This window comes from Streptomyces sp. NPDC007088, assembly GCF_042869355.1.
Classification (GTDB): domain Bacteria; phylum Actinomycetota; class Actinomycetes; order Streptomycetales; family Streptomycetaceae; genus Streptomyces.
The window spans coordinates 227,162-282,145 of the sequence record NZ_JBIAFO010000010.1 but is presented as its reverse complement, the minus strand read 5'-3'; the positions used below and the strand labels follow the sequence as shown (position 1 = coordinate 282,145).

Here is a 54,984-nt window from a genome sequence, read left to right as displayed (position 1 = left end):
CTGCACGCCTACCAGCAGGGGCACGACGGGCAGCTGCCGCCGGAGTACACCGACGTCACCGCTCTGATCATGGAGAGCCGGGCCGCCTGATCCATGTACCGGCTCTATATGGACCCCACCCTTCACCGGGTGTACCTGGATCTCCCGGACAAGGCGCGCGGGAGGGTTGCGCAGTTCCTTCTCGACTCGGCGAGCGATCCGCGGGCGGCCACCAGTCCGTACGGCGACGTCGATGACGGCGTAATGCGGCTGTGGGCGGCGGGTGATCTCGCGGTGGTGCTTCTGGTCGGGGACGAGACCCGCACCGTCACCGTTCTGAGCATCGCGTACGCCGGCCTGGACTGAGGACCGGGGCGCGGGTCCCTGCGGGAGGTCACCGCGCGGCACCATCCGGCGGCGCCGTCCGTCACGCGGCAGTGTCCTGAGGGGCTGCGCAGCGCGGGCAGGGGCAGGGGTGGTTCTCGTCGGGGGCGCTCAGCGTCCGGCAGCGGGGACAGTCGCAGCAGGCCGCTGCTCCTTGTCCCCGGCGGAGATCGGTCTTCGGCGGTATGGCGGAGGGCCAGGCACCGGGCGTGTGCCCCGCGGGCGCCGGGAAGCGCTGCCACAGCGCGACGACCTGGACCGTGGTGCGCACGGGGCGGATCTGCAGGCGCATGAAAGCCGGCAGGTCGCCCTCCTGGCGCATGGCGGCGATGTCCTCGGCCTGGAAGTCCTCCACGGTGCGCTCCCCCGTTTCTCCGGCCTGTGGCCCGGTGCCCGGCCGAGCCAGTGTCGGCTCGGCCGGGAGGGGGTCCGGGGCAACGGCAGAAGCCGTTCCGCCCGGCGGGGCGCAGCGTCCGGATTTCTCGCCGGGCTTCCCGCCGGGCGGTCCGGGCGGGGGTGGCGTAGGGGTGGAGGGGTGCACCTGTCCCCTCCGCTGGAGCCGATGCTGGCCCGTTCGGTGAGCGCGCTGCCCGCGATCGGGCGGCCAGCGGTGTTCGAGCCCAAGACGGACGGCTACCGGGTCATCGTCTTCGCCGGTCCGGTCCCGTACCTGCAGTCCCGGCGGGGCGCGCCGCTGAGCGGGGCGTTCCCGGAGATCGCCCGGGCGGCCGCCGGGCTCGGCGTCGAGGCAGTGCTGGACGCGGAGCTCGTGGTGAGCAGCGGTGCCGGTCACCTCGACTTCGCCGCCTTGCAGCAGCGCGCCCGCCGCCGGGGGGCCGGGGCAGCACGGGCGGCCGTGGAGCAGCCGGCGCATCTGGTGGTGTTCGATCTCCTGGAGGTGGAGGGGGCCGTTCTGCTGCAGGCGTCCCTGCACCGGCGCCGGGACGCGCTCGAGGAGCTGTTCGCGGTCCGTGGGCTGTCCGCGCCGTGGGCGCTGTGCCCGCAGACCACCGACGGAGAAGCCGCGCGTGCCTGGCTGGATCCGGCCTGGGGGGCGGCCGGAGTCGAGGGCGTCATGATCAAGGACCCGGCGTCCCGGTACCGGCCCGGTGCGCGTGGCTGGGACAAGCTGCGGGCCCATGCGACGGCCGAGGCCGTCATCGGCGCCGTCACCGGCACGTCCCGCTCCCCCACAAGCCTGCTGCTGGGCCAGTTCGACGGTGCGGGCCGCCTGCGGATGATCGGCCGCACGACGGCGCTGCACCGCGCGGCGGCTGCCGCGCTGGGCGGGGTGCTTCGGCCTGCCGGCCCGGAGCACCCCTGGCACGGCCGGCGGTTCTCCGGAGGCTGGAACACCGCTGAGCCACTGGCCTTCCAGCCGGTCGTGCCCGAGTTCGTCGCCGAGTTCGTGGCCGACACCGCCGTGGACGCGGGCCGCTTCCGCCATCCGGTGCGCTACCTGCGTCTGCGGGACGACATGGACGCCGACGACATCCAGAAGTGAGCGGCGCCTGTGCCACCCGGAGGAGGTCAGCAGGTCAGCAGGTCCGCTGCTGAGAGGATCATGTCGAGCTGGAAGCCGGCCGTGCGGGCGAGGGGGACCGGCTCGGGCTTCAGGGCGCGCTCCGCGGCGGCGAGCCAGCGCGTGAAGTGGGAGTCGAGTTCGTCCCGGGCAGTCTTGAGCACCGGGTCGGCCCCGCGGGCGAGCTCGGCGTCACAGGCGCGCAGGAGCATCCCGGCGGTGCGCAGCGGGCCGAGGTGGGCGAGGTCCTGCCCGGCACCCGCGTGCGGGTTGCGCCGGTAGGCGGCGGCCATCAGGGCGTGGATACCGAGCCTGTCGGTGACGGCGGGCAGGAAGGGGTCGTCCGCGCGGGGCGTCAGAAGTGCGGCGACGGGTGCGAGGAGGGCCGCGGTTTCATCCAGGTGGCGGGCAGCGTCCTCGGCCGGGAAGTCGTGGGGTCGGCTCGTCCACATCGGCGTCTCGGTGGCGAAGGCGAGGGCGGCGCCGCGCGCGTGGGCGTGGTGCACGCTGCTGGTGCCGAACGGCCGGCGGCCGCTGCCGGGCGCGGGGGACATCTGTTCGGCGGGCGGCAGGACGTGGACGCCGGGGCCGGGCGAGGGCCACTCGATCGCGTCCGACGGCGCGGCCTCCACCGGCAGGCCGTGCCGGGCGGAGGCCTGCTCCAGGATCGCAACGAGCGCCGGGTGGGGCGCGGCGGACAGGCAGAAAGTGCCCCCGGTGTCGCTGTTGTGGAGGGTGATCAGGCCGGTGGGGGCGGCCCGGTCGATGGCGGCGGCGACGGCCCGGCCCTCGGGCAGCCCGTCGGCGCCGGGGCGGGGCAGGCCCCATTCGGACTGGTCCGCCTCCGCCTGGCGGAAGAAGCCGCGGTGGTACGACTCCAGGGTCGGTACGCCGCCCGTCCACCACGCCTCGTTCATCCGGGTGGCGTCGGGGTCGATGCACGGCAGCAGGTACCAGGAGCAGCGCCGGGCGTCCGGGCTGGTCACCACGTACCGGGCGAGGGCAGTGATCGTTGCCAGGCCGACGGGCTCGTTGGCGTGGACGCCGCTGACGACCTGGAGGGCCGGACCCTCGCCGGGAACGACCAGCATCGTCAGGTTCTCCCCGCGCCGGGACCGCCCGATGGTGACGAGGTCGCAGACGCCCTCGTGCCCGCGGGCGAGGGCAGCGACCTCTGCGGTCAGCTCGTCAACGGTGGGCGGGCGGTCGCCGAGATAGGCGTGCGCAGGCCTCAAGGAACACTCCCGTGGGTAGTCATGTGGTCGTCGCGAGTGTTGTGGAGCGGTGCGTGCCGTGACTATGGGGTTGCGGGAACTTGCGCCCAATTCGACCTGGAGGGGGCGAAGTTGCGGGAAATTGCGGGCGGTCCGTCTCATGCGGACCGGGCCGGGCGGCCGGCCGGGCGGCTGCTCTGCGTGCGCGCTCGCCGGTCCGCAGCGGCGCCTCGCGGCAGGCCCGAGGCTCTGCAGGGTCACGCCGGGGGCGGGCCGGGGAGGGGCCGGGTGACGCACTTGGCGATCGGGGTGACGAGCAGGTGACGCACTTGGTGACGCACTCAGAACCCTCCGAGTGCCTGTTGACCTGTGATTTCTATCCGCCGGGGGCGGGTGGTGACGCTGGTGACGCACTTTCCGGGTATCTCTCTACCGCCCTTTTCTTCCCTATTTTTCTTTCACAGAGGAATACCCGGAAAGTGCGTCACCAGCGTCACCAGGCGGGCGAGGAGCAGAAAACCCGCAGGTCAGAGTGTCTATCGATGGGCTGAGGTGCGTCACCGAGTGCGTCACCGAGTGCGTCACCGATCCTGAAGTGCGTCACCAGCATCACCGTCTGCCCCGTCGGGTGTCGGGCCGCACCGAAGATTTCAGTGGCGCACTGAAGATTTCAGTCGGTTCTTCAGCGCCGCACCGAACTCTTCAGTGGGCGAACGCGTTGGTCAGGGCGCAGCAGTCGGGTACGGCCCGGCAAACAGAGGAGGAGCAGAGGATGAGCGACCGCCGTATCAGCTCGGAGGGCTACCACCACACCGTCGAGGCATGGACGGTAGGCCGCCTGCGGGCGGCTCTTGAGGGGGTGCCGGACGAAGTGATCGTGGCAGCATCGATCCCGCTGAGCCTGGCCCCGCGCCCGACTGACCCGGCTGGCGGAGAGGACTACGACTGGGTCATGACCGACGTGGAGGAGACGCCGTCAACCGGACCCGAGCCCATCACGCTGGTACTCGATCGGCCAACTGGACGGTACATCCACATCCATCGGGTGGAGGAGGACGAGGAGTTGGCGGACTGAGCGACAGCTTGATACTGAAGTCTTTTGTGCGGCAGCTTGCCGCGTAGCCGTCGCACAGAAGACTTCAGTGCCCAGGTCACAGCCCTACCGACTGAAATCTTCAGTGCGGCCCAACATCGGGTGCCGGCGGCTCCCCGGCCGGCCCGTACACGCGGGTGACAGCGAGCGGCGGGCCGGGTGCCGGGGTGCCGGTCCGGCAATAGCTCAGGGGTGAGCATTCGCAGCGTGAACCCAGTGGGCCCGGAGGCTGTCTACCGGGCGCTGGTCGCCCTGGGGGCCGCACCGGTGCTGGAACCCGCAGCTGTGGCCGGACGGCCCGCAGGAGGAGGACCGTGCCCGCCTGCTGGGCTGCCTGCTGGCCAAGACCGAACTCGAGCTCGCCGCCGCGAGCGGAACGGATCCGGGCGGCGACGAACTCGAGGTCCTCGGTGACGTGTACATGGGGTGGACAGGTGAGGTCGGCCCCGACAGGGACCTCGCGCTGGCGGTCGTGATCTCCAAGCTGGAGAGAACGGCGATTCAGCTCCTTGACCCCGCGGATCCGGACGCCGGGAACACGCCGCCGGGGCAGATCAGCGCCTGAGCTGCGGTGGTGGGGGCCGTGACCGCGCTCGGTGCCGACGCGGGTGCCCGGCGCGGAGATGTGGACGGGGTCCGCCGGGCACTGGGCCAGGTGGAGTCATGTGTCATCCAGCTGCTTCAGGGCGTCCACGACCTCCGTGTGCTCATCGGTGACGTGGAAGCGGATGACCGCTGAGCGCCGGCGCGGGTCCAGCCATGGCCTTTGACCCGCGCGGCAGTGCCAGCTGGCTTACCAGGGGCTTGCCGCAAGGCCGCCTGGTGCCGGGGCCCGCGCTGCGGTGCGCGGGCCCCGGCGACGGGTCAGCCTGCGGTGGCCGGGCCGGTGGAGATCCGCAGTGGGCGGCCGCTCTTGGTGCGCGGCAGCTTGCGGACGTCGACCCCGCGCCGGCGCAGCGCGGGTGCTGCGCGTTGCAGGCGCGCGGACAGGACAGCCGGGGTCCTGGGCCAGTCCTTCTCCTTGTCGGTGTTGGGCGGGATCTCGAGCTCGGCGAGGAGCTGGGCCGCCTGCCCCTCCCAGGTCCAGGGCGACAGGCGGCTGGCGGCCCAGCGAAGGACGGAGGTGGCCACCGGGTCGCCTTCGATCACGTCGTCGACGAGGTCGTCCTGCGCGCCGGTGTAGGTGTCCAGGGTGTGCCAGCCGGTGACCTCGTCCAGCGCCCAGAGCATCTCCGCCCAGTCGGCCATGCGGGGAAGCTCGCTGAGCCTGCCGGAGGCCTCTGCCTCCGGGATCTTGGCCCACACCAGGGAGGCCAGGTCGAGCAGTCCTCCCAGGATCTCGGGGTGGAACTCGTTGTAGGTCTCCCACAGGCGCCGCTCGGTACGCCGGTTCTTCCCCGTGATGGGCTCGAGCTGGATCGGCAGCATCCGCTCGGCCAGGTCGCCCTGCAGAACGCCGATCTCGATGCTGGTCAGCAGCACCGGACGCTGGTAGATCAGGATCACCACGTCGTCGTCGGAGAACAACTCGCGCTTGGCCAGGGCGTCTCCGGTGACCGTGCGGGAGAGGAAGTCGGACAGCCAGCCGGGCATGCCCGAGAGGTTGTCCAGCGCCAGGCACCACCCGGCCGCCGTGGTGACCGCGAGGTCGTCCTCGGACTTCGGCACGGATCGCAGGTGGGCCTTGGTGCCGTCGACCAGGCGCACCATCATCCGGCACAAGGTGCTCTTGCCGGTGCCCTGTTCGCCCAGGATTCCGGCGAGGGGGCGGGGCATGTCCGGGCGCAGCGCGGCCAGGCACCAGGCGACGACCATCGGATAGGAGTCGGCGCTCACCGGCAGGATGCGGCGCAGCAGTTCGACTCCGTGCTGCCAGCCTCCCGGGGACCGTTCGGGTACGGGCAGTTCGTGCACCAGGCGGCTGCGGCGCCACAGCGGGCCCTCGCCGTCCTGGGGGATGAGGACCGCCCAGCTGCCGCGTTCGATGCACACCGAGAGCCCGTCGCTGCGCCCCAGGTCGAGCCAGGTTGTCCACCGGTCGACCTGGTCGCCGGCGACCCGCAGGTGCACGTCCTGGCTTTCACTGTCCATCGCCATCGCTTCCAGCGCGGCGATCGCGTCGGCGAGCGCCGCCTGGGAGGGGGTGCGTCCGGTGTTCAGGACGTACTCGCGGATCAGGCACTGGCGCAGGGACCCGGTGCCCCCGCCACCGCCCTTGGAGCGGATGGGCCGGGCGATGGGTCCGTCGCCGACCGCGTAGATGGTCTGGTCGCTGCGCACGAAGCGGTAGCCGGTCTCGCCGATCGTCCGCAGGATGTCGGCCTGCCGGGGGCGGCTGCTGTCGCCCCCGCGTTCCTCTCGCTGCGGCAGGTGGGCGGTCATCGTGGCCGCGGCTTCGCCGGCGCCGGTGTAGGCGTCTGGCTGGAGGGGCTCCTCGCGCTCGGTGCTGGGGGCGGGCACGATGCGGTGGGCGGTGGTCGTCTCGCTCACGTCGGGGCCCCGATCCGTCGTGGAACCCGGGAGCCGGCGTCCAGTCCCCGGCGGATCGTGGACTGGGCTTTGGCCTCGTGCGGGTCCACTCCGGCGGCCTGGGCCGCCTCGGTGAGGGCCTGGTGTACATCGTCGCGGTCCACCAGACCGGCTCCGACCAGCTGGCCGAGGCTGAACGCGCTGCGGTTGAGCTGGTCGTTGCGGCCGCTGTGGCACGTGGCGACGGCCTCGAGTTCTGCTCGTACGGCGGTGGCGACGTAGCCGCGTCCCGCCGCGACGCCCGGGAGGTTCAGGCGGGTGAGCGGGCGTCGCTGGGGGGCGCGTCGCTTGAGACCGGCCCGCGCGAGGTCGTTGGCGAGCCAGCGCGGCAGCGGTGCGGGCCTGCGGCAGGACCCCTCGGGCACGTACACGCCGTCGCGGGTGTGGGTGCCGGGGGCGACCGCGTAGGAGCGGTCGGCGCGGACGTCGATCTGCCAGCCCAGCCGCCCGCGGCTGTCCATGGCCCACTGGCTGCCGTCGTTGACGGTGTACCACAGGTGCAGGCCGCCGGAGGGGGTGCGGACGCTGAACGTCTCGGGTGACTCGGTCAGCCGCGGGGCGCGCCGCAGCGTACACAGCAGGTCGAGCACGGCGAGCCCGGAGCAGATCGTGGCGGGATTGAGTTCGGCGGGCAGGTCGAGGCCCGGCAGGATCTTCTCCGGCTCGGGCGGCGTCACATGGTGCAGGTCGAGGTCGAGGATGAGCAGGTTGGAGGGACCTGCGGCGACGCCGATCCCGTACCGCGCGTCCTCACTCCACCACTGGTCGATCAGATCCGGATCCGTGGTAGCAGCCCGAACGCCGTGGCAGTGGCGGCCCGCTTCGATGCACTGGCACTCCTCGGCCTTGTGCTGGACGTAGCGGGGGTTGGGCTGCCCGGCGATCGTCTCGCGGCAGCGCGCGCAGTTCGCCGGCGGGACCTTCAGGCCCGGCGCGAGCGGGTGAACGTACCAGCCCTGCTCGGCGCACCAGCGGGCGATGTGGCGGGGGGAGGCGCGGCCGGGGCTCCCGGGGTGGGAGGATTCGGTTCTGGCCAGCAAGGTGTCCTTTTTCCGCCGTGTTGTGCGTGGCTCCACCCTCTCGCTCCGTACGCCGATATCCCACGGGCGGCGGCTCCCCAGTACAGTGGAGGGCGCGCCCGGGGCAACCCGGGCCGGAGTGATGCGGGACGAGCACTGCATCACGGCTTGATCGGGAAGGGCCCGCGCGGCCTTTAGCGAGGGAGAGCGCGAGACCTTCTGGTGGCCCGGGACTACGGTCCCGGGCCGCTTCCATGTCACGCCGCGACCGGGGTCTTGGGCCTGGTGGTCGCGGTCAGGTTCTTGGAGGCGCGCAGCTGCACGATCCGTGTGCGGGGCAGCGCGCCGAGAACGTCAGCGGTCCGCCGGGAGAACATCAAGGACGCCTCGATGCGCCAGTGCCTGGCCAGTCGCCCGAGTTCAGCTACCGTCCACGGGGTGACGCCGCGCTGGCGCCGGCCGACCACGGCGACCGAAAGGTCCAGGACCGCGCCGATGTCGGTGAAGGTCTCATCCGTCACTGCCAGGACGGCCTTGATGTTGTCGCGGACCCAGTCCTCCAGTTCCTCGACTGTGGGTGGCTCGTGGTGCGCATCCTCGACCGGATGCGTGTCCTCGGGCATGGCCCCTCCCGGCTGTAGCCTCAAAACGTTCTGTCGCTATACCTCTGGTATAGCGTGGCTGACCATACATCACACAGAGCTACTTTTTGCGTACCGGGCCCCGCGCGTGTGATCTGGTTGTTCGCCTCCTCTGCCGTCCCGCTGACGGGGGACGCGGCAGAGTGGATCCGTCGTGCGGGTCAGCCGTCTGCGGGCGGCGCCGAACAGTCAGCCCGCGCGCGGCTGTTCATGCTCACGGCGGGCGCGCTCCAGAACCTGCCGCCAGGAAGCGACCTCGGGTCTGCGCCGCAGCAGAGCCCGGCGCTCGCGCTCGGTCATGCCGCCCCACACGCCGAACTCGACGCGGTTGTCGAGCGCTTCCGCCAGGCACTCGATCTGCACCGGGCAGCCCGTACAAACCGCCTTGGCCCGGTTTTGCCCGCCGCTGTCCGCGAACAGCTCCTCCGGGTCAGTACTGCGGCAGGCCGCGTCCGTGCGCCAGTAGGCCCGCGCACCGGTCATCTCTCCCTCTCCCCCGTCGCGGCTCGACGACAGCCCCGAGCCTATTGCGCAGGTCACGGCCGCTGCGGGGCGGGGCGCGGCGGCTGGGCGTTGCGTGCCCGCGCACCCCGTCACGGTCACCCAGCTGCACCCACGGCGCCCGCGAGGGGCGAGGCGCCGCAGCCACTCACCGCGGCGCGCGGCGAACTGGAGGACTGGAACGCGTACGAGGAGCGCCTGGAGCAGTTCGCCCGGGAGCACGGCACGTAGCCAGCGGACGACGAGCTCGAGGACGGCCTCGCACGGCGCATGTTCCTGCGCGCCACCGACGACGCCGGCCGGCAGCGCTGGGGAGCACGATGGGAGGAGGCACGGGACGGATGGATCGCACACCTGCTGCGCGAGGAGACCACCGGATGGGACCAGGCGGCGGCCACCCGCACCCCGCGCACCTTGACCGACCAGGAGTGGGAGGCCGCGCTGCACTCCCGGGTCGCCAAGGGCGCCGACGAGCTGCTGTGGAACCTGCCGACCTCCACCGGCCAGCGCCGCCCGTGGCTGGTGGCCACCACTCGGATGCCCGCCGAGGCCGTCCACACCCTGCGCGGAGCCTGCACGGCTCAGGGCCTTCGGCTGGCCTCCACCGTTCTGCCCGACACCGGCAACGCCGTCCCGCCCCCGGCGCGGGACCGCTGGGAGGACGCGGCGCGCCGACTGGCCGACGAAGCCCGTGCGCAACTGCCCCGGTGACATGGTTTCGCAGGCGGCCGTGGAGGCTGCGTCAGCAGTCTCCACAGTGCCCGCACGGGTGGTGATCCTGCGAGGGAGCAACTACCACACCCGCCCGGTGAGTAGCATCCGGCAGCAACAACCAGATACAAGGAGCGTGCTGCCGTGGCCGACGAGCCCGAGAAGACCCCCATCCGCAATACGTACGCACAGCGGTTCGCCGACGATCTCGAGGCCAACCGTAAGGAGCAGGCGGACGTCACCGAGCAGATGACCGGCCTCCAGGCGCGACTCGACCAACTCAAGCTGGATGAGGTCTGGTTGACCCAGGCGCAGGGCAGCCTGCCCGCAGCGGCCGACCCGAGCGTTCCGGATGCCGGGGCATCTGCCGCAGCCGAGGAAGAACGGCCCGAGGCCCCCGCTTCGGCCGCAGGCGATGTGTCCCGGGCCGTTCCGGCGCCACGGCAGGACCAGCCGGTGGAGGCGGCACAGCCCAAGCGGGCCGCCAAGAAGACGGCTGCCGCCAAGGGCAAGGACCCGGCGAAGAAGAGCGCCGCCAAGAAGAGCGCCGCCAAGAAGACCGCCGCGGCGAAGACCACGGCGAAGAAGACCGCCGCAGCGAAGGCCCCGGCGGAGGAGGTCCTCGTCGACGAGGCTCCGGCGAAGGAGGCCGCTGCCAAGGAGAGGACGGGGCCGCCGCTGCACGATCTCATCCTGGCCATCCTCCTCAAGTCCCCCGGCGAGCCGCGTGTGGCCCGCGAGGTCACCGACCAGCTCGCGCAGGACCATCCCGACCGGGCGACGTCCATCCAGACGGTGCGCAACAATCTGGAGAGCCTCGTCAGGAAGAACGTGGTCGAGAAGTCGCACCAGCAGGGGTCGGCGATGTACATCGCGAACGCCACCACCGAGGACGAGGCCGCGGCGGACACCGCCGGGGCTGCCGAAGGCGAGCCGTCTCCCGAGCCGGCGGCCGAGAAGGTTCCGGCTGAGGTCTAGGATCCGCTGCGGCCCGCCCGGGCGCCCGCGACGGCCCCGCGGGCCGAGCGCCGCAGGTGCCCGGGCAGCAGCGCGGCGCCGACGAGGAGTTGGAAGAGTGCCAGTGCGTAGCCGACCGGGTAGTCCTCCCCCAGCCCCAGCTCAAGGTGCCCGCGACGCCCCCGGCACCCAGCCACGCGATGGCCGCGCACGGCAGCCCGGCCCGTGTCCTGGCCACCCCATAGGCGGTGACGGCTCCCAGGCCCAGCCCGGCGGCCATGATGCTCAGTTCGGCGCGGGCGTCCCCGAGCGCGGCGGCGAGGACGCAGGCAACCGCGCCGGCGGTGAGCGCGGTCCACGGGGGCACTGCGGAGGCGGGGCGGGGCACGGTCTCTCCAGGACGGGTCGGGCACCCGAGCCAACCACGCCCCGGCCCGGCAGTGCAATGAGGTGCCCGTACCGCCCGGCGGGCCGGGCACCCTCGCTGCGTGCGCCTCGGGCGGCTGGTGGGGCGTTGAAGGATCGGGCCCAGCCCGCGGCCGGCGGGCGGCGACTCAAGGGGGCTCGGTGGCGGGGGCGTTGGTGTGGCTGGTCATCTGTGCGGCGGTGACGGCCGCGGTCGGAACGCGGGCCTGGGCGGTGTGGCGGCGGGACGCGGCCGCGCCGTGGGCGAAGCGGTGGGAAGCCGTCTCCGGGCTGCTGGGGGCGCTGGGGTTCACGGTGTTCACCCTGGCGGTCGTGGCGCGCGCCGGGGGTGCGGTGTTCACCGGCGTCGCGGTCGTCGTGGTGCTGCTGTGGTCGCTGGCGGCCGGGTGCGTGGTGGCGGAGAAGGCCGCCCGGAGGCAGGAGGCGCAGGAACTGCGCCGGGCCCGGCACGACAGAGGACTGCCCGTGGAGGCGCGGATGTGGGCGCCGCGCACCGTGTGGATCGTGTGGGTGCTGGCCGGTTGTCTGCTGGCGGCCGCCGGGCTGGCCGTGTGGGTGGTGCAGACCCGGCTCGATCCCGCTTCTGCGCGGCCCCGAGGATCTCGTGGCGCACGCGCAGGAGCTGTCTGCCTCGGCGGCCGTCGTGATGAGTACCGCCCTGGCGGTGTCGGTGGCGTGCGGCGGGCTGCATGCGCTGGCCCGGCGGCGACGGCTGGACGCCGAACGGGCCCGGGTCCTGGACGCCGAGCAGCAGCTCACAGCCCTTGGTGACGGCGGATAGGCGGTGGCGCGGTGGCGCGAGCAGGCCCCGGTCCCCGGGCGGGCCCGCCCGGGGACCGGGGTGCTGGGGCGGTCGGTCCGTATCCACCCGGCGCTGTCCGTCCGGGCTGTCGGCCGGGCGGGTGCGTGTCTGGGCGCCCGCCCGGCGGCCGGTCACTGGGTGTCGGAGGTATCCGGGTGGCGCCGGCGGCGGGAGCCGGCCCAGACGGCGCCGTCTCCGGCGGCCACCAGGACGCCGACCGCTCCGATGAGCCAGGTGGTGTTGCCCGCGCCGGTGTGGGCGAGCTGCGCGGTCGGCGCGGCGGGCGGCTGGTGGGGAGCGGGCGGGGCAGGTGTGGTGGCCGGCGGGCTGGAGGGGGCGGGGGTCCGGGAGTCGGCGAGGGTGACTGTGACCTGGGCGCCGGGGGTGGCCGTGAAGCGCTGGGGCGCGGCGTCGGCCTGGTATCCGGTGGGGACCTTGGCTTCGCTGGCCCAGTAGTCGTTGCCGTTCTTGAGCGTCACGTCGAGCTTGAGTTTGGCGGTACCGTCCTTGCCGGTGGTCAGCCGGGCGATCTCCTTGCCCCGGGTGTGCTTGCCCGAGGCGTCCAGGGTGTCGGCGTTGATCGTGATGACCGCTCCGGGCAGGGGCTTGCCGGTGGCCTTGGTGCGTGCATGGAGGGGGTGATCTCCTTGGTCAGGGTGGGCGGGCCCGGATACGGCGGTGCCCGCCCGGGCTGGATGGACGAAGGAGGGCCCGGGCGGGCACGCGGATGGCAGTGCGCCGTGCCGTTACGGGCGCGCGGCGAGCGGGCGGTCCTCGTCGGGACGGGCGGTGACACACGGCCGGGCCGACACGAGCGGGCGGACGGCGGCGAGCGGGCGGGACTTGAGCGGGCGCTGGTTCATCGAAGGCTCCTCGGAGAAGACGGTGAAGCGTGGCTGGACAGAGGTGATCTCAACAGGGCCAGCCCCTTCCCGCCAGGGACAAATAGGGACCAAGTCCGCTAATTCCTCGGGGTGGGACGCGAGTTGGCGCGGGGGTCTGGGATGCGGGACAAACCCGGGTCCCTGTCGGTGGCCCGGACCGTCCGGCGGACTTCCGTACGGGCGCGGTGATCGAGTGACGGCCGTCACGCTCGGTGTGTTCCGGTGGAGCCGACAGCGGTCTCCTGGTCGGCCAGGGTCGTTCTGAAGACCGCAACGGAGGGAAGAACCGGGATGCCTGTGCTACGTCAGCTCACCGTCTGCTCCGCGCTGGCCACGCACGTGGTCGAGGCGCGCAGCCGCAAGAAGGGACGTGCTCTGGAGTACCGGGGGGAGGTGTGCGAACGTCACCGGTGGCTCGCCGCGCACTGGTCCGGCAGACGCGGCCGTCGGGAGCCGGGCGGGCGCTGCGGGACGATGGCGGACCACCCTGCCTATGCGCAGGTGGTGCACCGAGCATGAGCGCGCACAAGGCGGCGGCCATCAGCGGAACGGCGAAGTGGCCGCCGCGCGGGCCGGCCAGGGGCAGTGCCGCCGGCCAGGCCCTGGCGCATGGACATCCAGCCGACCGTTTCGGTCGACGCGCCCGGTGGAGCGAGCGCGGCGACGGCCAGGCCGGCCACCGTCAGCAGGGGAACGAACAAGGCGCCCGGCAGCATCGCCACGGCGAGAACCGCCGGAGCGGGGAGCAGGGGGAGCCAGCAGACCGCGAACGCGGCGCCGAGCAGCAGGAGATGGCGGGGCCGGGGGGCGGCGGTGGGCTGGAAACGGATAAACAGGACGCCGCCGAGCAGTCCCGCCGCGGAGAACGCCGCAGGCAGTGTGCCCGCCAGCCAGGACGCGTCCTGCCGTTTGGCCACGGCGATCCCGGCGACGTCGAGGGCACCGACTGAGGCACCGAGGAAGACCAGGGAGACCAGCAGGGGGCGCATGGCGGGCGGGCGCAGCACGCCGAGACGGGTGGCACAAGCTCCGGACGACGGACTGGATCATCGGCGTGCCCGAGGCCGCAGCCGCGCTGAACATCCTCGATTACATGGACGCGAACGGCACCCAAGTTGCCGGGCGTGTGCAGGAGCGCTTCACCGAGTGGAAGGCCAAGCCTGAGATCTGGGACGCGTGGATCGCCCTCCTGCGACACGCGGTGGACACGGCGCGGCCCCTCGTCATGAGCACCCCGGACTACGAGGGGCCGTGGGCCATCGCCGAACTGCTCGACGCCGAGGACTACCGGGCCTGCGCCTGACGCCCACCCGCTGAGCGGGAACCGGCCACGCCCCATACCGAATCTTGCCTACGCCTGCCGTCTCGTCCTCCCTCTGACCGCCTGGCCCATAGCCTCGGTGGGAAGGGGAGCCGGGGCGGCAGGCAACGGGCCGTGACGGTCCGTCCCGGACCTCTCCTCCGTACTTGGGTGCCCCGCCGGGGCACCTTTCGTTGTCACCAGGAGCACCCTGCATGGACATCAGCACGCTTACCTCTGCGGCCGTGGTCCCCGGGCCGACCGCGCCTGCGGTGACCGTCCGCGCGAACTTGTTCAGGCTGGAGGGACAAGCCCCATGACTCTTGGCATCACGCCTGGCGGCCGCATCGCGGAGATCGGCGATTGGGACGGCGATTTCGACGGCGGGAGGCGTGAGCGCACCGTTGTAGCCGGCGTGCGGCGCGACCGGGTCCTTTTCACGCCGACGCAGCACCGTACTGCGCTCGGGATTGCGTACTCGCCTCCTGTTCCGTTCGGCGCGGTCGTGGACGGTGACGAGGCCTCCGGGCAGAGCGCCCGGGCGGACGCGGGGATGCTTCAGCGGGCGGTGGCCCGCGCTGCCCATGTCCCGCAGCAGCTGCTGTATGTGAGCGATCCGCTGGGTCTGATGGGTGGGGCGCGGCTGGCGGATCAGGTTGCCGGGGCCGGGCAGTTGGAGGGGCTGATGTCCGGGGTTCCGGCGGCGGTTTTGCGGGTGGCGGTGGAGCAGCTGCGGTCGGCGCCCGTGTGGCGTGCTCTGCAGGACGTCGTCCCGGGGACAGGACGTGGCCGGTGAGTGAGCTGGGGCGGGGCGCGTACGAGGTGGTGAGCGCCGGGCGGAGTCTGTGGGTGGAGGCGGATGCGGCGCTGGGCTCCCGGTGGGATGAGATCGTCCCGCACCTGCCCGGTGTCTTGCCTGGCGGAGTTCGGCCAGGGGTCGGCTCGGGCGCAGCACTTCTGCCGGGCGGCGTGTCGGTGGGGGATGCTCGGCGGTTGCTGAACGCCCATCTGCATCTGCTGCATCTGGCCTGCGGCACGCTGTGTCTGCACGCGGTGGCCTTGCGGTTTCCGGCCGACGGCCGGGTCGTGGTGCTGTTCGGCGGACATGGTGCGGGCAAATCGCTCGTCGCGCTGGCGCTGGTGCGCCGGGGCTGGCGAGTCCTTGCCGGTGACGTGGCGCTGGTGGACCTCTCACGGCGGCCGCGGTTCTTCTCCCTCGCCTCACCCCGTCTCTCGGGGCCCCTGGCCAGGCGAACGAGGGCTGCCGTCTTGAGGTCACAAGCAGCGTCTTCGTGATCTCGGACGAAGAGCGCTATCCCGATCTCTTCGGGTTCACCGAAGGAAGCACCGCCGGGACGCCGAGGGCCCGTGCCGAGGTTCTCGATCACCTCAACCGGCTGCCGCGGCAAGCGATCGACCTGAGCCATGACCAGGCGGCAAACACCCGTCTACTCACCGCCCTCACCGCCTCGCTCATCCCGGCCGTCAGCCCGTCGTCGCTGCTGAAGTCGTGAAACCCGACAGTCGACGGCCGGTGCGCCCGGGATACTGATACTGCACCCGGGCGCTCACACCTCGGAGGCCCCCATGCGTTTGATCAGGCACATCGCGCGACATCGACATCAAGTCCCAATCCGGCAGGGCGATCAGCCATATACAGCCTGGAGCCCAGGAGTCGGGGCCGCTTCGGCTTCGCCGCGCTCATCGCCAGTGCACCGGTCTGCTGGCGAGGCGACCTCGCCGTCCCGCCGCCGACCCCACCCCGGGGATCAGATCACGGCAGGCCGGGCAGCGACCCCTACCCACATCCAGGGCCACTCCCGGATGTAACCAACCACCTTCTCCGCCGGCACCCCACGAGGTCCTCGTGGGAGAGCGAGGTCTCTTCGCATCCGGGCGGGAAGAGGTCGTCCGCCAGGTGCCGGTGCCCCCCGCCTGCCGGTGCTGAATCGGCGTCAGGTGCTCGGTCCGCAGGGCCGCTGGCAGGTGGGGCGTGCGAGTTCGGGGAGCGGCTGGGTGACGTCCCACTCGATGAGCTGCCCGCCTTGGCGCTGGTAGAAAGCCTGCTTCTCGGCCTTGCGCCGGTCGTAGATCTCGCGGCCGTGGATGCCGTAGACCTCGACGTAGGCCGCGGGTGTCACGTCGGTGAGGACGAAGTCGGGCAGGACAGCGTCGGCGGTGTCGTAGCGCAGGGGCTTGGTGAAGGCACGGCGGCAGGCGGCGAGGGCATCGGCCATGACCACCTCGTGGGAGGAGTCGGCGGGGACGAAGGTGGCGGTGGTGAGCATCGCGGCCAGGTCGGCGGCGATGAGGTGACCCTTGGGACTGCGCTCGACGACGAACAGGGCGATCCGCGTGGCGCCGTGCTCGGCGGCCGGCTTGCCGAAGGCGTGCCGGTAGGAGCGGGTGGCCCGCGCGTGCAGCGCCGCGCGGGCGTAGAGCGGGGTGCGCTGGTGGGCCAGGCGGTAGGCGACCCCGTACGGGGTGGGTGTCACCTCTTTGATCTGTCCGAGGAGCAGGGCGCGCCGTTCGGTCGTGCCGTGACGCCCCAGCCGTGTGCGGAAGGCGTCCAGGGCGGCGGTGTTGGCGTCGGCCGTGACGGGGGTAAAGGGCGGTACGACGTAGAGCGTCTCGTCCGCGCCCCGTCCGTTGATGGTGGTCTCCCGCAGTTGTTGGTGCAGCCGGGCGTGGCACGTGCGCCAGGTTGGGCGCCCTGTCTGCGGATGCCACGAGTTGAGTCGGGAGTGTTCCCAGAGCCAGTGCAGCAGTCCGAGCAGGCCGACGGAGCGCCGTGATCCCGCTTCGTCGTCTGACTCCTCCGGCGCGGCATCACGGGTTTCGGGCTGGGTCAGGGTGCTGGTGAGGGGGGTGGCCAGGCGGATGGACACGCCGTCGTCGGTCTCCCGGATGGCCTGCGTGCTGTAGCGGTCGCGGCCGGACAGGCCGGGGCCGAGCTTGTGGAAGGGGCAGCTGGGGGCGTGTTGTTCGCCCTCGCCGGGCCAGCCCGCGACGTGGTAGCGGCCCGCCCGGGTGCAGCGGATCACCAGGCGCAGGGCGGGGCGGCGGCACAGGCACCAGGCGTGGCCGACCTCGGCCCGGGCGCGGGTGAACAGCGGGGCGGCCTGGGTGGAGTGCTCGCGCAGCCAGGCCAGTTGTACGGTGTGGCCCGCCAGTTGGATGAGTGCGGGGCCGGGTGTGGGTGCCATGTTCTTCTGCCTTCAGCCGGGAGGAAGGGGCCGCGCCGGGGGCTGATCTCCTCGGTGCGGGGGTCGTCGTCGTGGTTGCCGTGTGGTGCTGGGGTCGCGCGGCGGGGGTGTTCAGCGGGTCGGTGGCCGCTGTCCTGGGCGGTGCGTGTCGGGCGGGGGCTGCTGGCGCAGCGGCGAGGTCGGCGGCAGAAGGGCGGCGCGTGTCGCGGCGGTTCGGACCCTCATCTGCTCCAGGCGGCGCTCGACGCGGGCGTGGGTGTACAGGTCGATGGCGTCGGTGAGGTGGTCCCATTCCTCGCCGTCGAGGCCTGCGGGGCGCGGGCCGAGGACGTCGGGGCCTGCGCGGTGGTGGCGGCGCCGGTAGTCGCCGATGACGGTCAGGAGCTTGGTGTAGGTGCGCTGCTCGTCTTCGTCGTCCTCGCCGGGGGCGGTGATCTCCTCCATCCACGCTTCGGGCAGGGCTTCGCCGGCGAGGACGGCGGCCAGGGCGCGCCGCGCGACGCGTGCGTCCAGGGCGCCGTAGGACAGGGGTGCGACGCCGAGGGGGTCGCGCAGGGCGGGGTGGTCGGGCAGCGGGCCGCCGGGCGGTGGCGCATCGAGGTGGCTGAGGGCGGCTTCGATCATGACCGAGGCGGGGGCGCCGGGCGGCGGGAGATGGAGCGGGCGGCGGCGTCCGGTCAGGGCGCGGACCCGGGCATCCAGGTCGTCCCAGGCCGCGGCGTTCTGCGGGTCGGTGGGGCGCGGGCCCAGTCCGGGGACGCCACTGATGGCATGGCGGGTGCGCCACAACTCCACCAGAGCGCAGGTGGTGGCCCATGCGTGGCGCCGGCGGGGTGCGCTGGTGGGCGGCGGCGGGCCGAGCGGGCGGGCCCAGGCGGGCGGGGCGGCGGCCAGGGTGTGGCCGCGGTCGGCCAGGGCGCGGGCCAGGATGCGGTGGCGTTCGGCTAGGTGGGTGACCCAGTGCTCGGGGGTGCTGGGATGGGTGAGGGCGTGCCGGTCGGCGACCCAGTCGGGTATCTCCCCGCGGTGGCTGGCCTGGTGCGGGAGGTGATCGGGCAGGCGCTCGCGCCACCGGAGTTCGGCGGCGATCTTGTCGGTGACGGCGTCGGCGCGGGCCAGCGCGGTCCGTGCGGTCTGCTGCCGCTGGGCTGTGGAGGCGCGCCGTGTCGTCAGGGTTTCACGGATGGCGGCCGTCGAGGTGGCGCCGGGGGCCGCGGTGCTGGTGGCGCGCTCGCGCTGGAATTCCTCGCGCGCGGCGTCGCGCCAGTGCAGGGCGCGGCGCAGTTGGGACTCGTGGGTGAGGCTGGCGATGACGTGCCGGGCGGCGTCCGACAGCGGGGTCCGGTCCGCCTGGGCGCGGCGGATCTGCGTGCGGGCGTGCGCCAGTTGGGCGGCGAGTGAGCTGCGGGAGAGGTCCCCCATTGGGCGCCGGTCCCAGGCGGGGTGGGTGTGGCCGGCGCGGGTGGTGACGTCGGCGGGTAGGTGGGTGAAGGCGGCGTCGGCGGCCTTGAGCGCCTCGCGGGCCACGGCCCGGTGGGCGGCGGCGAGCCGGTTCAGGGTGTGCAGTTGCGTCACCGTGAGTGCGGCCAAGGGGCGGTTGCGGCTGTCCTGCTGGGCTTCGGCCGCCTCCGCCAGGCGCTCGCGCAGCCGCCAGGTCAGCACGGCGGCAGGGTCGTCGGCGTCGCCGAAGCCGCACCGGGGCACGGTGCCCGCCAGCAGACGGGGCAGGTCGAAGCCAGCCCGCTCGGCGTTGTGAAGGGCACGGATCAGGGCCGGGTAGGCGTCGGCGGCCATGAACCAGGCCGCCCGGTCGGCGCTGAGGGTGTGCTCGAGCAGGCCAGTCAGCCGGGCGGTGGTGGCCCGCTCGGCGACATCGGCGAACTCGGCGGCCAGCTGTCCGGGCGCGGCGATCTCGCGTTGCAGCGCGGCGATCGATTCGGTCGCGGAGAGCTGGGCGCGGCGCCTGGCTGCGATCGAGGTGAGGACGTCGTCGAGGTGGTCGCCGTCCTCGATGGCGACGTAGAGGCGGTTGGTGCGCGCGCCGCGGGTCAGCTGGACGTAGACGCCTTCGCGGTTGGAGCGGGCGGAGGCCAGTGCGTGGGAGGTGTCGACGGTCATGCCCTGGGAGCGGTGGATGGTGCTCGCGTAGCCGAGTTCGCACTGGGCGGCCATGTAGTGGGCGGGAAGCCGGATGCGGCCGCGGTGCTGGGTGTGGCGCACCACGACGTCTCCGCCGGGCAGGACCTTCGTCACGGTCCAGGTGTCGCCGTTCTTCACGAAGTCGCGCCCGCCGCGCACCGTCATGCGGCGGCGGTTGAGGCGGGTGACGATTGTGTCGCCGACGTGCGCGCGCTGCCCGGCGCGCAGCGCGGCCGACGTGCTGGTGTCGACGGTGCCGGCTGTAATGTGCCATGCCTGGGCGCGCACGTTGAGCGCGGTCACGCTCGCCGTGTCGGCGGCCGTCATCAGCGAGGTGAGTCCCTTGCCCAGGTCCTTGGCCCAGGCGGCGAAGACCATGTCGCACATCGCCTCGTAGTCGCCGGCGACGATCCGGCCCTTGTCCCGGTACCAGATGAAGGCGGACCGGTTGTCCTCGCCGTCGCGCAGGACGAGGGAGGCGTCGGCCTCGCCGTCCACGCGGAACCGGTGCAGTTGGTCGAGTTCGACGGCGCCGCCGGCTCGGGCGATGAGCCGCAGCGCTCCCCCGGCTTCGACCGCGGCGAGCTGGTGGGGGTCGCCGAGCAGGCGCACCACCGCACCGGCCGCCGCCGCATCCGCGAGGATCCGATCGAGCAGGAGTGTGCCGGCCATGCCCGCCTCGTCGATGAGGACGACGTCGCCGGAGCGCAGCTGGAAGTCCTTCCCGACCGTCTTTCCCTGAGCGGCGCGGCCGCGCTGGTGGAGCCAGGAGTGCAGGGTGTGGGCGCGGGCGTCGAGGTCGCCGCCGAGGACTTTCGCCGCGCGGGAGGACGGCGCGAGCGGGACCAGCCGGCCGCCGGCCGCGTCCACGGCGCGGGCCACCAGCCGCATCGCCGTGGTCTTTCCGGCGCCCGCCGGGCCCAGACCGGCCAGCAGCAGCTGCTTCGACAGCACGAAGGAGGAGGCCAGGGCGCGCTGTCCGGCGTCCATCGGGCTCCGGTTCAGGGCGGCGACGCGGGCGAACGTTCCTCGGCCGACGGGCGGGATGACACTGCGACGGGCGGCGGCCAGGAGCCGGTTCTCGGCGGCCAGCAGGGAGTGCGTGGTGTAGGTCTGCGAACCGATGGGCCGGTAGATGGAGGTGCCGTCGGCTCGTTGGAGGTCGGGGTGCGGCGGGTTGATCTGGGGCGGGGTGATGTCCAGGCAGTCGCCGAGGGCGAGGACCTGATCGGTGATGTGCTCGGCTGCCTGAGGTGCGGCGGTGGCCCCGGCCAGGGTCCGCATCAGGTAGCGGCGTGCCTCGGCCAGGACGTGGCGGCGGCGGAACGTCGTACGCCGCTCGGTGACCGTCGCCAGGACCTCCTCGGCCGCCGCGGCGATATCGAAGTTCTCGGGGACGGGTCGGCCACGGGCTACGGCCTGCGCGGTGGCCAGCAGGTTGTCGACGGTGGCGTGGTCGGTGACGGCGACGGCGCGGCGCCGCCAAGTGGCGAGCAGCTCGTCCAGCGAGCGCGCCGCACGCTTGGCGGGACGGGTCCGGCTGCGTGCTTGCTCAAGCAGGGCGTAGCGGGCCGGGCCGTGCGGCTGGCGCCCGTGGCGTCGCCGGTAGTTGTCGAAGAGGGCGTCCGCGGTGGTCCGCACCGCGCTGGCCCGTTGCGCGAAAGCGGCGCGCAGCCGCGGGTCGATGCCGGCGATGCGCATCACGGGCCGCTGTCCGGGCGTGACCTCGACCTCCTCGGCAACAAGGCCGAGTCGCGAGCAGATCAGCTCGAGGGAGCGCTGGTTGAACAGTTCGCTGGCGGCCACGACATCGCGCAGCAGGAGCCGGGAGTCCAGGTTGCGCCAGCGGCCGTCCGGCCCTCTCACCCGGGGGGAAATGACCGCGTGCTCGTGGACCATGGGGTCGCCGGCGCGGGATTCGTAGTGGAGGTAGACCGTGGCCAGCAGGCCCGGCTCGGCCCGCTGCTGGGCCACGCCGCCCGGACCGGTCCGTACGGCGAGCGCGTGGTGCTCCAGCCACATCAGGGTCTCCGAGCGTGCCTGCGCCAGGACCTCCAGGGCGATCCTGCGCACCTCGGGGCCGCCGAGGGCGAACAGCAGGGACAGCTCCTCGTTGGAGAACGTCAGGTCGTAGCCGGTCACGGCGTGGCGCTGGGGGCCGGTCCGCACGGTCAGGTACCGGTCGAGTTCGGCTCCGTTGGCCGGCGCCCGGTGGTACTCGGCCTCGAAGGCGCGCGCCGCGGTCCGCATCCGCAGGTCCTTCGTCTCGGCCTTCGTCAGCGGGCGGCACAGCTGCTCGCTGACGTGCTCCAAGACCTGCTCGATCCCCTTGTCGAGCGGTGAAGATTCGGCGAGTTGAGGGAGGGCCGGGCCGAGCTTGGCCACCTTCATAGCCCGCCGGGGGGAGGCGCCTTCGCTCAGTTCGCGGGCCGCGATCGCCTGGGCATCGGGGTGCATGCCAAGCCCGAACAGGGCACGCATCTGGGCGCCGCTCACGACGCCGGACAGCCCCAGAGCCGCGGCGGCCTGTCCGTGCCACACACCGGGCGGCACCCCCGGCACGGCGGAGGACACCGTCGGCTCTGTGCCCCGGGCACCGTCACCCAGGGCGATGTCGCGCCGGTAGTAACGCTCCCGCCCCGCCGTGATCCCCTTCACCGTCATCCCCACGACGCTAGAAGATCACCGCGATACAGGCCGATGGGGGCGCGGTCCGCTGCTGAGCCCCGAACCTCCCAGGGCCCCGGACACGACCTTCGAACGCGTCCCGCCAGGAGGGAAACCGGGCCCGGAGCCCGGTACGGCGCCAAAAGTGCCAGAGGTGCGCGGCAACCGACCTCTCACCGACCGGGGACCACCCGACCCCCACCACCACCGACCCTCAACACCGACCCGACACCCGGGGCATCCACACCACCGGCACCCACCGACACCCGGACTCCATCACCATCCCCGCGCCCCGGGGAACCGCCTCTGCCCGCAGTCCCGCTCCCTCCCGTACGGGCGCCGTCCCGTGAGCGGGACCGGGCGCAGCGACGTGGGTGCTACGGCCTGGGACGCGGAGCGCTCACGCCGGTTGGGGAGCTGGCGGGCGGCTGAGACTGACCCGGCGCGGCCCGCGACGGGTGGGCCCGGACGACCGGGAGGTGGCTGCGATGGCGACGAATCGGACCAAGAGCAAGGGGAAGGCCAGCGGGACGCTGGCGCGCCGGAAGGCAGCGCTGGAGCGTGCCGCCTCAAGGGTGGCCGAGCAGCGGCGGGCGGCGCAGGAGGCGGAGGCCGAGCGGCTGCGCAAGGAGGCGGCGTTCGACGAGCTGGCGGCCGACTTCGAGCTGGCGGTGGAGGACGAGCAGTCGGTGGCCGCCGAGGTGGAGGAGGAAGTGCGTCGGGTGCGTGCGCGCGGCCAGGTGCGGATCGACGCGGCGCGGGTGGAGGCGGCGCGGGTGGTGCTGGCGATGGGCGAGGCCGGGGAGACGGTGGCCGGGTGCGGGCAGCGGTTGGGTGTGAGGGTGGAGCGGATCAAGGAGCTGCGGCGGCTGGGGCGTGAGGCGCTGGCCGGAGAGGGCGCGGGTTCGGGGTCGGAGACGGCGGCTGCCGTGGGGAAGGCGGCGGACGGGGGCGGGGAGCGGCGCGGGGGCGGGCGTGCGGCGGGCGCGGCGGGGGCTGCTGCGGCAGCCGCTCCCCCGGTGGCGGCTCCCCCGGCTCCCTCGGTCGCTGCTCCTACCGCGCCGACCGCTCCGCCGGCCGACCCGTCGCAGTCGCCGGGTCCGGCGGGCGGGGGCGGCGGGGCGCGGCCGGGGTGGCCGGAGTCGTCGCGGTGAGTTCGGTGTGGGCGCGCGGTGGCCCCGGCTGCCGCGGGGGCGGTGGCCGGGGCCGGGGGCGGGGTTCAGCCGGGGGGCTGCTGGTTCGACCAGGGGGCGGCTGCCCGCTGGGGCGCGGCCGGCTGCGGGGCGGCGGGGGCTGGCTGCTGGGCCGGGTAGGCGGCGGGCGCGGCGGGCTGCTGCTGCCATGCGGTGGGCGCGGCCGCGGCGGGCTGCGGGGCGGGGGCCTGGTGCTGGGGGACGTGGCCGGTGAAGCGGCTGGGGTCGACGTCCTTGAGGTAGACGGTGACGGTGGCCTGGTCGGCGACGAAGATGCGTTCGTTGATGCCGGGCGGGGTGAGGATCCACACGACGGTGTCGTCGCGGCGCTGGGTGCAGCGGATGAGCGGCGGGGGGAGGGTGACCTCCTCGGTGATGTCGGTGTCCGGGTTGGTCTCGGGGACCGTGATGTGGTCGACGACGCTGAAGAGACCGGCGAACTGGGCGAGTTCGTTGATGGTGGTCTCGTGCTTCACGGCGCTCCCCCTTTCCTGGTGGTGGCCTTCCTGCTGATGCGGTTGGACGGTAGGCGGGTCGGGCGGGGCGCGGAGCGGGTGCGGAGCGCGGGTGCCGGGTGGTGGGATGCGGGTTGGGGTGGGGGGCGCCCCAGGCGGGATACGCCACGAGGGCTCCGCGCCTGGACGGTGTCCGGGCGCGGGGCCGTGGGGGGCTGTTATTCGGTGGTGAAGGTCAGGTCCATGTAGTCGTCGTTGAAGGCGGCCTCCAGCGTGAAGCGGGTGATGCCGTTGGCGGCGGCCTCGCGGAGCATGCCGAGCAGGGTCGTGCCGTCCTCGAAGATGGGGGTGGTCAGGTCGATGGACTGGCGGAAGTCGTCGCCGCCGAGGATGGAGCGGGCGTCGGTGCCCGGGCCCCAGCCTTCGGCGTGGACGACAGTGGGCAGGCGGCCGTTCTCGCGGGTGTCGGTGGGGTCCTGGCCGCTGCTCATGAGGTAGGTGCCGTCGTCCTTGACCCACCACAGGCGGGGCGCGGCCTCGGTCTCTTCGTAGCCGAGCTTGTGCTTGTCGGCGGCGGCGGCGTGCTCGGCGGCGGCGAGGACCTGGGCGAGGGGGAAGACGAGCGTGGCCTTCTTCTCGCCGTAGGCGGTGGTGGCGATGAGGACGTCCAGCAGGGGGGTGGTGCTGGTGTCGGAGATCGGCGGGACGTCCATCGTGCCGAGGAACTCGTTGAGCCAGGCGGGGCGCTGTTCGGCGGGCAGGGTGAGCAGCTGCCGGATCTGGTCGGGGTGCTGCATGGCGGTCTCGGCACTGTCGGGGACGACGGTGTCGGGGACGGCGGTGTCGGGGACGGCGGTGTCGGGGACGGCGGTGTCGGGGACGGCGGGGGCGTGGTCGGCGGGGGCGTGCTTGGGCATGTCGGTCCCTGGCGTGTGTGGGGATGGATGGGGTGCGCGGGGCCGCCGTGCGGCGGGTGCCGGGGCGGGCGCGGCGGGAGGGACGGTGGGATGCCAGGGGGTTAGGGCGGCAAGGCGCAGCGGTATGCGGAGCGGCCCCGCCCCCTGGTGTGCGGGGGGCGGGGCCGGGTGGGGGTCGGGGCGGTCAGTCGTCTTCGGTCGCGGGGGATGCGGCGCGGGCGGTGCGGTAGGCGCAGTTGCCGCACTCTCCGTCGTAGCCTTCGCCGTCGGCGGTGGACTCGCCGCCGTCTTCGTTGCGGCACAGGTCGTCCAGGACCGCGGTTGCGACGGCTTCGGCGAGGGTGGGCAGGTCGTTGCCGTCGAACTCGGCGCACGGGTTGTCCCCCCTCTCGTGCTGGAGCTGGAGGGTGTCCTCGACCACGGAGAGTGTGTAGGTGCCGGTGTCGCGGACTTTGTTCTGCAGGTGGCCGGTGACCGCGTGCGTTCCGGCGGTCGCGGTCCAGGTGCCGCCGAGGAGGCGGGCGGCCGCGCGGGCGATGTCGGAGATGTGGAAGTCGGCGTCGGGGAGCGAGTCGTCGACGAGGGTGTCGTCGACCTTGTCGAGTTTCGCGGCGGCCGGGATCAGGTCGAGGCCGGTGATGGTCAGGCCGCCGGCCGTCAGGTGCGGGTCGTGGAGCTCGATGGTGTCCGCGCCCTCCAGGGCCAGTTCGTCCCGGGCCGCGGCCTCGGTGGGGGCGGTGATGTAGACGGTGATCAGGCCGGGGACGAGGAGCGCGTACCGCTTGGTGGGGCAGCAGTCGTTCGGAGTGTGGTGGCCGGTGGGGTCGATCAGGGCGCGCAGGCGGGTGAGGGGGCCGATGATGTGGCGGGCGCGGCCGTCGGCGTCCTGCTGGTGGTAGTCGGCGTGTTCGTTGTCCCAGAGGTAGCCGATCACCTGATGGAGGTCGGTGTGGAAGGCGGGGAGCGGCTCGGTGGTGCCGTCGTGCTGGGTGCTGTTGGTCATGGGGCCCTCGCGTGTGTGGTGCTGGGTGGTGTGCCGGCGCGGGGCGCGGCGGGCCACATGGTCGGGGGCTCGGGCGTTAGGGCGGCAAGGGACGCTCAGTGCGTGTGGGGCCCCGGGGACGTCTCGGTGGGGGCGGCCCGGGGGCTGTCCGGCGTCGTACGGGGGCGGGGCGGGTGGGGGTATGCGATCGGCCCCGTGCCGGGACGGTGTCCGGGCACGGGGCCGTGGGAGGGGCTGGTCAGCTGTCGTTCTCGGCGTAGAACATGCGGTCGGTCGGGATGCCGTTCAGGAGCTGCCGGGTGACGTCGGGGCCGGGGACCTTGACCTTGCGGGTGTTGCCGACTCGGTGGTCGCGGCGCAGGAATTCGGTGGAGCTCTCGTCGAGGAGGACGTCCAGGCGGGTGGTGGCCCGGCTGGTCGGGTTGAGCTGGGTGGTGCCGGTGAGCCCGTTCAGGCAGACGGGCGAGATGCTGACGAGTCGGACTCGGCGCCGGGCGTGATGTCCTCCGGCTTGGGGGCGGGGGTGATGGGGATCTCTTCGACGGTCACGGTCATGAGGACGGTTCGCCTTCCGGTTGAAGGACCGCGGCCCCGGGGTCGGTGCGCGGTTGGTGGCGTGACCGTGCGGGGGCGGGGGGTTAGCCGGGCAAGGCGCGGTGGGGTGTACGCGGGCGGCCCCCGGGCCGGGACGGGGTGTCCCGGCCCGGGGGCCGTGGGGTGCGGTGGCTGTGGCGGTTCAGCGGCGGCTGGTGACGCGGGTCTTCCCGGCAAGGCCGGTCAGGTGGGTGGGCTCGGCGACGGCGAGGAAGCCGAAGGAGTCGACGCTGAGGTGGATGATCCAGTGGCCGGGGCCGGTGATCTTGATGACGTCGCCGACGGAGACGGAGCGGATGTCGCCGGGCCAGGTCTGGCCGTTGTCGTCGGCGCGCTGGCGGTTGCCGACGCTGAAGACGGCACGGGCGGCTTCCCGGTGGGAGCGGATGCGGTCGCTGGTGTGGAGGACCAGGCGCAGGGGGCTGCCGTCGGTGCGGGTGGCGGCGGCGAGCGGGTGGTGGGGCTGGTAGCCGTCGAAGTTGTCGAGGTGGGTGTTCATGTAGACGGTGGCGGTGTACGCGTGCGGGGCGGGGGCGTTGTCGGGGGTGTCGATGCGGGCGGTGGCGGTGAGGGGGCGGGTCACGGCGGTCGTCACGGCGGGTACTCCCATCGGGGCGCGGCTGGTTGGTGGGGTGACAGTGGGGCGGTGGGCGGTTAGGCGGGCAAGGCACAGCCGGGGTGCGGGCACGCGGCCGGCCCCGTGCCCGGGACGTGAGGTCCGGGGGCAACGGGGGCCGGGGGCGGCGGGGTTCAGTGGGTGACAGCGTCGGTGTCCTCGTAGCGGGCGTGCAGTTCGGCGGGCAGGAACGGCCCAGCTGGTTGCGGGGGTGGTGTAGCGAACGAGGGCGACGCGGCCCGGCCGGGGAGTGGGGTCGCCCTCGCTGGTCGCCGCTCCCCCGGCCGGTGTGGGGACCGTGGCCAGGCGGGTGATCGCGGTGAGGCGGTTATGCCGGGAGGCGGTAGCGGTTGCACTGCTCGTCGTGCCGCTGGTTGTGGGTTTCCTGCGCGTAGCAGTCGCAGTGGCGGGAGACGGGGGAGGTCAGCCACTGCGCGACGACGGCTGCGAGCATGGTGGAGTCTTCGGCGCAGTCCACCAGATCGCTGTCGTTCGACGAGGACCAGACGGGGTTGCCGATCGGGGTGCCGTGCTCGTCGTGGAGCGACAGCGTCCACCCGGTGTGTTCGTCGGTGGTGTGTGTGAACCGTCCCGCGCGGTCGGCGATGGACAGGAAGCCCCAGGCGCTGTGGGTGAACGGCAGGGGGATCTGGAGGTGGTCGGGGTCGAAGGCACGTTCGTCCGTGTAGATGTCCCATTCGGCTAGTGCGGTAAGGGCGGTGCGGGCGGAGCTGCGCCCGGCGAGCCAGTTGGCAGCGGCCCGTGCCGCCCCGTCCGCCATCGCGGTGAGGGGGAGGCGCTCGGCGGCGTACAGCGATCCGAGGACGGCGAAGTCGGGATCTCCGATTGGCTCCTCCGCCCAGAGGGAAATGCTCCGGGGTTCGGCGAAGGGATTGCGGGCGTCCCAGTCGATCATCAGGTGCGGGTGGTCGTGGGCCTTGTCCTGCGGCACGGAGGCGTCGTGCACGATGATCACCTCCTCGTCGTGGAAGGCCGGGACGCTGGCGGCGGCAAAGGCTGCGAGCAGAACGGAGAGGGCGCTGTCCGGCATGGGTGCTCTTTCTGGAGGAGGGGTGGCGGATGAGTGCGGGGCCCGTCGCGGCTGACGCCGTATGAGGGGGGAGGAACCGGCCCGGGGTTGCCCCCCCCTGGGGGGAGCAACTGGTGCGGGCGGGGCGCGCCGGGATCGGCGGGGGTGTTCTGGTGTGCCGATCGAGCGTGGCCGCAGAAAGACTTTGGGGTTTGGGCGGGTGCGGTGATCTCTAGGCGGGTGGGGGTCCCGGGCGCTTTGCAGCGGCTGGCTGGACCCAATGTGGGGGTGCGGGTATCAAGCGGAGCAACCCGTGCAGGCGGCCGGGACGGAGATCCGGGACGGGACGGGCATGCCATCGGCCCCGCGCTCGGGGATGTGGTGCTCCCGGGCGCGGGGCTGGTCTGATCAGCTGGTGGTCAGCGGTGCTTGCGTGAGGGGGGCCGGTAGTGCTCACCGGCGTGGGTCCGTTCCCGGGTGGAAACGGTGAACTGTCGCGTGGTCAGGTCGAACACCGCCCAGGGAGCGTCGGCGTGGGAGGGGGGGGAGGCGAAGGGCTGGTGCTGCCAGTGGTTGCCCGATCCGTACAGGTCGTGGAAGTCGGGGAACTGTCCGGCGGCGATGAGGGCGTTGAAAGCATCGGCATGGCTCTGCCACCCGGGCGGGGCTGGCTGGGTGGGCGGTGGGCGCCGAGAGTTGTGCCAGGCGAGCGAGGCCCGTCGGCGCAGGAGAAGGGCTGCGGGCCGGGGCGCGGCGTCGCGCCCCGGGGCCAGGGTCGGGGCCGTCAGGGGGCGGGGTATTGCTCGCGGGACCGGATCTCGTGCTCGCTGTTCGGGATCGCGTGCTCGAAGCGGTGCGTCGGGTGGTACGTGTACGTGTGTGTGTTGGCCCAGCCGTTTCCGGGCCAGTAGACGCGCGCGCTCGGCGCGCCGTCCCACATCCACCACGAGTGGAAAAACAGCTCCAGCACGACGCCGACGACGGTGCTGCGGGGGTCGGACAGTGTGTCCCCGATGGCGAATCCGTAGACGGACCGCTCACGTGCGATCTCGGCGGGGTCGGCCAGGCGCATGGCCTGTTCCTCAACGCTGCCGGGCCAGCGGCCGGACCACTCGACGGTGAACGCATCCCCCTCGACGGCGATGACGGTGCCGCGCTGGATCACCGGGCGGCGGACGCCCGCTGTGTCCCGGGCGCTGTCGTGGGTCGGCTCGTGGATGAAGGTGCGCTCTACGCGGTCGCCCAGGCGGTAGCCGCCGCTGCGGTCGCCGTAGGTGTCGCCGGGGATGTGGGCGCGGGGGATGATCAGTACCGTTCCCTCGTCATGCCACACATCCGACTTTCCGTCCAGGGCGACGTACCCGTTGAGGGTGGCGGGGAGCGCGGGGAAGCTGGAGACGGACTGCATGAGGGTGCCGAGCCGGCCGGGTGTCAGGGGTGCCTCGTAGGAGCCGAGTACCCAGTCGCCGGGGTGGACGTCGGTGATGGGGACTAGACGGGCCGCGCTCATGTCGGTGCCCGTGGGGGGCTGCTGGTACAGGGAGTCCGTGGGGCGGTCGGTGATGATGAGCGGGTAGAACGTGGCGTCGGTGACGGGCATGGTGATGCCTTCCGGTGGTGCGGGAGGGTGACAGAGCGGAGGGGCTTGCGGGCCCGGGGCGGGGTCGCTTGTCGGGCCGGCCGGGGTGGGGGCGGGGCGCCCCCGGTTGCCCTCCGGGAGGGAAGGAGGTCCGGCGGCCGGGAGCTCGACCACCCGCTCGGGGGTGGGGTGTGTGGGAGCGTCCGACCGTGCCGAGCGCGCCTCAAGGGGGTCCGGGCCGCCCCAGAGTGCGGGGCGGGGCGACCGGGGGCTCGACCACAACCGCGGGGGTGCGGCGTGGGAGCGTTTACCGGCAAGAGTGATGCTGCCAGGAGCAGGTGCAAGCCGTGCAAGAGTCGGCGGGCGGGGGGGTGTGTGCGGGGGCCCTGGCCGCCGCGAGGACGGGCCGAGGCAGGGGGTAAGCGGGTGCTCGCGCCGTTACTTCGTGGGCTTCTCTCGCTTGCGTGCCCGGTCCCAGCGGGCCAGGGTTTGGGATGCCTGCTCCCAGGTACCCAGGAGCATGGGGACAGTGAGGGCGGCGAGCAGCGTTCCGACGAGGGCGTGGCCGCTCATCAGGTGAGCGACGGTGGCGAGCAGTTCCACGGCGGTCAGTGCGCGAAACGCCCTTTGCCGGGTCCGCTGTGAGACACCGGGCTTGAGGACCGTGATCAGGGCCACCACGAAGGATGCCACTAGAAGCACGGTGATGATCGCAAACAGGATATTGATCAAGAGGGGACTCCTCGCAGAAAACAGGGTTCGGCCGGGGTGGCCACCGGGCGGTCGCCCGGCACGGGCACACCATCGAACGGGACCGGGCAAGCTCCACAACCCGGCCCGCCCCGCCCCGGCATTGCTTCGGCCTGGGCGGGGCGGGCACTACGCGGAGGATGAGCGAGGCAGGTGCGGCACCGTCAGGGCTGTGGGCGCTGCGCCCCGGCGCCGGGAGCGGTCGGCGTGGTGGCGCACTGCGGGACAACCACGTCGAGGGCGGTGCGGTGGCCGGTGCGGTAGTCCCGGTCGTCTATGGAGAACAGCAGCAGCACCAGGAGGGCACAGAACGTGGCCATCAGGAGAAGCAGGATGACGAGCGTAGCGGCCGCTGAAGGCGCATCCTTTGAAGATGTCGTGGCCGTGGTGGGCTCGTTCTTGTCCAGGCGGAGGGCAGACATGACGTGGGTGCCTTTCGTGACGGTGGTATGCGGGAATCGCCCCCGGGGAGATGCCTCTTGGAGGGGCCCCTGGGTAGGGCTGGACACTGCCCGAGTACTGCCCTAGTACGGCAACGTGCCGTGACGGTTTGCCGGGTGCGCCGCATTCTTGTGCGGATCAGTAGGTGGGTACAGCCTCAGCCGAGGAAGAAGGTGAGGTCGGGCGGGAGGCGGTTCCAGCACGAAGGCCCACCCGGGGCAGGGTGGGCCTTCGTGCGGACCACGTTGAGGTGGTGTGCATCGCGATCCGGTTCAGGCGGCCGGTCGGAGGAGAGGAACCGAGGGCCGGGTGGGGGTTTAGGTGCCGGGGACTCGACCACAACCTCGGGGGATACGTGTGGGAGCGCCTTCCGGAAGGGCCGACACTCCCCCAGGCGGGGCCAAGTGGCGTAACCCTCACCAGGGGCAGCCGGCTTAGTGCCCGGGGCCCCGCACGGCGAGCGTCCCGCCGGTCTCGTCCCGGTTTCCGAGCAGGCGCACCGTCCAGCCTGCGCCCTCGAAGATGCGGGCGTAGCGCTCGTGGGCCTTCCAGTGCTTCGCCACGATCTCCTTGCCCCAAGGGTCTCCCATGTGCTCGTCCCGCTCCGCCGTGACGATGACGGTCCCGTCCTGGCCGGTCGGGAAGAGGTGGAAGCCGACGGGTGACGACCACGGTTCGTGCATCTCCTCCTCGGTGAAGATGCCGCCGAACCAGCCGTTGCCCTCCAGGGTCATCAGCGCCGCCCGGACTTCGGGCCGCTCGTGCTGCTCGGCGTTGCACCCGATGCCCGCCGGGACCTCCCATGCCTCCGCTGAAACCTCTACCCGCAGGTGGTACGGCGACAGCAGCACCGGATTCCCGCCGGCGTGTTCCAGGTCCTCCCGAATCCGCTCCAGGCGCCGGGCCCGCTCCTCGGGCTCCATTTCCCCGAAGGGCTCGACCACGACCGATCCCGTGTACCAGCGCAGTCGCGCCCGCAGGCCCTCCATGTGCAGCGACTCCCACCTGTGCCCAGCCTCATTCAGCACCTCCCGGATGGTGGCGACGTCCGTCGCCTCCTGGCCCAGCAGCCGACGGGCAGAGATCTGGTGGTAGCCGTCCACGTACCCGCCGATGAACCCGCCCGCCCGCAGCGTCTTCGTGTACGCGTGCAGTTCGCTGTCCGTCCTCGTGCCGACCCGGTGCTGTCCGTCGATCAGGAAGCGGACGATCACGTAGTCGTCCTGACCGGTGGAGTGGACGAGGAACCCGTTCGCCAGCTCGTCGACCTCCAGGGCGGTCCCATGCGGGGTGTCGACGGTCCGGTTGTCGCGGGTCTCGGCCGGGTTGAACCCGCAGGAAAGCAGCAGGGACACGGCCGCCTGCACGTGCTCGTGGTCCGCTTCGCTCGGGTAGAAGCCCAGCGTCGTGCCCTCCCGGCGCGGCACGACCGTCCCAGCGGGCGGGAACGCCTCATGGATGCCCTCGTCGTCGAACTCGGACGGGTTGACCGTCCACCCGGCTTCCCGCAGCACCTCGACGGCCCGCCCGTGCTCGGCCAGCGCGACACCGCGCCCGCACAGGGACACCCACACGCGCGGCGAGCCGCGCCGGGCCTGCGGGGCGGTGCCCACCTGGAACCCCTCCTGTTCGACCATGAAGGCGCTGTCACCGATGGACTCGCCGAAGACCGCCGGGGTCAGGCCCGCGTCGATCAGCAGCCCGATCGTCGCGTCCACGAATGGGGTGCGCCGGTCCTGCGCGTGCCACCCGGGGAAGTAGCCGACCGCTGGCGTGCTGCTCTTGGGGCACCACGCCACGTCGTACTCCTCCGACTCGTACGCCATCCGGCGCCCGGTTCGCTCGAACGTGGCGCCGCGCAGCACCGCGTTGGCGACGTCAACCAGGACGTCGACGCGGGTGTGCACGGTCGGCGGCCGGTGGTCGGCGTCGCTGTACTCCTCGGTGCGCAGGAACCAGAATCCGTCACCGAGGAGTTCGTCCGCCCGCCTGAGGTACTTGGCCATGTTGGGGGTCGAGTTCGCCACCGCGTCGGCGAGCGTCTGTTCACGCTCCAGCTCCGCGCAGCGCTTGCGGGCCTCCTCCGGGTCCTCGAACGACGCCATGCCGACGCTGGTCCAGGTGTCCATCACCACGCGCGGGCGGCCGCACAGAGAGTCATCGGTCACCACCAAGTACCGGGGCCCGTCGGTGCGCGGCCGGTCGGCGAAGAACACCATGGAGAAGCCGGGCGGCGTGCTGACGGCGTACCCGCCCGCGGCCAGGGCCTTGGCCAACTCCAGCCGCTTCGCGACCTGCTCCGGCGTCTCGCCGCTCTCGCGGCCGGCCAGGTTCCACACGACGGCCCACCGGCCGTTACGGGAGATGATGTGCCACCCGTCGCGAAAGCCGGGGCTGTACTGGTCGAAGCGGGGGCGCAGGAAGGCCGCGGCACGGTCGGGCAGGGGAAGGGACGGGGACATGGTGGTACGGGACATGACAGGTCTCCATATCGGTACGAGCACAGGTGAGAAGGGGGTGGGGGTCAGGCGGCCAGCGAGGGGGCACTTCACCACGTCGTTCAGCGTCGGCATCCCCGCGCCGGAAAAGGTGACGCTGTCGTATCCGTGCGCGTCACCGTCGAAGCCGATGCGGAAGCCGCTCGACAACTGCGCTGGCCTTCGTCGACGAGGGCCAGGACGACGTGGCGGTCGTCGGTGTAGGTGATGTCGTAGCGGCCGGAGTCGCGGGAGATGATGCGGACATGCGCCCGGTCGGTTACCCGGTCCGTCATCGCCGCGCGGGCCTCGGCCAGGGCCTCCTGAGCCGTCACACGGATGGTGATGCCGTCCTCGGTGCGTGAGTAGGTCTTGGTCTCGTCAGGCATGGGCGGGTGTCTCCCGTTCGGCTTCGGTGAGCGGAGCGGGCGCGCCGCTGCCCTGAAGTTGGCTGACTGCTGGGCAAGGACCGCAAGGCGCGGCCAACCAGGCGGGAATCGGCCCCGAGCCCCGGCCCCGAACCGGGGGCGGCAGGGCAGGGGCTCGGGGCCGCTATGCGGACGCGGCGGTCAGCCCGGGATGGTCAGCAGGCAACCTCCGGCGTCAGGAGCAGCGATGCCGGAGGGGTGATGTGCATAGCCCGCCTCCCGGATATGCCGGAGGGGCGGGCTGGGAGGCGGGGCGGCCGGGGCCGCGCCTTGGCGCGGTGCGCAGCAGATGGCCGCGGGGCAGGCGGTATCCGCAGGCCAATGCCCTAGGGATGCCGCGACTGCGGGCGGCGCCGGCGAGAGCGACCCTGCTGCGGCGCCGGGCTAGCACCGCAAGCAGCCGGGCAGCCGGCGTACGGGCAGGCGGGCGGTGCACGGGCCGGGCCGAGGAGACGGGCTGGCGCGGGGACTGCTCCCCCGGCCCGGCAGCTCGTTCCCGTAAGGCGGCGGGCAGCGGGCGACGGCGCCTCAGCGCGCAAGAGGTTGGTGGGGGCACGGGACACAGAGCGGCGGCCCGACCGGGCGGGCGCGCTCGGTCGGGCCGCGGGCGTCGGGAGGGGCGTGCGGCATGGCAGCGGCCCCCGGCGCCACATGGGCGGCGGGGGCCAGGAGCCGCAGCTGGCGGCGGTGGGTCAGTGGACCTTGAAGCCGCCGCGTACTCGGGCGCGCTCCAGGTAGGTGATCCATTCGATCCAGTAGCTGTGGCTGTCGTCCTCGTCACCGAGTGCGGCCGCCAGGAGCGTCATCACCTGGGGCGCGCTGTGGGTCCGGTAGGCCGCCAGCGCCGCTTCGATCTCGGCGGGGGTGACGAGCCACCCGCCGTTGGAGCCGAGCTTGTGCACGGTGATCCCGGATGCGGGTCCCGGATGCCAGGCCAGGTGGGCGTCGAGTTCCTTGACGTAGACGGCGGCCGCCGCCTTGACCGGGAGTCCGTCACCCGCGCCGGGGGTCGGCTCGTCCTTGGCGGCGTCGACGTCTTCCCAGGTCACTCCGTCCGGCAGCTCGGGGTAGTCGGGTGCGTCGTAGTCGGTGACGAGCATGCCCAACTGGTGCATGACGGTCCGGTAGACGCCCATCCCGTGGATGTCGAGACGGAAGTACGAGACGTCGGCGGCCTGCACAGCCTCGTATGCCGCATCGACCTTCTGCTGGGCGGCCTTGTATCCGGGGTGGGACAACCTCAGGCCGCGCATCTCCTCGCCCGCCTCGATGACCACCCTGGACAGTTCGGCGGAACGGCCCTCCTTCTCCATCCGTGCCTTGGCAGTGTCCAGGCGGCGCTTGGCGTCCTGGTACTCAGGCAGCGCGTGCGGGAGGCCGTCACGGTCGCTCACCGCCGCGTCGAACGCCTCGCGCGCCCTGCGGTAGGCGGCTTCTTCCTCATCGGTCATCGGGTCGTGGATGTACATGTCGTAGCCCATACGGGCCTCCTCAAGAGAGAACACGGGAACAGGTGGCGCGCGCGGCCGACGGCGGCGCGAAGCGGGGCAGATGCGCCCCTGGGGACGGGCGGGCGACGGCGCGGAGCCGGGGCGCCCTCCGAGCGGACCCGCCGGTCGGCGGGGCAGGAAGGCGAGCCGAGCCCGGGGCGGAAGGGATGCAGCGCTCCCTCGGCGCGATGACCGCACAGTGCCGACGACCGGCTCAAGCCCCGCAAACCCGCCGGACCGTCGCTGCTCTTGGCGTCGACAGGACATGGAGTGGAGCGGGACGCGGGAGGGTACTCACCGCCCCCTCCGGCCCGGTGACCGCACCCTGACCCGGCACACGGCAAGCCCCGCAACAACGCGGCATGAACGGCCCGTTGGGGCGCGGTGAGCGGTAGCGGTGGGAGTCGGGGCGGGCATGGGGCGGCCCCCGCCGCCGTGAAGGCGACCGGGGCCGGGGCGAGCTAACAGGACACGGGGCCGCAGGATCAGGGTTCGTGGCGGCGCAGGGTGAGGCGGTGCGCTTCCTCGCGGCCCTGGTCATAGCGCTCACTCAGCCCGTCGGGGAACGCCGTGGTCACACTGAGCTGGTACTCGGCGGCGCCGAGCGCGTAGGCGGCCTGTCCGGCGGTGTGCGGCGCGGCGCGGTCCCACACGGTCCAGGGCCACAGGCCGCCGAGGAGGTACCGGCCGTGCGCGTCCGGCACCACCATGACTACGTGGCCCACCGTCTCGAAATTGTCGGTCCACTGGAGCGTCAGGGTGCCGTCGGCGGCGAGTGTGTAGCTCAGGCACAGGTCGTCGCGGGCGGCGTCGGCGGCGGCCCGAGCGGCGGTCTCCCGGGTTAGCAAGTGGGGGGGCGTCGAGCCACAGGTCCGTGACGGGCAGTCCGACGTACGGTCCGAGTCCGGTGTGCGCAATGGTGAAGAGCTGGATGCTTAGGGGTGATCCGTCGGCGTGGGCGGGATGCTGTAGGACCTGTCCGGCGCCTTGGGGGCGAGGGCGTCCCCGATGGGGCCAATCATGTCTAAGGGCAGGGAGGCGTCCTTGAGGGCGGCCAGGGCGTCAGGGGCGTCCATGTCCCGGATTTCGTCCATGAGGTCGGCGTCGTCGGGGTCGTCGGATGCCACCTCGCGTGCGGCGCTCAGGACGGCGTCGAACAGGGTGTGCGCGGCCTCCTCGGCGGCCGTTGGCTCGGTGGTGGCGGGCCCGCCCCCAGCCGGGACGGGGTCCGGGCGCGGGGCGGAGCGGGGGGCTGGTGAGGGAGGGCGTGCGGGGTTACAGGACGTCGATGTTGTAGAGGTCGGCGGCCTCGCCGGGGGTGAGTGCCTGGCCGTCGGGCATGCGGACGATGTTGCGGCCCTCGGCGGGGTCGTAGACGAACTCGCCGGGGCATCCGGCGTCCTTGAGGCGCTCGGACAGGGGCTTGCGGTGGAAGGCGAGGCGCACGGCCGGTTCTCCTTGGGGGGCGGAGCGGGTCACAGGGCTTTGGACTTCGGCTTGCAGGGGTGGCCGTGGGCGGCGCGCAGGAGCGCGGCGACGCGGTCACGGTCGGTGTGGTTGGTGATCTTGATGTGGAGGCCGCACCGGCCGCAGGAGTACGTCGCGTTCCACAGCGGGGGGAACAGCCGGGCGTAGGCGGTGCGGAGCAGGGTGGGGAGCATCGCGATCGGGGTCCTTGCCTGGGGTGTGGATGGTCGGCGGCCCCAGGGGGCGGGTGGGTGGTCACCGCTCCCCCGGGGCCGGTGCGCCGACCATGACCGGGCGGGGGCCAAGGGATGCAACTCGTGGAGTTCGCGCCGGCGCTGGGCGGGTGGTGTTCGGGTGCGGGGCCGGACGGCACATCAGGAAGCGGCGGGCGGGGCGCGGCGTGGGTGCCGCGCCCCGGCGGGTGGGAGGGGTTACGCGGTGAGAGCGGCGGCGCGGGCGGCACACTTCTCGGCGGCCAGGCGGCGGGCGGTGGGGAGGTCCGGGGCGAGCGGTGAGTGGACGACGTAGTGGTCGTTGCGGTGGGTGTTGACGTTGCGTTCCCAGTCGCGGACCTGCGTCCAGGCGTGGCCGCGCGGGTTCCGGCAGGGGTAGCGCTGCTGGTAGTACGGGTCGGTCGCCCGGGGCGAGCACGCCTCGCACGGCCACCCCAGTGCCGATGCGTTCGAGCCGCTGAGTGTGCCGTCCGCATTGAGGACACAGGCGAGGTAGACGCGCCCGATCTGTACGTCTGCGCCGTCGGGGAGCTGCACAGCGAGGAGCTGCGCGGCTTCCAGTTCGGTGAGCGCTTCGCGGAATGCGCGGTGCGCGGCCTCCAGGTCGGGCCCCCGCTGGCCCGGGTCGTCCATGACGGTGCGCGCTTCGGCGTACCGCTGCCATGCGTCGGCGGGGTCGGGCAGGTAGGCCAGGTGTCCGGTCCGGGTCACGGCCCACACGGTCGCACCGTCCAGGTCGATGTCCCGGGCGGTGATCCGGCTGCCGCACGGGCAGCGGAACGTGTGGTCCGCAGCGGCGGTGAAGGGGTGGGTGCCGCACTCGGCGCAGATGATGACCGTCACGCATTCGGGGAGCGTGGGGGCGTGGGGGCGTGGGAGATCGTGGGCATGGGCGTCTCCGAAGAAGGGACGAGCGAGATGGGAGGACCCGGGGTGGTGGTCACCGCTCCCCCGGGGCCGGTGTGCCGACCATGGCCCGGTGTACCCCAAGGGCGGCAACCCGGACGGGCGCGGGCCGGCGGGGAGGGACGGGCCCGGGCCCGCGCGAAAGGGCGGGGCGCGGGCCCGGACGGGCCGGACAGGCGCAGGGGTGTGCTGCCGGACCGGGGTCAGCCGGTGGTGGGGGTGTAGGTGTCCGGGGCCAGGAGGGCGAGGGCGTCCGCGATCGGCTCGATCAGGTCCGAGGGCAGGAACGCCTTCTTCAGGGCCGTGAGGGCGTCGTGCGGGGCCATGTCCTGGACCTGGAGCATGAGGTCGCTGTCGTCGGGGTCGTCCGAGGCCACTTCCCGGGCCTCGCTCAGGACGGCGTGGAACAGGGTGTGTGCCGCCTCGGTGGCGGGCGGGGTGTTGGCGGTGAGGGCGGCCAGGTGCGGGGTGACGCGGGCGGCGGCCCGGTCGGCGGCGGCGTGGAGTTCTGCGTCGGACAGGCGCCGCACCAGGAGGTGCGTGTGGTGGTCGGTGACCTCGTAGCGTGCGTGGTCGTGGCGCAGCACGGTGTGCATCAGGTGGTGGTCCCGGTCGCGCTGGTAGGCGTCGGGGCCGAGCGCGGTGAGCTCGACGACCGGGCCGAGCTCGGGGTGGTCGAGCTCGCGGGCGGTGAATCCCTGGCGGGTGGTGTCGCGGCGGGTGCCGTAGCGCAGGCGGGTGAGCCGGTGCGGCTTGAGGTAGGTGGCGATGGTGTTCGCGCGGGCGGCGCGCGCGGTCGTGGAGTGGGTGATCGGCTTGCGGCGTCCGGCGTTGCCCTCGGCGTTGGTGTAGGGGGCGGCGAGGGGAGCGACGGCCCAGGCGCTGTAGGAGGCGATGTGCGCGGCGGCCCAGACGTGGGCGTCGTCGGCGGTGGCGAACGGCCCGTACGTGTGGAGGGCGACCATGCCGCCGGTGCGGTCGGGATCGGTGGCGACGACCATGAAGGTGTTGCCGAATGCGCCGCCGACAAACTGGGCGTCGACGGTGGCTATCGGGTCCTGGTCGAGGTTGAGGAGGGTCGTCAGGTGCAGGAACATGCTGGTCTGCCTCTCGGGCTCGCGGGAAAAAAGGGGAGGGGGTGCCGGGGCCGCACCAGGTCGGCCTGGGGGCGGGGGTGCGGCGGCCGGTGGCGGCACCGTGCAAGTGCGGCCGGCTAGAACGGCAACCCGGCCGGCGGGGAGGCAGCGGGGCCGACGGCGGCGGGTTGCGGGGGCGGACGTGACCTGGCCCGCCCCCGTGTGAGGGGGGCGGGCCAGGTCGGCGGCGGGTTGTGGGGGTCAGCTGGTGGAGCGTCTGCCGATCAGGTCCTGGACAGCGTTGACCACCAGGGCGGTGTCCCTGGCGAGGTCGGCGTTGGTGGACCGGTAGAAGTCGGTGAAGCGGCCGTCGTCGTCACGGGTGTTGGGGTAGTAGACGGCTCCCCAGCCCTGGTGTTCGCGCGGGCGGTAGTCGATCTCGTTCTCCTTGGCCCGCCCGCTGACGCCGGTGATCATGATGATGCCGTGGGCGCCGACACGGATGGCGATGTAACTGCTGCCGCTGTCCCCGTCCCGCCGGGCGGGGATCCCCGCCCGGCTGAGGGCATTGCGCAGGAACTGTCCGGCCGTGGCGTCGGGCTTGGTGATGGTCGCGGGGCCGGGAGCGGGCTTGGGCTTGGGAGCGAACATGGTCGCGGGGTCCTTCCGCCGGTGTGGATGGGGTGCGGCGGGACCATGCGCAGCGGTGGGGGCTAGCCCCGCCACCGTGCCGGCTCGCGGTGCGGGGGCAGGCCGGGGTGGACCACGGTGGGCGGCGGGCCGGGGCAGGGTGAGGGCGCGCTGGCGGCCCCGTGCCCGAGAACGGTGGTGTTCCGGGGCGCGGGGCCGGGCGTGGCGGGGCGCGGGGTCAGGCGAGGCGGGTGACGGTGATGTCGCCCGCGCGCCGGGAGTCGTTGAAGAGGGCGGCGGCGAGCGCCTTGGGGATGTCCGCCTCGGTGTTGACGCCGGGGACGATGCGGACGGTGTGGCACAGGACCTGTCCGGCGCCCTTGGGGGCGAGGCCGGGGCGGGTGGCGCAGAAGTACACGGTGCGGCTGTACGGCGTGCTGTCGTCACGGGCGGGGAAGAGCGCGTACCGGGCGCGGCCTGCCCTGTCGGCCAGGCGCAGCACCGTGTGGGAGGCGAGCGCGAACTCGGCCCACGCGGAGCGTGCGGCGGGGACGGTGGCGATGACGCTGGTGTCGCTTCGGCAGGTGGCGGTGACGTCGGTGAACCCGGCGGCGGTGAGGCTCTTCAGGACGGTCGAGCACAGGTCATCGAGCGTGGTCACGAAAGGCTCCGGGGGTTGGCGGGTGCGCTGGCCCGTAGGCGGATGCGGCCCGGGCGTGATGCGGCGGCCGGGTGGGCTCACCGTCGGGGCACGGCCGTCTAGCGCAGCAACCCGGCCCCGGCGGCAGCACCCGGCAGCCGGGCCGCCGGCCGGGCGGACGGGCCGGCCGGGCGGACGGGCCGGCCGGGCGGGCGGACGGGCCGGCCGGGCGGACGGGCCGGGCCGGGGGCGCGGACCAGGGTGCTGCCTCGGGCCTGGATGCAGGTGGCGTCCTCGGCGGTGATGTACGCCTCGGTGACTTCCTCGAAGATCCGTCGGGCGGCGGCCTGAGGGCAGCCCTTCAGCAAGGGGCGGGCGTCCGGGCCTTCCTGTTCGAATGCGGTGATCGCGGTGGTCACGAAGGTGAGGTGCGCCGGGTTCTTGCACTCCTCCGGGGAGAGCGTTGCGTCTGGCGTGCCGGGCGCTGCTGGGCTGGGGCGGCCCGAAGGGGCGGGTGAGGTGGTCACCGCCCTCTCCGGGCCGCTGGGATGAACGTGGCCGGGGGCGGGGCAAGACGCGCAACCGCCGCGCAGGCCCTACGCGTCCGGGGAGTCGGCGCTGCCGTGCTCGTCCGTCTCGGCCATCTCCGTGTCGCTGTGGTCGCCGAAGGAAATGTCTTCGATCCGTACGCCGAGATCGCTGAGGGAGGCCAGGTCGTGCGTCTCGTGTTCGAGCCACGCGGCCTGTGCCTGGGCCTCCTCCGCGGTCGCGGCGGTGAGGCTGAAGCGGAGGGAGGTGGGGAGCGAGGAGAAGGCGTAGCGGTACACGGGCGTGAGCGGGCCGACCGTCCGATGCCCGGGCCCGTCGTTGGCCGGGGCTGCGGGAGGCGGGGCGGCGTTGCCGTAGCAGGTGCACGAGCGTTGCCGGTGGGCTTCAACGGCCCGGTCGTCGTTCTTGCTGTCGGGGACTTGATGGTGCGTACCGTAAAGGTCGAACACGATGTGGCCACGGTCGTCGGCGGGGTCGGAGGGGCAACCGTCGCCCTGCCACCGCAAGTGGGCGGTGAGAGTGACCTGGTGGTCTCTCGCGAAGTCCTCGATGGTCACGAAGTCCATCGCCCAGGGCCACGATTTGGCCCAGTCGCTGTTTGCCTCATCCACTTGGAAGCCGGTGACGTAGCGCTTGGTGTCCGTGCCCTCGGTCCGCTCGATCAGCAGCGGGTTGAAGAATCGGGTGAGATTGCAGAGGTGCTCCCCTGCGGCGTCCAGGCTCACAGGCCGGTCGAAGGTGATGCGGCCCTCGTAGTAGATCTCGTATCCCACAGCGGGTCTCCCTGGTGCAGTTCTGGTCAGTGCCATGGAGGGTGCGGCGGGAGAGGGCAAGCCGCACAAGACAACCCGGCGCGGCGGCCCGGGTGGTTCGGTGGATGCCGGGTGGGCCGCGGCGGTGCACGGCACGAGGGTGGAGCACAAGGGGGCGAGACGACAGGGGTTCGGGCTCAGTGGCCCGGGCGGCATGCGGATGGCCCCGCGCCCGGGAAGCGGAGTCCGGGGCGCGGGGCGCGGGGCCGGGGTGTCGTGGGCCGGCGGCGGTTCTCAGCGCCGGGGGCGGCCGATGCGTTCCTCGCGGGGCAGCATCGAGCGGTCGGGTTTCGGGAACGGGACGGCGCGGCCGTACGCGGCGCAGCGCCATGCCGTCGCCGCCGCCAGGCCCCCGCGGCGGATGGCGGCTTCCTGCACGCTGTGCCGCCACCCTCCCCTCGTCACAAGTGTCTTGAGCCAGGGTGCGGCGCGGCGCAGTCCGGACGGGCACGAGCGGGCGAGACGGGAGCGGGCGGCGCCGACGGTGCGGCGCGTCGAGCGCGGGCCGACGGGGCGCTGGCGGCGGTCGACGTAGCGGGGCGAGCGGGCCGTGCGGGCACGGTGGGCGCGAAGCGTGAAGGTCATGACGACGTCCTCGAAGATTGTGCGGGCAACAGAGCACCGGAGCGGGGCGGGCGGGGCGCGGCGGCCAGGAGGGGCGGTGGTCACCGCTCCCCCGGGACCGGTCTCACCCGCGCCGGAACAGGGGCCGGGGCGCGATCGGACGGCCGGGGGCGCCGCTCAGGCGCACAGGGCCGGGGTGGCGGCCGGGCACGGTGCGTCAGGAACCGTCAGGAGGCGTGGCGGGCCGGGTCGGGCCGACAGGTGTCGCGTTCCCCGGTCTCGTCGGGGCGCGGTCCGGACCCAGCCTGGACGGTGCCGTCGTCTGCCTGCCCGGCGCCTGCGTCGTCGAGGTCGTGGCTCTTGTAGGGGTAGGGGCTGTCCGGGTTGTCGAGGAAGGCGAGGAAGGCTTCGGTGACAAACTGGCGGTCGTGGGGTTGGTCGAGCTTGACGTAGCGGCTGATGCATTCGAAGGCGGCGTTGGCGGCCTGTTCGGCTTCGGCACGCGTGTAGAGGGTTTCGGGTGCCGGGCCGCGGGCGATGCCGGCTGTCTGCTCGAAGCAGTGGATCGCGTCGGCCGCCGCGCGGGCGCTGCTCTTCGGATCGTCGGCGCCTGTCGTGAGCAGCTGCACGGCGTTGAAGAGATGCTGCCTGGTCCACTCCCAGGGGGCGGAGTCGGCGTTGTGGAGGGCGAAGTAGCCGTAGTTCCACATGTCCTGGAGGGAGCCGCCGAGGTGATAGGCGGCCTCCCTGGCCGGGACCGCGCGGTAGGCGGCCAGGGTCATCCGTGCGCGGGTGGCGATGGCGTCGGCGCTGCGTGGGTACGTGAGTTTGCCCATCGGTGAGGTCTCCCTTGTCAGGGGTGTTGCGGGGGCTTTTAGCGGACCGGCGCGTGTGACGCGCGGCGTGGGGCGCAGGGCAGCGATCGGCCCGGGCCCGGCCGGGAGGGGCGGGGCGGGGCGCCGGGCCAGGCGCGAGAGGTGCGGGGTCAGGTGCTCGGCTGGGGGGTGCAGCGGTAGGACGGGTAGGCGTGGGGGCGCCGGGCACCCGGCCATGCGGACGACTGCTGAAGGTGCGGGTGGGCGGCGAGCGCGTCCTGGAGGTGGCGTTCGACGTCTGACCACGTGAAGGCGGGATCCCCGACGCAGCGGGCGTTCATGGCGTGCCGGATGAAGTCGGCCTTGTCGTCGGGAGTGGTGAATCAGGTGTCGGCCAAGCCGTACCGGTTGGTGTGCGCGATGTGGCCGAACAGGTGCTGGTAGCAGGTGTGGTAGAGGCGGCGAAGGAAGGCGTCGGCGTACAGGCCGTTCTCGACGAATGCGAGGACGCGGTTCCCGAGTTGGCCTTTTGCTGTGCGGTCGACCACTGGGTGGCCGTGCAGTCTCCCGGCTTCAGGCGGGTCAGGGTGCCTGGTGGCAGAGCGGTCGGTCGGAGGGCAGCGGTAGTCATGGAACGTCCCGTCAAGGCTCGGCTGGAGGGTGGGCGAATGCCCGAGGTTCGGGCCCGAGAGAGCAGGGGGTTCATGGTGTCGGGTCCGCCGGGATGACCATGGCCGGGCGGATGTCAACCGCCGCAAGACGTAAGGGAGTTGCTCCGCGAAGTCGGAAGGGCGGCGACCTTCCGCCCGGCGGGAATCCGGATGGCGGGGTGAGGGTGAAACGGCCGGGCGCCCGCCCGGCGGGCGAGCACGCCAGGGGCGGGGTATGGGGGCGGGCGTTCTACGGGCGCTGTCCTCGGGTGCGCTTGATCTTGTCCATGGCGCGCAGGGCCTCGGTGCCCGGAGTGTTCAGGTCGCGCATACCGTGGGCGGCCGCCTCGGCGCCCGAGGTGAACAGCGGGACGGGAGAGGTGTAGTCGCGGATCGCGTCGGCAGTGGCCGTGGTGATCCCGCCCTCGATCACGGCGATGCGCAGGGCGAGCAGATGATCACCGTCGTGGCAGCCTGCCCATCCTCCGCACACTCGCACGTCGATGTCGTCCTTGTCGTGCTGGTGGCAGATGAACACGCGCGCGGGCTGCTCCCACGTCTCGCCGTCGTAGCGAGGCAGCTTCTCGTAGTCCCGCGGCGACCAGACCCCCGAGGGGACGTCCCTGCGGTACGGGCAGGTGAGGCAGGGCCGCGGAGCGGGCGGCAGAGTCGTCACGGGCGCTGCGGGAACACCGGCTGGGCGGGCGCCGACGGGGTGGCGGGGCTGGGGCATCAGTATTCCTATCCGGTGGGGCACGCGGGCCGGGGTGGTCACAGATCCCCCGGCGGTCGCGCTGACCATGAACGAAATCGGCCCGACCACCGCAACACGCCAGACCAGACGGCCTGTCGGGGCGCGCTGCGCGGCGCTCCCCCGATGGACGGGGCGGGTAGCCGGCCGGGCCACGGCCCGTTGGCCGGCACATGGCCCCGCACCCCGAAGGACGTGATGTCCCTGGGGATGCGGAGCCGACGCGGGGGCGGGGCGGCATGTCCGGGCCGGTGAACGGCGCACGGGGTGGTCAGGCGGTGGTGAGCCGGTGAGGTGGGGAGCCGGGCGGGAGCGTGCGGCGGCCGCCGGTCTGAGTTGTTAGCCCGGCGGCCCGCAGGATCTGCCCGGAAGGCGTCGGCGCGCGGGGCACCGGCGCTGTGGGGTCAGTCCAGGAGCCCGGACACGGTCATGAAGCCTCGCAGGTTGGTGAAGGTGACGGCGGGGTCGAGCAGCTTGACCGCGTATTTCCAGCCCGGTGCGCGGAGGCTGACCAGCCCGAAGGGCGGCACGTCCATGGCCAGACGGGACAGGCTGGTGTAGCCGCTGGCGGTAAAGAAGTGCTTGTTGCCGTGCTCGTGTCGCAGGGTCAGGGCCCTGAATCCGGCGCGCCGGTAGTCGTCCTCGACACGGGTCAGGAGGGCAGTGGCGATTCCCTGGCGGCGGTGGTCGGGGTGAATGGCGATGGTGTCGATGTTGCTGACCCGGGTGGCGAGGGCGCGTTGTGTGTGTCTGGGGAACGTCAGGTCGCACATCCAGTGCGGCGGGCCGACGTGGATGGCGCCGACGGGCGTGCCGTCGGCGGCCTCGGCGAACAGGAAGTGGTTGGAATCGACGTGGGAGAACGCATCGCCGGGAATGCGCAAGGTCCGCTCGACGAGGTCCCTCACGGCGGGGAGTTCGTCGGCGGGGAGGTGGAGGTCGATGAGCAGGGTGAGGGCCATGTACGGGTCCAGTTCGTCGGCCCGCACGGGGCGGATCGTGATGTGGGAAGGGTGTTGGGCGGTGGTCATGCAGATGCCTTCCGATCCGAGAGGGGCCGGGCCTGTTCTTGGGGTGGGAGCCCGGCAGCAGAGAGACTGTGGCGGGGCGGGGGGCAAGGCATGCAACCAGCCCCGCCCGCGCGGGGCGGCGCATGGCGGCGGCCCCGCACCCGGGGGACGTGATGTCCCAGGGGTGCGGGGCCGGTGCGGGAGCGGCGCGCGGCCGCCCCGGGGGTGAGGTTAGTCGGTCCAGGTGGCCTGGGCGGGGCCGTAGCTGTCGCCGGGCTGGCCGTCGGCCTGCGGGCCGCCGTCGCCGTAGCTGGCGACGTAGTAGCCGCGGGCGGGGTAGTAGCCGGTGCAGTCCTTGCGGCACGGCTCTTCCGTGTTGCCGAGGAAGTTGCCGCCGCACGCACACTCTTCAGACCACTCGGTGACCACGTAGGTGCCGGGCTGGGGGCGTTCGGCGGCGCAGGATCTTGCCGACGGGAACGGTCCGGACGAGGGGGGTGCTGGTGCTGGTGAACGGCATGGACACTCCGGAGAGACTCAGGGCGCGGCCCCGAACGGGCGGCGCGGCGGGAGGTCGGGTATGCCGGGCCACCCCCGGGTGAGGGGGCGGGGGTGGCCCGGCAGCCGGAGGGCTCGACCACACCTCGGGGGATTCGGTGCAGGAGCGCCTTCTGGCACGACGAACACTGCTACCGGGCGGGCCAAGCCGCGCAAGTCCCGGCAGCTTGCCGGGCGGCCCGCTCAGCGGCGTCGGGGCACGCGGGGCCGTGACGGGGACGCAGTAGCGGCGCCGGAGCAGTGGCAGGCTGAGGCGGTGACCCGCCCGGACCGGCATGACACAGCCCCCGAACACCGGCCGTCTAGGCAGGAGTTCGGGGGCCAGGCTGGTCCGGGCGGGGCGCAGTCGCCACGAGAACTCGATGTCATCGATAAGTGCCATAGGCTCAGTGGCCTATAGGTAAAGGCGGGAAAAGGCCCCGATTGGCGGGGGTAGGCGTTCCCGGGGTGAAGGAGTCGCGTTGTGTCGGCCCCGGGAGGCGGGCGAATTCCCGGGGTGTCGTCGGGGCGCTGTGGCTGCCGACGGTGCAGGCGGTGCGCCGGACCGCCCGACGGGGATGGAAACGGTCCGGCGGCCGAAGGCTCGACCACAATCCCGAGGGTGAGGGAATGTGGGCGGGAGTACCTTCCGGGCCTACCGACACTGCCCCGGCGGGGCCAAGCCGCGCAAGGCCCGGCAGCCGGACAGAGTGACGGGAGCGGCGGCCCCGCGAACCCGGGGCGGGATGACGAGGGTTCGGGGCCAGGGTGCAGGGCCGGCCGGCCTTGTGGGTCACAGCACGGCGCGGGTGCGGGTGACTGCTTCGGCGAACAGACGGGAGGAGGGGTTGACGGGCCACAGAGCGATGTCGAAGTCGTGCTCCAGCCACCAGTCGGCTGCCGTCTGAAGTGCCTTCTGCGTCTGTGCTGCCATCTGCGGGGTCAACGGCGTGTACCGGCCGTTGCCGTCCTCCGGGCCGGTGATGACGGCCGGGCCGTTCAGCGTGTAGGGCAGCATGCGGTCGCGCCAGGCGCTGGCCAGAGTCCACAGGACGGGGTTGGGCTGCAGGCCGAGTGCGATGCCGTTGCCGTGCACGTGGATGACCGCTTGCAAGTGGTAGGTGGCCGCGTCGGCCCAGCCGCCAACCTGCTGATTGATCCAGGTGTGTTGCTCGGAGTGGGGCAAGTCCACAGGTGTGCTGCCGGTTGTGGGCGTCGACTTGGTCGGCATGAACGGCAGCGGGGTCACCAGCAGCGCGGATGGGGAGGCGGGAAGGGAGGTGGTCATCGTCAGTGCTCCGGAAGAGTCACGGGCCCACAGGGTTGGGCCGGGCGAGGCTGAGGGTGCGGGCCGGCCACGCAAGCCGTGCAACCCCTCTGCACGGCACGGCGGCTGGTGCCCCCGGCGGGCGGCGGGCATGACGCAGCCCTGCATCCCCGGCCAGCCCGAGCAAGGCACGGAGGGCGGGGCCGGGAGTCCGGGGCGCCCAGCCGGGCGGGCGCAGCGGAGCTGGACGCCGGGTGACGCGCACGCGGCCGTGCGGCCTGCGGGCGGGTCAACGCTGGAGCCGGGCCCGCACGGCGTCAGGACCGTGGGTGAAGCCGAGCAGGCGGCGTTGAGGATGGCGAAGACGATGCTGGGGTCCTCGATCCACTCCTGCTGGGTCCACACCGCCAGTTCCCCGGATCCATCGAAAAGGGTGACGCTGTCGTATCCGTGCGCGTCACCGTCGAAGCCGGCACGGAAACCGCTCGGGCAGCTGCCCTGGTCCTCGTCGACGGGGGCTAGGACGACGTGGCGGTCGTCGGTGTAGGTGATGTCGTTAGTGGTCGGAGTCGCGGGAGATGGTGTGGACATGCGCCCGGGTGGATACGTCGAACTCCAGGCTCCAGCACGTAGCCGCTGCGTGTCACCTTCATGAAGTCCTCCGAGGGAGGCTGTCTACCGTGCCGGGCGCTGCTGGGTTGGGGCGACCCGAAGGGGCGGGTGAGGTGGTCACCGCCCTCTCCGGGCCGCTGGATCGAACATGGCCCAGGGCGTGGCAAGAGGCGCAAGAGGCGGGCGAGGCCCTCAGAGCCGGGGCATCCGGCGCATTCTGGGCGGGGCAGCATCGAGCGGTCGGGCTTTGGGAATGGGACGGCGCGGCTGTACGCCCCGGAAAACCACGCCGTCGCTGCCGCCATGCCCCGCGCCGGATGGCGGCCTGCCGCAGGCGGGGCCTCCGCTCCCCTTGGGTCATGCGCGTCTTGAGCCAGGAAGCGGCGCCGCGTCCTGGACGGGCGCGAGCGGGCGAGGCGGGAGTGGCGGCGCCGACGGTGTGGCTCGTCGAGCACGGGCCAGCGTGGCGCGGGACTGGAGCGGTCCGCCCCCGGCTGTGAGGGGGCGGACCGTCGGGTGCGCGCGCGGGCGGGTCGGGGAGTTGGGCGTTTACGGCGGACTTGGCCCTGCGCAGGGTCCAAACCGCGTCGTCGGTGTCGCCCCGGTCCACGAGACTGGCCAGCGAGTCGCGGTAGGTGATGAGGCGGGTCAGCTTCCCGTTGGTCAGGGCAGCCCGGCCTCGGCGAGCTCGACGTGCCAGCCTTCGGTCTCCAGCCGTCTGATCGATTCGGACACCAGCAGGCACACGCCGTCCACTCTCATGGCCTTTCAGTGCTGCTGTTGAGTGCTTCCTCGGCGTGGACCTGCAACGCGTTGGCGAGGAGGCGCAGGAGGTCGTCCGTGTGCCACAGGGCAAGGTGCAGCAGGGCGGTCGCGGCGTCGCGGGCGTGGCGCTGGAGCGTGTCGGGGGCGGGGTGAGGGGTGAAGGCGTTGCGTTCGGCGAGCAGGAGCAACAGGAGTTGCCCGGCGCCGTGTCCCGGGGCGTCCTCGTCTAGGAGGTGGGCCAGGCTGGTGAGGCCGTCGCGGGTGGCGGCGGCGACGGCCGGGGAGTTGCCCAGGTCGTTGCTGTCGAGCAGTCCGCTGTCCAGCAGGGCGCTCTGCACGGCGTCGGCGCGGCGTGCGTCGTCCTGCGGCAGGAAGCGGGGCAGGGCCTCGATCAGGCGCCGGGCGTTCGCGCGGGAGGCGGCGGGAAAAGTCGGCATCGTGGTAATCCTTCGGTCAGGGGCGGGGAACGGTGGTCGCGGTGATCGCGCTCCCCACAAGGAACGGAGCGCGGGCGGGGCAGCGGCCCGGGGCAGCGGTGGTCAGGCACAGAGGGCCGGGGTGGCGGCTGCGGCGGGGTGGAAGAACACGTCACCGACCAGACGCGAGTGGAGGGTGACGATGCCAGTGGGCAGCTCCAGATGGACGCTCACGGTGCGGCTGCGGATGATCTGCCGGGCCATCTGGCGCAGCCACGGGCCGGATACCGGCTCGGTGTACGTGAACGCGCCCTCACGCAGGCTCAGAAGGCGGCTGCGGCTGGTGTAGCAGTCGCCGGTGATCAGGTTCGACTCGGTGGGAGTGAGCCGGTGGACCAGGGCGAACCGGCTGCCCGGCCGGTGCCGGGTATGCCACCAGCCGGTGACCGTCCGGTCGTCCAGGGTTAGGCCGCCCGGCCAACCGGGGGCGATCCACCGCCCCTCAAGGCGCAGCCACTCGTTGCCCAGCGGGCAGCTGAGGCTGTCGCCGTCGCGGAAGGGCGGCAGCGTGGTCCGCGCCCGGCCGATGCGGGCCTGGATGAAGAAGTCGGCGGCCGCAATGCGAGGGCCGTTGGCGGGGGCCGGACAGACAGGGGCGGCTGGCGGGACACTGCCCGGAGCGGCGCCCGCAGCGGGGTAAGGAGGGCACGGGACGGGCGCGGAGGGGCGGCAGGCAGGGGCGGACGGGGGCATGGCAAACTCCTGTGCAGAGGTGGCGGGAAGAGTGCGAGAGCGCGTATGCCGGACTGTCGCCGGTGGGCTCGACCGGCCCCGGCCGGGAGCCAGGGGCGAGAGCTGCGTTCTCGATGCCCGCACTACTGACCTGGAGGCAACCAAGGCCGGCAACCTCCGGCGTCAGCACCCGGGCGTCCGGTCGCAGGCAACGGCTTGCGGGGGTGTGAGGTGGTGCGGCCCGCCCCGCCCCCGTCCCCGTCCCCCTAGCGGGGGGGAGGGGCGGGCTGTCGGGAGTCGGACGGGGGGGCGTCCTGGTGCCGGAGGTTGGACCGGAGGTTGGACGACTACGCGTCCTGGCGCGGCGGTCGGGCACGATGCGCACGGTCCGGCGCGGGTCGGTGTCTCGGCCCTTGGGGCCGTTCAGGTGGGCGCGTACGGGGACCCTTACGGGCGGGCACGTTCCGTCTGCTTCGATGATCGCGCGGTGCTGGTGCGGGTTGGGACAGCGGTTCTGGGACTTGGCGCTGACCTCCCAGCGCAGGGTGTCGTCCTTCCAGCGCTGGCCCGGGCGGGTCGCTCGGGTCGGGCAAGTGGGCGGGTTCGCGGATGATGCGGATGGGGCGCTTGGCCGGTGCCCGGCTGCCGTGCTTGTTCTAACCGCTGCGGCCAATCTTCTTGGCGCCGGGGACGGTGTGTTGGAGAACGGTCACGGTGTCCTCGTCTGCCGTCTGCGAGCTCCTCGTCACGTCGGCGGTGGGGCGGCGCAGGTCCCATAAGGCGAGCAGGAGCACCAGGACAGTCGCGGGGCCGGGGGCGCCGAACAGGACGGGGTTGCTGTAGCCGTTGAGGACGTTGCGGTGCCGGGTGACTATGCCATTGGGCAGTAAGGGGTGCGGGGCAATTTGGTATGGGCGGCGAGCAGCGGCAGCAGGAGTCGTGTGACAGTGATGATCTCGATGTCGGTGGTGAGGTCGTCGCCGGTCCCACCCATGTGCCAGGCCAGGCCGTGGAGGGGCTGGCAGTCGAAGAGGTGGAGCGGCGTGGGGAAGTAGACGAAGCCGTCGCGGGCGGGTGCGAGATCTTCCATGTTGCCAGCGGTGAGGCCACGGCCTGAGAGAAAAGAGTGCGCGGCAATGCGCTGGCCCATGGTGTGGGGGGGCGACCCACACGTCGCTGGTGCGGTAGGCGACGGCGTTGCTTTCGCACAAGCCACGGCAGTACAGGGTTAGGTCGTGAGTCGTGGGTGGGGTCCTGTGCGGTGACCGAACTGACCATGGCCCGCAAGAGCTCCAGGCCGTAGGAGGTTTCCGTGTCGTGGGCTTCCTCAAAATTCGGCGAGTCGGGCACGAGTCCGTTCGGCGTCGTGTGCGTGGTGGACAGTGGTGCCGGGTCCGGCGGCGGCTATCGGTGCATGATGCCCGGTGGGGGTGGTCGGATCTTCCATCGTGCAGCTCCAGTCCAGGGTGGGGATGACTGGACCGTGGGGCAGGCACGGGCTAGGCGGGCAAGGCCCGTTCTGCCCCGCATCCGCGCAGGACTGCAGGCGAAGCAGCGTGCAGCAGTTTCCCGGGCGTGTGGCTCGGGCCGGAACGGAGTGCCCGTGTGCGGCAGCAGCGCTCCATCGGCGCGGCCAGCCCCGCACGCGCGGTGCGTGCGGGGCCGGGACGGCTCATGCCCCGAACGGGCAGGGCGCAGCCGGGGTCAGAACGGTGGTTCGTCGCTGTAACCTCCGCCCCAACCGGGCCCTGCCTTGTCGGGGGTCAGGGGGGAATGGCCGGTAGTGCGGCGCTGCCTGCCGAACCAGCGGTGGCGCAGCTGGTCGAGGAAGTGGACGGGCCACAGGGGCAGGTCTTCAAAGAGGATGCGGTAGGCGGGGCACGTCGGGCAGAGGATGGCCGTGTCGGCGGTTACGTCGGGGTTGATGTGCCTGGGGAGGTAGCCGCTGCCGTGGCAGCGGTGGCAAGAGCGCTTTCCACCCGGGATCGAGTACTTGGGGCCCCTCGATAGGGACAGGGTCTTCACGCCAGGGGTGTAAAGAAGTTCGAAGTACCCGTAACGCCAGGCCCATTGGTCGGGATGGTCGGGGTCGTCGTAGGGATGGGCGGGTTCGGCGAACAGCACGGACGCCTCCTTGCACTGAGGTGTGAGCGAGCCCTGGTGACCGGTCGCTCCGGTCCTGGGTGGCCACACCGTCGGGCTGGGAGGCCAAGCGGGGCAAGACGGCAGTGCAGCGCGGGCGGCGGACCGGGGCGTCTTGCTGATGCGGCGGATGGTGGTTTTGGCGGGGGGACGCAGCGGATCAGGTGTCACCAGGCGCGTCCCTGCCGAATGAGCTCGAACTGCTTGTATGCCAGGTCAGCGTTCTCGCGGCTGGGACCGAGCCACTTCACCCCGTGGTCCCAGCGGTAGCCCCAGAAGCACATCCAACGCCCCTCCGGATCCAGGCGGTTGTCGTGTCGGGTGCTTTGTCCGAACAGGAGCCGGTAAACCCGGCCGTCGGGTGCGGTGAACGTGTCGAGGGCGCGGGTGCGCTCGTAGAAGCCCGCGCCGCTGGACCCGCAGGCGGTGCACCAGCTCGCCCGGCACGCCCTGGACGTGCTGATGCCCGCGGCCACCGGCCCCGGCGACCAGGCCGAGCCGATCGGGGAGGCCACCGGGCAGCTCGCCATCGCGCTGTGCGAGTTCGCCCGGCTGGTCGAGGCTGACACCGACGACCAGCTCGCCGCGGGCGAGGGAGTCGTGGAGCGGCTGCGGCGGGCTTCGCTTCACGTCTACGAGCACATGGCCGCCACGGTGCCGGCCGCCGAGCTGGAGGCCCGCACCACCGGGTCGACAGCAACCTGGAGGAGGACCTGCCGGTGGTCGGGTCCCTGTCGGCGGAGCTGCTGCTGGGGGCGGCCGGTCCGCCACGGTCCGACTCACCCACGAGAACGCCCACCAAGACGTCGAGCTGGAAAGCGGACGCACGGCCCGGCTCCCCGCCGCCGATCACCTGATCCTGCGCGACGGGCTGCACGAGCTGGCGCGACTGCTCACCCCAGAGGAAGCGTCGACCGCGCGGATCGTCACGGAATAGCCACATCCTGATCGCCGGGTCTCCGGATGCCGCATGATGCCCTCCAGCACACACCTGGGGGGACTCATGGCGTCGTTGCCGTGGATGACCTCGGCGCGCAGCACCTTGCCGCTGGAACGGACGATGACGATGGAATGACGATGGAACCGAACGCGCCATGCGGACCGACGGCATTGAGGATGATGCGGCGGGTGCGGCCGTGCGGCTGGCCCCAGGTGGAGCGCAGGCCCTTCGCCTCGACGAGGCGCACGATGCCCACCGTGTGCGCCGGTGACGCCGGTGAGGTCGATCGTGGTCTCGGCCGCGCCGGGGAACTGCTCGGGGGCAGGGGGGCCAGGGTGGTGTTCATGATGATCGGCTCCGGGAGGTTGAAGGGGCGAGGTGACGGACGCACCGTGGTCCGGCGCGGGGCAAGCACGGCAATCAGTGCGGGCCTGGGGGCGGGCGCGCTCGGTTGGACCGAGGGCTCCGCCAACCACCACCGGCAGGGCGCAACGGGCGGCCGGGTCGGCGGAGTGAGCTCTTCCTCCGCCTCGTCCGATGGTGGTTGGTGGCGTTGCGGTGGGCGCGTGCCCAGGCTGCGCGGAGCTGACGCCAACTCGCCCTGAGGAACGCGGAACGGCCCGCCCCAGTATGGGACGGGCCGTCAGATGTGAGGCGGGTCAGGTGCGAGTGGTGGGCCGGGTCGCCTTGCTCAGGCGGCGGATGGTGGTGATGCGGGCCGGGGCGCGGGAGAGCGAGATGCGGTCGGCGTACTCGTGTCCCCTGGTGTTGAAGTGGTCGGTGGGCCACGTGTGCGCAGCCTGCTCCGGAGCGGGCAGGTCGTTGAAGTGTCCGTCGAGCAGGGCCCGGCCGACCGGTCCGCGCTCTCCGCACGCCTGGCACCGGTAGAAGATGATCTCCGCGTACCGGTCGGCGTCGAAGCCGAAGGGGGTGAAGGGGTCGGCGAGAGCAAGGGCCTCGGCGGCGCTCATCACGCTCGCGGTTGCGGCCGCAGTCGTAGTGGTGGCGGGGGTGGTCATCGGTGCAGCTCCTGCCCGGGAGACGGCGAAGGCCGTCGACGGTGGTTGAGGGCCGGGCACGAAGAGCTGGGGAGCGGTGGCCGTTCCCATGGGTGCCCGGTGATCCGTACCTTGGGGCGGCGGCCGGCAAGCCGGTCAAGAAGCCGCAACACCGACGCGACCCAGCAGCACGGGACCCCACAGCCGCGCAGAGGGCTGCGGGCAGGCACACCGACGGCCCCCGGGCCCCGCCGTAGCAGCGGGACCCGGGGGCCGGAGGAGACGGTCATGGTCGGTGGAAGACCTGAGCGGCCGGGTAGAGGGCGGAGTTCCAGTCGGGTGCTATGCGAACGCAGATCAGGCCGTCTTCGGCCGGCTCGTGCCACCGGCCGCCATCGGCGATCTCGGAGATCGCGGTCTCGCACTAGGGGCCGTCGGCCGGGCGGACGGTGACATCCTGGCCTCCGTGGACGCATGCGGGGTCCACCGGCTTGCCGGTGAGCCTGACGCTGGCAGGTGGAGCACTCGGCCGTGTGCGCGTCAGCGGCGGCGGCAAGTTCCGCGAACGACGGTGCAGCGGAAACGTGAGGTCAGTCGTGTGTCTGGGAGGTGCAGCGGCATGACGGGCAGCCGTGCGGGCGGGTGCGGCCGTGCGGCTGGCCCCAGGTGGGACCGCAGGCCCTTCGCCTCGGCGAGGCGCACGATGCCCACTGTGTATGCGGTGATGTGGCTGAGGTTGATTGTGGACCCGGCTGTACCAGGAACCTGCTCGACGGTGGCGGGGGTGGTGTTCAAGGTGGTCGGCTCCGTGGGTGTGAAGGGCGGGGGCCGGGGCCGGGCAATGCTGCCCGTGGTCGGTGAGAGCACCATTCAGCGGCGGCGGCCAAGCGGCGCAAGGAGCCACCGGACGCAGCCAGGACCGGCACCGGGGACGGAGACGTGGGCGGGTCCCTACGCCTTGGCTGCTGGGGCTTGAGGCCACGGGCACACCGGATTAGGACCGCCATGCACAGGCCGCAGAAACGCCCATGGCCCGCCCTGAAGGTCAGGGCGGGCCCGATGTGTGCTGGGGCTACTTGACGGCGTCAGTACACCTTGAAGCCGTCACGTGCCTTGGCACGTTTCAGGAAGGCGATCCACTCAATCCAGTTGCTGGTGGTGTCGCCCTTGTCCCCGAGTTCGGAGGCGAGCCGGGACTTGACCTCCTCTGCACTGTGTGTTCGGTAGGCTGCCAGGGCTGCTTCGATCTCCTGCGGGGTGACGAGCCACCTGTCATTCGATCCGAGCTTATGTACGGCGATTCCAGGAGTGTGCTCCGGATGCCAGGAGAGATGGGCGTCCAGCTTCTTGACGAAGGCGGCAGCCGCCGCCGCGGTCGGGAGCCAGTCAGTCGCGCTGGGGTTGGGATCGTCCTCGTCGGCCTCAATGTCTTCCCACGTCACTCCTTCCGGCAACTCGGGGTAGGCGGGGGCCTGGTAGTCGGTAGCGAGCATGCCCAGCTCGTGCATGACGGTCCGGTATGCGC

Annotated in this window: 61 protein-coding genes (2 of these 61 only partly in view); 14 read left to right on the top strand and 47 right to left on the bottom strand. The window is 72.5% G+C overall.

Annotated elements, in window-relative coordinates; translation table 11 throughout:
• Together ACFYMP_RS18655 and ACFYMP_RS18650 are read left to right on the top strand one after the other, a co-directional pair.
• Positions 1-90, top strand: partial view of a hypothetical protein gene (locus ACFYMP_RS18655; protein WP_388858284.1) — the final stretch only. Its footprint begins 180 nt before the window's first position; 90 of the gene's 270 nt are visible here — the last part of the coding sequence; the start codon falls outside the window, past its left edge; its stop codon occupies positions 88-90.
• 18 nt (positions 91-108) lie between these two features.
• Entirely contained in the window at positions 109-345 is a 237-nt protein-coding gene (locus ACFYMP_RS18650) for a hypothetical protein (protein WP_388858281.1), read from the top strand.
• Between the two features lie 61 nt (positions 346-406).
• Here ACFYMP_RS18650 and ACFYMP_RS18645 read toward each other — a convergent pair whose 3' ends face one another.
• Positions 407-718, bottom strand: coding sequence for a hypothetical protein (locus ACFYMP_RS18645; RefSeq protein WP_388858278.1), 312 nt, complete (start codon positions 716-718; stop codon positions 407-409).
• Positions 719-898: 180 nt separating this feature from the next.
• Here ACFYMP_RS18645 and ACFYMP_RS18640 point away from each other — a divergent pair, with 180 nt between their 5' ends.
• Positions 899-1,867: an ATP-dependent DNA ligase gene (locus ACFYMP_RS18640; RefSeq protein ID WP_388858275.1), complete on the top strand. Its 969-nt coding sequence runs from the start codon at positions 899-901 to the stop codon at positions 1,865-1,867.
• 26 nt (positions 1,868-1,893) lie between these two features.
• Here the strand turns inward: ACFYMP_RS18640 and ACFYMP_RS18635 are convergent, their stop codons facing one another.
• Positions 1,894-3,120 carry a M14 family zinc carboxypeptidase gene (locus tag ACFYMP_RS18635; protein WP_388858272.1) on the bottom strand — a complete coding sequence of 409 codons (1,227 nt, stop codon included), beginning with the start codon at positions 3,118-3,120 and terminating at the stop codon, positions 1,894-1,896.
• 751 nt (positions 3,121-3,871) lie between these two features.
• On the opposite strand from ACFYMP_RS18635, the gene ACFYMP_RS18630 reads away from it, so the two are divergent.
• Positions 3,872-4,174 (top strand): DUF6225 family protein, encoded by a 303-nt coding sequence (locus ACFYMP_RS18630; RefSeq protein ID WP_388858269.1) that lies wholly within the window; start codon positions 3,872-3,874, stop codon positions 4,172-4,174.
• A gap of 439 nt (positions 4,175-4,613) precedes the next feature.
• Entirely contained in the window at positions 4,614-4,757 is a 144-nt protein-coding gene (locus ACFYMP_RS18625; RefSeq protein ID WP_388858266.1) for a hypothetical protein, read from the top strand.
• A 299-nt stretch (positions 4,758-5,056) separates the two neighbouring features.
• Here the strand turns inward: ACFYMP_RS18625 and ACFYMP_RS18620 are convergent, their stop codons facing one another.
• The 4 genes from ACFYMP_RS18620 to ACFYMP_RS18605 all read right to left on the bottom strand — a co-directional run bounded on the left by ACFYMP_RS18620 (position 5,057) and on the right by ACFYMP_RS18605 (position 8,864).
• On the bottom strand, positions 5,057-6,682 hold the full coding sequence (locus ACFYMP_RS18620; protein WP_388858263.1) for a hypothetical protein: 1,626 nt from the start codon (positions 6,680-6,682) through the stop codon (positions 5,057-5,059).
• Entirely contained in the window at positions 6,679-7,761 is a 1,083-nt protein-coding gene (locus tag ACFYMP_RS18615; protein ID WP_388858260.1) for a bifunctional DNA primase/polymerase, read from the bottom strand. Before ACFYMP_RS18615 ends, ACFYMP_RS18620 begins: the two co-directional genes overlap by 4 nt.
• Before the next feature lie 236 nt (positions 7,762-7,997).
• The gene (locus ACFYMP_RS18610; protein WP_388858257.1) at positions 7,998-8,363 is read right to left on the bottom strand and encodes a helix-turn-helix domain-containing protein; all 366 of its coding nucleotides are present in this window, start codon (positions 8,361-8,363) and stop codon (positions 7,998-8,000) included.
• A gap of 207 nt (positions 8,364-8,570) precedes the next feature.
• Positions 8,571-8,864, bottom strand: a complete 294-nt coding sequence (locus ACFYMP_RS18605) for a WhiB family transcriptional regulator (RefSeq protein ID WP_388858254.1) — start codon at positions 8,862-8,864, stop codon at positions 8,571-8,573.
• A gap of 288 nt (positions 8,865-9,152) precedes the next feature.
• Between ACFYMP_RS18605 and ACFYMP_RS18600 the strand changes: the two genes are divergently transcribed.
• Positions 9,153-9,593 carry a hypothetical protein gene (locus ACFYMP_RS18600; RefSeq protein WP_388858251.1) on the top strand — a complete coding sequence of 147 codons (441 nt, stop codon included), beginning with the start codon at positions 9,153-9,155 and terminating at the stop codon, positions 9,591-9,593.
• A gap of 144 nt (positions 9,594-9,737) precedes the next feature.
• A complete protein-coding gene (locus tag ACFYMP_RS18595) occupies positions 9,738-10,571 on the top strand; it encodes a hypothetical protein (protein ID WP_388858248.1) in 834 nt (277 codons plus the stop codon).
• A gap of 533 nt (positions 10,572-11,104) precedes the next feature.
• Here the strand turns inward: ACFYMP_RS18595 and ACFYMP_RS18590 are convergent.
• Positions 11,105-11,470 carry a hypothetical protein gene (locus ACFYMP_RS18590; protein WP_388858245.1) on the bottom strand — a complete coding sequence of 122 codons (366 nt, stop codon included), beginning with the start codon at positions 11,468-11,470 and terminating at the stop codon, positions 11,105-11,107.
• 152 nt (positions 11,471-11,622) lie between these two features.
• On the opposite strand from ACFYMP_RS18590, the gene ACFYMP_RS18585 reads away from it, so the two are divergent.
• Positions 11,623-11,757, top strand: a complete 135-nt coding sequence (locus ACFYMP_RS18585) for a hypothetical protein (protein ID WP_388858242.1) — start codon at positions 11,623-11,625, stop codon at positions 11,755-11,757.
• 152 nt (positions 11,758-11,909) lie between these two features.
• Here the strand turns inward: ACFYMP_RS18585 and ACFYMP_RS18580 are convergent, their stop codons facing one another.
• Positions 11,910-12,512, bottom strand: a complete 603-nt coding sequence (locus ACFYMP_RS18580) for a prealbumin-like fold domain-containing protein (RefSeq protein WP_388858350.1) — start codon at positions 12,510-12,512, stop codon at positions 11,910-11,912.
• Between the two features lie 441 nt (positions 12,513-12,953).
• Between ACFYMP_RS18580 and ACFYMP_RS18575 the strand changes: the two genes are divergently transcribed.
• Positions 12,954-13,181: a hypothetical protein gene (locus tag ACFYMP_RS18575; protein ID WP_388858239.1), complete on the top strand. Its 228-nt coding sequence runs from the start codon at positions 12,954-12,956 to the stop codon at positions 13,179-13,181.
• Here the strand turns inward: ACFYMP_RS18575 and ACFYMP_RS18570 are convergent.
• Positions 13,154-13,669, bottom strand: a complete 516-nt coding sequence (locus ACFYMP_RS18570) for a hypothetical protein (protein WP_388858236.1) — start codon at positions 13,667-13,669, stop codon at positions 13,154-13,156. The genes ACFYMP_RS18575 and ACFYMP_RS18570 overlap by 28 nt on opposite strands.
• A gap of 47 nt (positions 13,670-13,716) precedes the next feature.
• On the opposite strand from ACFYMP_RS18570, the gene ACFYMP_RS18565 reads away from it, so the two are divergent.
• The 4 genes from ACFYMP_RS18565 (at position 13,717) to ACFYMP_RS18550 (ending at position 15,476) form a co-directional block, all read left to right on the top strand.
• Positions 13,717-13,965 carry a hypothetical protein gene (locus tag ACFYMP_RS18565; RefSeq protein ID WP_388858233.1) on the top strand — a complete coding sequence of 83 codons (249 nt, stop codon included), beginning with the start codon at positions 13,717-13,719 and terminating at the stop codon, positions 13,963-13,965.
• 313 nt (positions 13,966-14,278) lie between these two features.
• Positions 14,279-14,758, top strand: a complete 480-nt coding sequence (locus ACFYMP_RS18560; RefSeq protein WP_388858230.1) for a hypothetical protein — start codon at positions 14,279-14,281, stop codon at positions 14,756-14,758.
• Positions 14,755-15,258: a hypothetical protein gene (locus tag ACFYMP_RS18555; RefSeq protein WP_388858227.1), complete on the top strand. Its 504-nt coding sequence runs from the start codon at positions 14,755-14,757 to the stop codon at positions 15,256-15,258. Before ACFYMP_RS18560 ends, ACFYMP_RS18555 begins: the two co-directional genes overlap by 4 nt.
• Positions 15,255-15,476 carry a hypothetical protein gene (locus tag ACFYMP_RS18550; protein WP_388858224.1) on the top strand — a complete coding sequence of 74 codons (222 nt, stop codon included), beginning with the start codon at positions 15,255-15,257 and terminating at the stop codon, positions 15,474-15,476. The genes ACFYMP_RS18555 and ACFYMP_RS18550 overlap by 4 nt, the downstream gene beginning before the upstream one ends.
• Before the next feature lie 441 nt (positions 15,477-15,917).
• Here ACFYMP_RS18550 and ACFYMP_RS18545 read toward each other — a convergent pair whose 3' ends face one another.
• Both ACFYMP_RS18545 and mobF read right to left on the bottom strand, forming a co-directional pair.
• A complete protein-coding gene (locus ACFYMP_RS18545; RefSeq protein ID WP_388858221.1) occupies positions 15,918-17,168 on the bottom strand; it encodes a DUF1173 family protein in 1,251 nt (416 codons plus the stop codon).
• A gap of 111 nt (positions 17,169-17,279) precedes the next feature.
• A complete protein-coding gene (gene mobF / locus ACFYMP_RS18540) occupies positions 17,280-21,971 on the bottom strand; it encodes a MobF family relaxase (protein ID WP_388858218.1) in 4,692 nt (1,563 codons plus the stop codon).
• A 491-nt stretch (positions 21,972-22,462) separates the two neighbouring features.
• On the opposite strand from mobF, the gene ACFYMP_RS18535 reads away from it, so the two are divergent.
• Entirely contained in the window at positions 22,463-23,128 is a 666-nt protein-coding gene (locus ACFYMP_RS18535) for a hypothetical protein (RefSeq protein ID WP_388858214.1), read from the top strand.
• A 65-nt stretch (positions 23,129-23,193) separates the two neighbouring features.
• On the opposite strand, the gene ACFYMP_RS18530 is transcribed toward ACFYMP_RS18535, so the two are convergent.
• From ACFYMP_RS18530 to ACFYMP_RS18355, 36 genes are all read right to left on the bottom strand, one after another.
• Entirely contained in the window at positions 23,194-23,643 is a 450-nt protein-coding gene (locus ACFYMP_RS18530; RefSeq protein ID WP_388858211.1) for a hypothetical protein, read from the bottom strand.
• Between the two features lie 197 nt (positions 23,644-23,840).
• Positions 23,841-24,539: a DUF3085 domain-containing protein gene (locus ACFYMP_RS18525; protein ID WP_388858208.1), complete on the bottom strand. Its 699-nt coding sequence runs from the start codon at positions 24,537-24,539 to the stop codon at positions 23,841-23,843.
• A 184-nt stretch (positions 24,540-24,723) separates the two neighbouring features.
• Positions 24,724-25,542 carry a hypothetical protein gene (locus ACFYMP_RS18520; RefSeq protein ID WP_388858205.1) on the bottom strand — a complete coding sequence of 273 codons (819 nt, stop codon included), beginning with the start codon at positions 25,540-25,542 and terminating at the stop codon, positions 24,724-24,726.
• A 736-nt stretch (positions 25,543-26,278) separates the two neighbouring features.
• Entirely contained in the window at positions 26,279-26,731 is a 453-nt protein-coding gene (locus tag ACFYMP_RS18515; protein WP_388858202.1) for a hypothetical protein, read from the bottom strand.
• Between the two features lie 349 nt (positions 26,732-27,080).
• On the bottom strand, positions 27,081-27,803 hold the full coding sequence (locus ACFYMP_RS18510; protein WP_388858200.1) for a hypothetical protein: 723 nt from the start codon (positions 27,801-27,803) through the stop codon (positions 27,081-27,083).
• Positions 27,804-28,566: 763 nt separating this feature from the next.
• On the bottom strand, positions 28,567-29,382 hold the full coding sequence (locus ACFYMP_RS18505) for a hypothetical protein (RefSeq protein ID WP_388858197.1): 816 nt from the start codon (positions 29,380-29,382) through the stop codon (positions 28,567-28,569).
• A 417-nt stretch (positions 29,383-29,799) separates the two neighbouring features.
• Positions 29,800-30,093 (bottom strand): hypothetical protein, encoded by a 294-nt coding sequence (locus ACFYMP_RS18500; RefSeq protein WP_388858194.1) that lies wholly within the window; start codon positions 30,091-30,093, stop codon positions 29,800-29,802.
• Positions 30,094-30,275: 182 nt separating this feature from the next.
• Positions 30,276-30,431 carry a hypothetical protein gene (locus ACFYMP_RS18495; RefSeq protein WP_388858190.1) on the bottom strand — a complete coding sequence of 52 codons (156 nt, stop codon included), beginning with the start codon at positions 30,429-30,431 and terminating at the stop codon, positions 30,276-30,278.
• Between the two features lie 555 nt (positions 30,432-30,986).
• Positions 30,987-33,029 carry a hypothetical protein gene (locus ACFYMP_RS18490; RefSeq protein ID WP_388858187.1) on the bottom strand — a complete coding sequence of 681 codons (2,043 nt, stop codon included), beginning with the start codon at positions 33,027-33,029 and terminating at the stop codon, positions 30,987-30,989.
• 83 nt (positions 33,030-33,112) lie between these two features.
• Positions 33,113-33,418 carry a hypothetical protein gene (locus ACFYMP_RS18485; protein ID WP_388858184.1) on the bottom strand — a complete coding sequence of 102 codons (306 nt, stop codon included), beginning with the start codon at positions 33,416-33,418 and terminating at the stop codon, positions 33,113-33,115.
• Positions 33,419-34,149: 731 nt separating this feature from the next.
• Positions 34,150-34,938, bottom strand: coding sequence for a hypothetical protein (locus ACFYMP_RS18480; protein WP_388858180.1), 789 nt, complete (start codon positions 34,936-34,938; stop codon positions 34,150-34,152).
• A 494-nt stretch (positions 34,939-35,432) separates the two neighbouring features.
• Positions 35,433-35,795, bottom strand: coding sequence for a hypothetical protein (locus ACFYMP_RS18475; RefSeq protein ID WP_388858177.1), 363 nt, complete (start codon positions 35,793-35,795; stop codon positions 35,433-35,435).
• 87 nt (positions 35,796-35,882) lie between these two features.
• On the bottom strand, positions 35,883-36,074 hold the full coding sequence (locus ACFYMP_RS18470; RefSeq protein WP_388858174.1) for a hypothetical protein: 192 nt from the start codon (positions 36,072-36,074) through the stop codon (positions 35,883-35,885).
• 148 nt (positions 36,075-36,222) lie between these two features.
• Positions 36,223-36,393, bottom strand: coding sequence for a hypothetical protein (locus ACFYMP_RS18465; protein ID WP_388858171.1), 171 nt, complete (start codon positions 36,391-36,393; stop codon positions 36,223-36,225).
• A gap of 29 nt (positions 36,394-36,422) precedes the next feature.
• On the bottom strand, positions 36,423-36,608 hold the full coding sequence (locus tag ACFYMP_RS18460) for a hypothetical protein (RefSeq protein ID WP_388858168.1): 186 nt from the start codon (positions 36,606-36,608) through the stop codon (positions 36,423-36,425).
• 237 nt (positions 36,609-36,845) lie between these two features.
• Complete coding sequence (locus tag ACFYMP_RS18455) at positions 36,846-37,490, bottom strand: hypothetical protein (protein ID WP_388858165.1); 645 nt, start codon at positions 37,488-37,490, stop codon at positions 36,846-36,848.
• Between the two features lie 266 nt (positions 37,491-37,756).
• Complete coding sequence (locus ACFYMP_RS18450; RefSeq protein ID WP_388858162.1) at positions 37,757-38,650, bottom strand: hypothetical protein; 894 nt, start codon at positions 38,648-38,650, stop codon at positions 37,757-37,759.
• Between the two features lie 240 nt (positions 38,651-38,890).
• Entirely contained in the window at positions 38,891-39,280 is a 390-nt protein-coding gene (locus ACFYMP_RS18445) for a hypothetical protein (RefSeq protein WP_388858159.1), read from the bottom strand.
• Between the two features lie 217 nt (positions 39,281-39,497).
• On the bottom strand, positions 39,498-39,920 hold the full coding sequence (locus tag ACFYMP_RS18440) for a hypothetical protein (RefSeq protein WP_388858156.1): 423 nt from the start codon (positions 39,918-39,920) through the stop codon (positions 39,498-39,500).
• Positions 39,921-40,018: 98 nt separating this feature from the next.
• Positions 40,019-40,426 (bottom strand): hypothetical protein, encoded by a 408-nt coding sequence (locus tag ACFYMP_RS18435; protein WP_388858153.1) that lies wholly within the window; start codon positions 40,424-40,426, stop codon positions 40,019-40,021.
• Positions 40,427-40,495: 69 nt separating this feature from the next.
• Positions 40,496-41,221 carry a hypothetical protein gene (locus tag ACFYMP_RS18430; protein WP_388858150.1) on the bottom strand — a complete coding sequence of 242 codons (726 nt, stop codon included), beginning with the start codon at positions 41,219-41,221 and terminating at the stop codon, positions 40,496-40,498.
• Positions 41,222-41,494: 273 nt separating this feature from the next.
• A complete protein-coding gene (locus ACFYMP_RS18425; RefSeq protein WP_388858147.1) occupies positions 41,495-41,845 on the bottom strand; it encodes a hypothetical protein in 351 nt (116 codons plus the stop codon).
• A gap of 206 nt (positions 41,846-42,051) precedes the next feature.
• The gene (locus ACFYMP_RS18420; protein ID WP_388858144.1) at positions 42,052-42,660 is read right to left on the bottom strand and encodes a hypothetical protein; all 609 of its coding nucleotides are present in this window, start codon (positions 42,658-42,660) and stop codon (positions 42,052-42,054) included.
• Between the two features lie 362 nt (positions 42,661-43,022).
• A complete protein-coding gene (locus tag ACFYMP_RS18415) occupies positions 43,023-43,187 on the bottom strand; it encodes a hypothetical protein (RefSeq protein ID WP_388858141.1) in 165 nt (54 codons plus the stop codon).
• A 352-nt stretch (positions 43,188-43,539) separates the two neighbouring features.
• Positions 43,540-43,965 (bottom strand): DUF6283 family protein, encoded by a 426-nt coding sequence (locus ACFYMP_RS18410; protein WP_388858138.1) that lies wholly within the window; start codon positions 43,963-43,965, stop codon positions 43,540-43,542.
• A 479-nt stretch (positions 43,966-44,444) separates the two neighbouring features.
• The gene (locus ACFYMP_RS18405; RefSeq protein ID WP_388858135.1) at positions 44,445-45,071 is read right to left on the bottom strand and encodes a GNAT family N-acetyltransferase; all 627 of its coding nucleotides are present in this window, start codon (positions 45,069-45,071) and stop codon (positions 44,445-44,447) included.
• Positions 45,072-45,281: 210 nt separating this feature from the next.
• Positions 45,282-45,479 carry a hypothetical protein gene (locus ACFYMP_RS18400; protein WP_388858132.1) on the bottom strand — a complete coding sequence of 66 codons (198 nt, stop codon included), beginning with the start codon at positions 45,477-45,479 and terminating at the stop codon, positions 45,282-45,284.
• A gap of 901 nt (positions 45,480-46,380) precedes the next feature.
• Positions 46,381-47,445, bottom strand: coding sequence for a hypothetical protein (locus ACFYMP_RS18395; protein WP_388858128.1), 1,065 nt, complete (start codon positions 47,443-47,445; stop codon positions 46,381-46,383).
• Positions 47,446-48,224: 779 nt separating this feature from the next.
• Positions 48,225-48,668: a hypothetical protein gene (locus tag ACFYMP_RS18390; protein ID WP_388858125.1), complete on the bottom strand. Its 444-nt coding sequence runs from the start codon at positions 48,666-48,668 to the stop codon at positions 48,225-48,227.
• 102 nt (positions 48,669-48,770) lie between these two features.
• Positions 48,771-49,400 (bottom strand): hypothetical protein, encoded by a 630-nt coding sequence (locus ACFYMP_RS18385; protein WP_388858122.1) that lies wholly within the window; start codon positions 49,398-49,400, stop codon positions 48,771-48,773.
• 850 nt (positions 49,401-50,250) lie between these two features.
• The gene (locus ACFYMP_RS18380; RefSeq protein ID WP_388858119.1) at positions 50,251-50,469 is read right to left on the bottom strand and encodes a hypothetical protein; all 219 of its coding nucleotides are present in this window, start codon (positions 50,467-50,469) and stop codon (positions 50,251-50,253) included.
• A gap of 614 nt (positions 50,470-51,083) precedes the next feature.
• Positions 51,084-51,503: a hypothetical protein gene (locus ACFYMP_RS18375; protein ID WP_388858116.1), complete on the bottom strand. Its 420-nt coding sequence runs from the start codon at positions 51,501-51,503 to the stop codon at positions 51,084-51,086.
• Positions 51,504-51,688: 185 nt separating this feature from the next.
• Positions 51,689-52,036, bottom strand: coding sequence for a hypothetical protein (locus tag ACFYMP_RS18370; protein WP_388858113.1), 348 nt, complete (start codon positions 52,034-52,036; stop codon positions 51,689-51,691).
• A 486-nt stretch (positions 52,037-52,522) separates the two neighbouring features.
• Complete coding sequence (locus ACFYMP_RS18365; RefSeq protein WP_388858110.1) at positions 52,523-52,807, bottom strand: hypothetical protein; 285 nt, start codon at positions 52,805-52,807, stop codon at positions 52,523-52,525.
• Between the two features lie 313 nt (positions 52,808-53,120).
• Positions 53,121-53,480 (bottom strand): hypothetical protein, encoded by a 360-nt coding sequence (locus tag ACFYMP_RS18360; RefSeq protein ID WP_388858107.1) that lies wholly within the window; start codon positions 53,478-53,480, stop codon positions 53,121-53,123.
• A gap of 1,064 nt (positions 53,481-54,544) precedes the next feature.
• Positions 54,545-54,984: the 3' portion of a hypothetical protein gene (locus ACFYMP_RS18355; protein WP_388858104.1), read on the bottom strand. Its footprint extends 259 nt past the window's final position; 440 of the gene's 699 nt are visible here — the last part of the coding sequence; the start codon falls outside the window, past its right edge; it ends in the stop codon at positions 54,545-54,547.

Coding starts and splice junctions, on each gene's coding strand:
- ACFYMP_RS18650 (WP_388858281.1), top strand. CDS start 109: ATGGACCCCACCCTTCACCGGGTGTACCTGGATCTCCCGGACAAGGCG.
- ACFYMP_RS18395 (WP_388858128.1), bottom strand. CDS start 47,445: ATGTCCACACCATCTCCCGCGACTCCGACCACTAACGACATCACCTAC.
- ACFYMP_RS18525 (WP_388858208.1), bottom strand. CDS start 24,539: ATGCCCAAGCACGCCCCCGCCGACCACGCCCCCGCCGTCCCCGACACC.
- ACFYMP_RS18630 (WP_388858269.1), top strand. CDS start 3,872: ATGAGCGACCGCCGTATCAGCTCGGAGGGCTACCACCACACCGTCGAG.
- ACFYMP_RS18490 (WP_388858187.1), bottom strand. CDS start 33,029: ATGTCCCGTACCACCATGTCCCCGTCCCTTCCCCTGCCCGACCGTGCC.
- ACFYMP_RS18445 (WP_388858159.1), bottom strand. CDS start 39,280: ATGTTCGCTCCCAAGCCCAAGCCCGCTCCCGGCCCCGCGACCATCACC.
- ACFYMP_RS18545 (WP_388858221.1), bottom strand. CDS start 17,168: ATGGCACCCACACCCGGCCCCGCACTCATCCAACTGGCGGGCCACACC.
- ACFYMP_RS18575 (WP_388858239.1), top strand. CDS start 12,954: ATGCCTGTGCTACGTCAGCTCACCGTCTGCTCCGCGCTGGCCACGCAC.
- ACFYMP_RS18365 (WP_388858110.1), bottom strand. CDS start 52,807: ATGAACACCACCCTGGCCCCCCTGCCCCCGAGCAGTTCCCCGGCGCGG.
- ACFYMP_RS18405 (WP_388858135.1), bottom strand. CDS start 45,071: ATGACCACCGCCCAACACCCTTCCCACATCACGATCCGCCCCGTGCGG.
- ACFYMP_RS18380 (WP_388858119.1), bottom strand. CDS start 50,469: ATGGAAGATCTCGCACCCGCCCGCGACGGCTTCGTCTACTTCCCCACG.
- ACFYMP_RS18510 (WP_388858200.1), bottom strand. CDS start 27,803: ATGCCGGACAGCGCCCTCTCCGTTCTGCTCGCAGCCTTTGCCGCCGCC.
- ACFYMP_RS18495 (WP_388858190.1), bottom strand. CDS start 30,431: ATGGCCACGTTCTGTGCCCTCCTGGTGCTGCTGCTGTTCTCCATAGAC.
- ACFYMP_RS18625 (WP_388858266.1), top strand. CDS start 4,614: ATGGGGTGGACAGGTGAGGTCGGCCCCGACAGGGACCTCGCGCTGGCG.
- ACFYMP_RS18605 (WP_388858254.1), bottom strand. CDS start 8,864: ATGACCGGTGCGCGGGCCTACTGGCGCACGGACGCGGCCTGCCGCAGT.
- ACFYMP_RS18535 (WP_388858214.1), top strand. CDS start 22,463: ATGGCGACGAATCGGACCAAGAGCAAGGGGAAGGCCAGCGGGACGCTG.
- mobF (WP_388858218.1), bottom strand. CDS start 21,971: ATGACGGTGAAGGGGATCACGGCGGGGCGGGAGCGTTACTACCGGCGC.
- ACFYMP_RS18560 (WP_388858230.1), top strand. CDS start 14,279: ATGACTCTTGGCATCACGCCTGGCGGCCGCATCGCGGAGATCGGCGAT.
- ACFYMP_RS18585 (WP_388858242.1), top strand. CDS start 11,623: ATGAGTACCGCCCTGGCGGTGTCGGTGGCGTGCGGCGGGCTGCATGCG.
- ACFYMP_RS18460 (WP_388858168.1), bottom strand. CDS start 36,608: ATGCTCCCCACCCTGCTCCGCACCGCCTACGCCCGGCTGTTCCCCCCG.
- ACFYMP_RS18360 (WP_388858107.1), bottom strand. CDS start 53,480: ATGACCACCCCCGCCACCACTACGACTGCGGCCGCAACCGCGAGCGTG.
- ACFYMP_RS18425 (WP_388858147.1), bottom strand. CDS start 41,845: ATGACCTTCACGCTTCGCGCCCACCGTGCCCGCACGGCCCGCTCGCCC.
- ACFYMP_RS18610 (WP_388858257.1), bottom strand. CDS start 8,363: ATGCCCGAGGACACGCATCCGGTCGAGGATGCGCACCACGAGCCACCC.
- ACFYMP_RS18505 (WP_388858197.1), bottom strand. CDS start 29,382: ATGCCCGTCACCGACGCCACGTTCTACCCGCTCATCATCACCGACCGC.
- ACFYMP_RS18420 (WP_388858144.1), bottom strand. CDS start 42,660: ATGGGCAAACTCACGTACCCACGCAGCGCCGACGCCATCGCCACCCGC.
- ACFYMP_RS18385 (WP_388858122.1), bottom strand. CDS start 49,400: ATGCCCCCGTCCGCCCCTGCCTGCCGCCCCTCCGCGCCCGTCCCGTGC.
- ACFYMP_RS18390 (WP_388858125.1), bottom strand. CDS start 48,668: ATGCCGACTTTTCCCGCCGCCTCCCGCGCGAACGCCCGGCGCCTGATC.
- ACFYMP_RS18450 (WP_388858162.1), bottom strand. CDS start 38,650: ATGTTCCTGCACCTGACGACCCTCCTCAACCTCGACCAGGACCCGATA.
- ACFYMP_RS18485 (WP_388858184.1), bottom strand. CDS start 33,418: ATGCCTGACGAGACCAAGACCTACTCACGCACCGAGGACGGCATCACC.
- ACFYMP_RS18480 (WP_388858180.1), bottom strand. CDS start 34,938: ATGGGCTACGACATGTACATCCACGACCCGATGACCGATGAGGAAGAA.
- ACFYMP_RS18600 (WP_388858251.1), top strand. CDS start 9,153: ATGTTCCTGCGCGCCACCGACGACGCCGGCCGGCAGCGCTGGGGAGCA.
- ACFYMP_RS18520 (WP_388858205.1), bottom strand. CDS start 25,542: ATGACCAACAGCACCCAGCACGACGGCACCACCGAGCCGCTCCCCGCC.